Annotated in this window: 39 protein-coding genes and 15 pseudogenes (1 of these 54 running past the window's edge); 31 read left to right on the plus strand and 23 right to left on the minus strand. The window is 57.9% G+C overall.

The features are described 5' to 3' along the window. Window positions 1–2: 2 nt before the first annotated feature. From NKJ08_RS20685 to NKJ08_RS20700, 4 genes are all read right to left on the minus strand, one after another. Window positions 3–263, minus strand: a complete 261-nt coding sequence (locus NKJ08_RS20685) for a hypothetical protein (protein WP_352783048.1) — start codon at window positions 261–263, stop codon at window positions 3–5. A 34-nt stretch (window positions 264–297) separates the two neighbouring features. After that, the gene (locus NKJ08_RS20690; RefSeq protein WP_352783051.1) at window positions 298–1188 is read right to left on the minus strand and encodes a dimethylarginine dimethylaminohydrolase family protein; all 891 of its coding nucleotides are present in this window, start codon (window positions 1186–1188) and stop codon (window positions 298–300) included. 501 nt (window positions 1189–1689) lie between these two features. Then, complete coding sequence (gene blsG / locus NKJ08_RS20695; protein ID WP_352783054.1) at window positions 1690–2793, minus strand: arginine 2,3-aminomutase; 1104 nt, start codon at window positions 2791–2793, stop codon at window positions 1690–1692. 656 nt (window positions 2794–3449) lie between these two features. Then, window positions 3450–4631, minus strand: coding sequence for an ATP-grasp domain-containing protein (locus NKJ08_RS20700; RefSeq protein ID WP_502906343.1), 1182 nt, complete (start codon window positions 4629–4631; stop codon window positions 3450–3452). A gap of 878 nt (window positions 4632–5509) precedes the next feature. Between NKJ08_RS20700 and NKJ08_RS20705 the strand changes: the two are divergent. The 3 pseudogenes from NKJ08_RS20705 to NKJ08_RS20715 all read left to right on the plus strand — a co-directional run. Continuing rightward, window positions 5510–6003, plus strand: a pseudogene (locus NKJ08_RS20705) (TnsB C-terminal domain-containing protein); the annotation flags it as partial. An 84-nt stretch (window positions 6004–6087) separates the two neighbouring features. After that, window positions 6088–7542, plus strand: a pseudogene (locus NKJ08_RS20710) (ISKra4 family transposase). 45 nt (window positions 7543–7587) lie between these two features. Then, window positions 7588–8067 (plus strand): annotated as a pseudogene (locus NKJ08_RS20715) (transposase); the annotation flags it as partial. A gap of 250 nt (window positions 8068–8317) precedes the next feature. On the opposite strand, the pseudogene NKJ08_RS20720 reads toward NKJ08_RS20715, so the two are convergent. From NKJ08_RS20720 to NKJ08_RS39060, 6 genes and pseudogenes are all read right to left on the minus strand, one after another. Then, window positions 8318–9126, minus strand: a pseudogene (locus NKJ08_RS20720) (IS3 family transposase); the annotation flags it as partial. A gap of 341 nt (window positions 9127–9467) precedes the next feature. Next, window positions 9468–9986 (minus strand): acyl-CoA thioesterase, encoded by a 519-nt coding sequence (locus tag NKJ08_RS20725; RefSeq protein ID WP_352783060.1) that lies wholly within the window; start codon window positions 9984–9986, stop codon window positions 9468–9470. 408 nt (window positions 9987–10394) lie between these two features. Then, window positions 10395–11327: an isopenicillin N synthase family dioxygenase gene (locus tag NKJ08_RS20730; protein WP_352783062.1), complete on the minus strand. Its 933-nt coding sequence runs from the start codon at window positions 11325–11327 to the stop codon at window positions 10395–10397. Next, window positions 11324–12031, minus strand: coding sequence for a class I SAM-dependent DNA methyltransferase (locus NKJ08_RS20735; RefSeq protein ID WP_352783064.1), 708 nt, complete (start codon window positions 12029–12031; stop codon window positions 11324–11326). The genes NKJ08_RS20730 and NKJ08_RS20735 overlap by 4 nt, the downstream gene beginning before the upstream one ends. Beyond that, the gene (locus NKJ08_RS20740; protein ID WP_352783066.1) at window positions 12028–13464 is read right to left on the minus strand and encodes an NAD(P)-dependent oxidoreductase; all 1437 of its coding nucleotides are present in this window, start codon (window positions 13462–13464) and stop codon (window positions 12028–12030) included. The genes NKJ08_RS20735 and NKJ08_RS20740 overlap by 4 nt, the downstream gene beginning before the upstream one ends. 173 nt (window positions 13465–13637) lie before the next feature. Continuing rightward, a pseudogene (locus tag NKJ08_RS39060) lies at window positions 13638–13721 on the minus strand (IS5/IS1182 family transposase); the annotation flags it as partial. Between the two features lie 2018 nt (window positions 13722–15739). On the opposite strand from NKJ08_RS39060, the gene NKJ08_RS20745 reads away from it, so the two are divergent. The 4 genes from NKJ08_RS20745 (at window position 15740) to NKJ08_RS20760 (ending at window position 18586) form a co-directional block, all read left to right on the plus strand. Next, a complete protein-coding gene (locus NKJ08_RS20745; RefSeq protein WP_502906345.1) occupies window positions 15740–16060 on the plus strand; it encodes a methionine adenosyltransferase domain-containing protein in 321 nt (106 codons plus the stop codon). A gap of 486 nt (window positions 16061–16546) precedes the next feature. Further along, a complete protein-coding gene (locus tag NKJ08_RS20750) occupies window positions 16547–17674 on the plus strand; it encodes a mandelate racemase/muconate lactonizing enzyme family protein (protein WP_352783067.1) in 1128 nt (375 codons plus the stop codon). Beyond that, window positions 17671–17820, plus strand: coding sequence for a hypothetical protein (locus NKJ08_RS20755; RefSeq protein ID WP_352783069.1), 150 nt, complete (start codon window positions 17671–17673; stop codon window positions 17818–17820). The genes NKJ08_RS20750 and NKJ08_RS20755 overlap by 4 nt, the downstream gene beginning before the upstream one ends. A 385-nt stretch (window positions 17821–18205) precedes the next feature. Next, window positions 18206–18586 carry a hypothetical protein gene (locus NKJ08_RS20760; RefSeq protein ID WP_352783071.1) on the plus strand — a complete coding sequence of 127 codons (381 nt, stop codon included), beginning with the start codon at window positions 18206–18208 and terminating at the stop codon, window positions 18584–18586. A gap of 14 nt (window positions 18587–18600) precedes the next feature. Here the strand turns inward: NKJ08_RS20760 and NKJ08_RS20765 are convergent. Continuing rightward, window positions 18601–18738: pseudogene (locus NKJ08_RS20765) on the minus strand (IS5/IS1182 family transposase); the annotation flags it as partial. 315 nt (window positions 18739–19053) lie between these two features. Here NKJ08_RS20765 and NKJ08_RS20770 point away from each other — a divergent pair. Next, window positions 19054–19237, plus strand: a pseudogene (locus NKJ08_RS20770) (IS6 family transposase); the annotation flags it as partial. Between the two features lie 113 nt (window positions 19238–19350). Here NKJ08_RS20770 and NKJ08_RS20775 read toward each other — a convergent pair. The 3 genes and pseudogenes from NKJ08_RS20775 to istA form a co-directional block, all read right to left on the minus strand. Continuing rightward, window positions 19351–20190, minus strand: a complete 840-nt coding sequence (locus NKJ08_RS20775) for an enoyl-CoA hydratase/isomerase family protein (protein ID WP_352783074.1) — start codon at window positions 20188–20190, stop codon at window positions 19351–19353. Between the two features lie 683 nt (window positions 20191–20873). Continuing rightward, window positions 20874–21647: an IS21-like element helper ATPase IstB gene (istB, locus tag NKJ08_RS20780; protein WP_352783076.1), complete on the minus strand. Its 774-nt coding sequence runs from the start codon at window positions 21645–21647 to the stop codon at window positions 20874–20876. Continuing rightward, a pseudogene (gene istA / locus NKJ08_RS20785) lies at window positions 21644–23137 on the minus strand (IS21 family transposase). The gene istB and the pseudogene istA overlap by 4 nt, the downstream one beginning before the upstream one ends. Window positions 23138–23390: 253 nt before the next feature. On the opposite strand from istA, the pseudogene NKJ08_RS20790 reads away from it, so the two are divergent. Beyond that, window positions 23391–24091, plus strand: a pseudogene (locus tag NKJ08_RS20790) (IS6 family transposase); the annotation flags it as partial. A gap of 59 nt (window positions 24092–24150) precedes the next feature. Continuing rightward, window positions 24151–24502 (plus strand): annotated as a pseudogene (locus tag NKJ08_RS20795) (thiolase family protein); the annotation flags it as partial. 328 nt (window positions 24503–24830) lie between these two features. Here NKJ08_RS20795 and NKJ08_RS20800 read toward each other — a convergent pair. Next, window positions 24831–26411 carry a carbamoyltransferase C-terminal domain-containing protein gene (locus NKJ08_RS20800; RefSeq protein WP_352783079.1) on the minus strand — a complete coding sequence of 527 codons (1581 nt, stop codon included), beginning with the start codon at window positions 26409–26411 and terminating at the stop codon, window positions 24831–24833. A gap of 698 nt (window positions 26412–27109) precedes the next feature. Between NKJ08_RS20800 and NKJ08_RS20805 the strand changes: the two genes are divergently transcribed. Beyond that, a complete protein-coding gene (locus NKJ08_RS20805; RefSeq protein ID WP_352783140.1) occupies window positions 27110–27361 on the plus strand; it encodes an AAA domain-containing protein in 252 nt (83 codons plus the stop codon). On the opposite strand, the pseudogene NKJ08_RS20810 reads toward NKJ08_RS20805, so the two are convergent. Continuing rightward, window positions 27352–27594, minus strand: a pseudogene (locus NKJ08_RS20810) (phage integrase N-terminal SAM-like domain-containing protein); the annotation flags it as partial. The gene NKJ08_RS20805 and the pseudogene NKJ08_RS20810 sit on opposite strands and share 10 nt — an antisense overlap. Before the next feature lie 518 nt (window positions 27595–28112). After that, a pseudogene (locus tag NKJ08_RS20820) lies at window positions 28113–28632 on the minus strand (IS701 family transposase); the annotation flags it as partial. Between the two features lie 191 nt (window positions 28633–28823). On the opposite strand from NKJ08_RS20820, the gene NKJ08_RS20825 reads away from it, so the two are divergent. From NKJ08_RS20825 to NKJ08_RS20900, 16 genes and pseudogenes are all read left to right on the plus strand, one after another. Then, window positions 28824–29963 carry an aromatic ring-hydroxylating oxygenase subunit alpha gene (locus tag NKJ08_RS20825; protein WP_352783082.1) on the plus strand — a complete coding sequence of 380 codons (1140 nt, stop codon included), beginning with the start codon at window positions 28824–28826 and terminating at the stop codon, window positions 29961–29963. Window positions 29964–30156: 193 nt separating this feature from the next. Further along, window positions 30157–31086 (plus strand): 3,5-dioxohexanoate:acetyl-CoA acetone transferase, encoded by a 930-nt coding sequence (kce, locus tag NKJ08_RS20830; protein ID WP_352783142.1) that lies wholly within the window; start codon window positions 30157–30159, stop codon window positions 31084–31086. A gap of 1 nt (window position 31087) precedes the next feature. Further along, a complete protein-coding gene (locus tag NKJ08_RS20835; protein WP_352783085.1) occupies window positions 31088–32509 on the plus strand; it encodes an aminobutyraldehyde dehydrogenase in 1422 nt (473 codons plus the stop codon). Between the two features lie 21 nt (window positions 32510–32530). Further along, window positions 32531–33298, plus strand: coding sequence for an SDR family NAD(P)-dependent oxidoreductase (locus tag NKJ08_RS20840; protein ID WP_352783087.1), 768 nt, complete (start codon window positions 32531–32533; stop codon window positions 33296–33298). Next, complete coding sequence (locus NKJ08_RS20845) at window positions 33299–34234, plus strand: 3-hydroxyacyl-CoA dehydrogenase NAD-binding domain-containing protein (protein ID WP_352783089.1); 936 nt, start codon at window positions 33299–33301, stop codon at window positions 34232–34234. It abuts the gene before it with no gap. A gap of 12 nt (window positions 34235–34246) precedes the next feature. After that, window positions 34247–35485: an NAD(P)/FAD-dependent oxidoreductase gene (locus NKJ08_RS20850; protein ID WP_352783092.1), complete on the plus strand. Its 1239-nt coding sequence runs from the start codon at window positions 34247–34249 to the stop codon at window positions 35483–35485. A gap of 43 nt (window positions 35486–35528) precedes the next feature. Further along, window positions 35529–36566, plus strand: a complete 1038-nt coding sequence (locus NKJ08_RS20855) for a GlxA family transcriptional regulator (protein ID WP_352783094.1) — start codon at window positions 35529–35531, stop codon at window positions 36564–36566. A gap of 72 nt (window positions 36567–36638) precedes the next feature. Then, a complete protein-coding gene (locus NKJ08_RS20860) occupies window positions 36639–37481 on the plus strand; it encodes an enoyl-CoA hydratase/isomerase family protein (protein WP_352783097.1) in 843 nt (280 codons plus the stop codon). A gap of 314 nt (window positions 37482–37795) precedes the next feature. Next, a complete protein-coding gene (locus tag NKJ08_RS20865) occupies window positions 37796–39835 on the plus strand; it encodes an acetate--CoA ligase family protein (RefSeq protein WP_352783099.1) in 2040 nt (679 codons plus the stop codon). Between the two features lie 334 nt (window positions 39836–40169). After that, window positions 40170–40643 carry a thioesterase family protein gene (locus NKJ08_RS20870; RefSeq protein WP_352783145.1) on the plus strand — a complete coding sequence of 158 codons (474 nt, stop codon included), beginning with the start codon at window positions 40170–40172 and terminating at the stop codon, window positions 40641–40643. Between the two features lie 361 nt (window positions 40644–41004). Next, window positions 41005–41703, plus strand: a complete 699-nt coding sequence (locus NKJ08_RS20875) for a CoA transferase subunit A (protein WP_352783102.1) — start codon at window positions 41005–41007, stop codon at window positions 41701–41703. 16 nt (window positions 41704–41719) lie between these two features. Next, window positions 41720–42349 (plus strand): 3-oxoacid CoA-transferase subunit B, encoded by a 630-nt coding sequence (locus NKJ08_RS20880; protein ID WP_352783104.1) that lies wholly within the window; start codon window positions 41720–41722, stop codon window positions 42347–42349. 70 nt (window positions 42350–42419) lie between these two features. After that, window positions 42420–42636, plus strand: a pseudogene (locus tag NKJ08_RS20885) (ATP-binding protein); the annotation flags it as partial. 114 nt (window positions 42637–42750) lie between these two features. After that, window positions 42751–42864 (plus strand): annotated as a pseudogene (locus NKJ08_RS20890) (hypothetical protein); the annotation flags it as partial. A 56-nt stretch (window positions 42865–42920) separates the two neighbouring features. Beyond that, the gene (locus NKJ08_RS20895; protein WP_352783107.1) at window positions 42921–43577 is read left to right on the plus strand and encodes an IS5 family transposase; all 657 of its coding nucleotides are present in this window, start codon (window positions 42921–42923) and stop codon (window positions 43575–43577) included. Window positions 43578–43616: 39 nt separating this feature from the next. Continuing rightward, window positions 43617–44970: pseudogene (locus tag NKJ08_RS20900) on the plus strand (IS701 family transposase). Window positions 44971–45063: 93 nt separating this feature from the next. On the opposite strand, the gene NKJ08_RS20905 reads toward NKJ08_RS20900, so the two are convergent. The 4 genes from NKJ08_RS20905 to NKJ08_RS20920 all read right to left on the minus strand — a co-directional run bounded on the left by NKJ08_RS20905 (window position 45064) and on the right by NKJ08_RS20920 (window position 50476). Next, window positions 45064–46938, minus strand: coding sequence for an MBL fold metallo-hydrolase (locus NKJ08_RS20905; protein ID WP_352783110.1), 1875 nt, complete (start codon window positions 46936–46938; stop codon window positions 45064–45066). 90 nt (window positions 46939–47028) lie between these two features. Further along, entirely contained in the window at window positions 47029–47802 is a 774-nt protein-coding gene (locus NKJ08_RS20910; protein ID WP_352783112.1) for an ABC transporter permease, read from the minus strand. A gap of 115 nt (window positions 47803–47917) precedes the next feature. Beyond that, on the minus strand, window positions 47918–48874 hold the full coding sequence (locus NKJ08_RS20915; protein ID WP_352783115.1) for an ABC transporter permease: 957 nt from the start codon (window positions 48872–48874) through the stop codon (window positions 47918–47920). Window positions 48875–48892: 18 nt separating this feature from the next. Beyond that, window positions 48893–50476 (minus strand): ABC transporter substrate-binding protein, encoded by a 1584-nt coding sequence (locus tag NKJ08_RS20920; protein ID WP_352783118.1) that lies wholly within the window; start codon window positions 50474–50476, stop codon window positions 48893–48895. A 219-nt stretch (window positions 50477–50695) separates the two neighbouring features. Here NKJ08_RS20920 and NKJ08_RS20925 point away from each other — a divergent pair, with 219 nt between their 5' ends. Beyond that, entirely contained in the window at window positions 50696–51706 is a 1011-nt protein-coding gene (locus NKJ08_RS20925) for a GlxA family transcriptional regulator (RefSeq protein ID WP_352783121.1), read from the plus strand. A gap of 87 nt (window positions 51707–51793) precedes the next feature. Here the strand turns inward: NKJ08_RS20925 and NKJ08_RS20930 are convergent, their stop codons facing one another. Together NKJ08_RS20930 and NKJ08_RS20935 are read right to left on the minus strand one after the other, a co-directional pair. Continuing rightward, window positions 51794–53491: an ABC transporter ATP-binding protein gene (locus NKJ08_RS20930; RefSeq protein ID WP_502906346.1), complete on the minus strand. Its 1698-nt coding sequence runs from the start codon at window positions 53489–53491 to the stop codon at window positions 51794–51796. A 345-nt stretch (window positions 53492–53836) separates the two neighbouring features. Then, window positions 53837–55249, minus strand: coding sequence for a helix-turn-helix domain-containing protein (locus tag NKJ08_RS20935; RefSeq protein ID WP_352783126.1), 1413 nt, complete (start codon window positions 55247–55249; stop codon window positions 53837–53839). Between the two features lie 12 nt (window positions 55250–55261). Between NKJ08_RS20935 and NKJ08_RS20940 the strand changes: the two genes are divergently transcribed. The 3 genes in view from NKJ08_RS20940 to NKJ08_RS20950 are tightly spaced (at most 11 nt apart) and all read left to right on the plus strand, a layout consistent with a single transcriptional unit that may run on beyond the window. Continuing rightward, complete coding sequence (locus NKJ08_RS20940; protein ID WP_352783129.1) at window positions 55262–55468, plus strand: hypothetical protein; 207 nt, start codon at window positions 55262–55264, stop codon at window positions 55466–55468. Then, window positions 55468–57000: an acyl-CoA carboxylase subunit beta gene (locus NKJ08_RS20945; protein ID WP_352783131.1), complete on the plus strand. Its 1533-nt coding sequence runs from the start codon at window positions 55468–55470 to the stop codon at window positions 56998–57000. The genes NKJ08_RS20940 and NKJ08_RS20945 overlap by 1 nt, the downstream gene beginning before the upstream one ends. Before the next feature lie 11 nt (window positions 57001–57011). Continuing rightward, window positions 57012–57671, plus strand: partial view of an acetyl-CoA carboxylase biotin carboxylase subunit gene (locus NKJ08_RS20950; protein ID WP_352783134.1) — the beginning only. Its footprint extends 1344 nt past the window's final position; the window shows 660 of its 2004 coding nt (coding positions 1–660); its start codon is at window positions 57012–57014; its stop codon lies beyond the right edge, outside the window.

Raw genomic sequence — 57671 nt, forward strand, 5'->3', positions numbered from 1 at the left:
GGCTAAATCTCGGGAACAACCAGTGAGGCAATCGAGAACATCCGAGTGAGGCAACGGCATTGTTCTTTGGGAACACTCGTGGGCGAGGCAATACGCGCTCTCACGTTGATTGTCGCGCCGCAGATGAGGCTCGGCAAAACGAAAACGGTGCCGACTCTGCCGTAGCCGATGCCTGTAAACGGCAGGCCCCCCGAGCCATCGAGGTATTGCTGGCCGTCGGAATCGAAGACATAGCCGACCTCACCATGGGATACCTTGGGCAATGCGCCTGCGGCAACCGAAGTTTTTACAGTCTCTTCACAAACCTCTTCTCAGCGGCATTGTTAGACAGTGTGTCGAGCCGCCTTCGAGTACGAACTGTTGCAGATTCGGCTCCAGCACCTTAAGTCCGTTGGCCCGAATCCGTGCGTTGATTTGGGGTTGCTGTTCGGCAGACAGAACAACGTCGTTACCGAGCGCGGTAACGTTGCAGCCCATCCGCATCACATCGCTGTAGCCCACATGGATAAGTTCGTACCTGCGTGAGAGCCAGTCGACATCGGCAGCATCCAGAATTTCGGTAGCGCATAGCGCAAGCCGCTCGTTCAGCACGCTGAAAAGCACATCGAGATGGAGGAAATGGGCTGGAACGCGGATCTTGCGCACGCTCCAGCCCTCGCCCCCCACCCAGCGCGCGACCTGGTCCGCGCCTTTTGAGAAGGTCCGGACCTCATTCACACCAATGATAATCTCCCCCTCTCTGAGGATCTGGACATCGCCACCCTCGACCGGAGCCGCCGTAACGCGTTTCCAGATGGGCAGCTCAAGATAGGAGGCGAGGTCTTCGATCGCGCCCCATTCGCCGCGGCGTTCCGGGCGGGCCATCTGGGCGATGAGCATGCCCCATGGAGTCATGATCCCGCTATCGCGGGCGAACGTCTGCATCGGCAGATGTTCATCGGGCTCGAGGAAGTGGCATGTCACCCCCTCCCCCTCGAGCGCCGCGACCAATTCCTGGTGTTGGGAAATGGCGACCTCCACGTCGACTGACGCGCCTGAAGACTTTGACTGCTCAACAATCGCATTCTCGGCGGCCCAGTCGTAGTAGGTGGGGCGACAGAGCGCGACCTCCTGAAGAACAGTATGTTCGCTACGCACGAACTCTCGGCCGTCTGTCTGGCGTAGCGGGCGCGGGCTGGTCTCCAGCATGTTTCCTCCTGATCGATTGCTTAAAGCCGGTCTATGTGAAGGCGGTCGCGGTCTGTCGGCGATGCCGATGTGGAACCAACCGATCGGGTAGCTCTTGAACGTCTTCTCTTGTTTCTTCGACTATTCATGAGGCTCAGTTCGCGAGTGATTGAGTTGGTCGAGAATCTAAGCCATCTGGAATGCGTGGTCCTCAGCTCTGGCGACCCCATGCGAGGCGCCGGAGTGGCCGCCGATTTTCATGGCGCGAAATACCAGCTTGAGACCGTGATCGGCGGAGCAGGAGCGACGTTGCACATAGCGGCAGGCTGGAAGAAGAGCACTTGGCCGTCGTCCAGCGCAGGTCGCTATCCACTCCTCATAGGATCTCGCGAGATCTCGTGGAAGGGTTGGCATAGGCAACCTAATCCACACCAAATACACGCTTAAGCTACGTCCGCCAGCCTCTCCAACCCGCTGTTATGCATAAGACGGGATAGACAAGTCATCGGCAAAGAGGCCTATTCAGAGGAGGTAGCCGGTAATATCGTCCTCTTCCATATTATAATTCCTCACATAAATTCGATTGCCGCGCCGAAATAGATAGGGCCGTTGAGCGGGGATCTTTCCAAGTTTTGTAGTAACCACATAGTTCGGAACGGAAAAACCCGTTTCGAACCCGACAAGCCCATCGACAATCTCTTGGCCTTGCTCGAGACCAGTCACGAAATGGGAAACGCCAGTGACACGATCGCAATGGTAGAGATAGTACGGCCTCACCCGTATTTCGATCAGCCTGCGAAAGAGCGCCTTCAGTGTCTCAAGATTGTCATTAATACCCTTCAATAGAACCGTCTGATTTTGCACAGGAATACCGTGCCGAAGGAGGCGGTCGCAGGCTTCAGCGGCCTCTGCAGACACTTCGATCGGGTGATTGAAGTGCGTGCTAAGCCATATGGGCCGATATTTATCCAGCATGCTGCATAGCTCATAGGTAATTCTCTGAGGCAAAAAGACAGGATAACGGGATCCGATTCTTATTATCTTCACGTGCGGTATAGATCGTAATCTTCTTATTATCTCCTCCAGCTTTCCATCACTCAGTACAAGCGGGTCTCCACCTGTTAGTAGAACGTCGGATATTTCCTGGTTCCGGATTATATACTCGAAATCGGGTTCGTAGCTGGCGTCAAAATCCGTGTTATAGTATGTGCCTTTCTCGTTAGACGTATGGTATTTTCTGGTGCAAAAACGGCAATAAACGGGACACGTATCTGAAACCAAAAAAACGACTCTATTCGGGTATTTGTGTATAACACGTCGCGTCTTAATGAATATCGCGTCCCCGACGGGATCGATATCCGAGCCCACATCAGTAATCATTTCATCCGTATGAGGTATGGATTGCAGGCGAATCGGACATTTGTCATCCGTCTTCGACATCAATGATGCATAGTAGGGAGTGACCATCCACCGGTAGGTACCTTTGACGGCATCAATCGCTGTGACATCCTGGTCGCTTAGTGCGATCCATTGAGCGAGCTCGTCCTTCGTCCTGATCAAATTGCGCATATGGAATTTCCAGTCGTTCCAGACGGCTTCGGTGAAGTTATCTTGCGTCAACAACATTGTAGGAACTCCACAATTTCATAGGTTCGACGTGTCAATGGCGTACTTGTTTCCAAGCGGCTATAATTGAACAAAAAAGCAGATACATTACGTTTGTCGGCACCGCGCGCGACACCAATGCCAAAAGAAAAGAGATGACCCTTACTCAGTTCGTTCTTTTGCGAGCCTCGATCACGGCCCAGTCGCAGAAATAACAAGTCACCCGCTGTCCATACAATATCTGTAATTGCACCATGACTAAATTCGGAATCAAATTAAACGCGGAATCGTAATTTAGTCAATCTAAAGGTGAAATATATCGTGCTTTTTATTGTTGTGTTTCCTCATGTTTTTGTTTCGGGAGTTACATGAACGAATTGGAAGTTTAATATAATTTTTTCACTACATTGTAGCGCGTCGCCTTTAAAGGTTCCGGATTCGGTCCGGCCTTCAGAAGGCCGGACCGGCGTTCGGAACCAACGAAACTGCAAACCAACCAGGGGCCAGTTCCTAATGCCGCCAAGGGATCAATTCCTCCGGTCGCTTGACACGGTCATTCCGATTGATCCCGGCCACAATTCCGATTTGGCCATCTTCGGTCTGAACCGAGTCCACCTGGCCAAGGTCCGGATTGGCGTCCGTCGCCTTGATCTTGACGATAGGGATACTCCCATGTGCTAGGTCGGAAATGGTGTGATCGACCAACCGATCAAGTCGACGGCACGCTGAAGTATCGCCTCGGTGCGAGGAAGACTGGATGAAGCCGCGACGACATGTCCCAAGCAGTCTCGATAATCGCCTTTTCTGACGATCGGGGTCTGGGGTCTAGCGTAAAATTTCACCTCGGCGACACCTGGTACAGCAGCGGCCTCACTGTCCCCGCCAATCCAATCGAGTGTCCCATCGCGATCAGCAACCAGGAATCGCGCGGCCGCAGAGTCGGAATGCCTTTTGCGCAGGTCGCATTCATCGCCGACTACAAGCTTGATGTGCTCGGTGACGAGATCGACGCCATAGGCGAGCTGGACCAGTTGAGGATCCGGTGCACCACTAAGGCGCGGATTGACTTCAATGACGACTGGACCACGCTTGGTCCATCGCAACTCGATGTTCGATGGCCCCCAGCCTAAGCCGAGAGCGTGCAAAGAGCTCAGCGAAATCTCGGTGATCTCCCGACATTGGGCATCGGTCAGTAAGGCCGGAAAGGCCCATTCCCGGTAAACAAAGTTGGGTGGGGGGCCATATTCACCGATGCCAATCGCAACGACCTCTGTTCCCATCATGTCGGCGCTATACAACGGGCCTTGTGCAAATTCTTCAACCAGTATCCTCGGCGCAGACCGCCACATGTACTGCCCGCCCAACAGATAGTCCGTATGTTCGGCTAGCTCGTTGGCAGTGCGGCACAATCGGACACCGACGCTGTTGCTGCCCACCGCAGGCTTAACTATCACCGGCAGTCCGATTTCCGCGGCAGAATCCTTTACCTCCGCTGCATTGGCCGCCAAGCGATAAGCAGGTATCGGAACGCCTGAGGCCGCGAGAAGTTGACGCTGAGTGTACTTATCGCAGCATTGTTCAATAGCCTCCGGGTTCGGTCCCGGTAGATCGAAATGACGGCAGAGCTTGCCAACTGTCGCATACACTGGGTCCAACGCGCCCGTAATGCCAGCGATTTCATAAGTGTCTTGGAGCCGGGAACATTCGCGGATCAGGGCATCCAGATCGTCTGTATCAACGCGGATTGCCTCAGCCCCTTTCGCTCCAAAATGGTCATACCGCGTTGGATCGTCCGAAAGGGTAAATGGCTGGAGGCCAAGACGCTGAGCGGCCTGGATGTAGAGCAGACCCGAGCCCATTCTCGTGCCTCCAACTAAGATCAACGCTCTTGCCATTGCTGTGGACCCCTTTTGTGCGAGCCGTGCGACGGTCTGAAGGATTGGCGGCATCTTTTGCAGTCGCGCTTGACCTCGGACCTGGCCCCAAGGCTACCATCGTCAACAATTTTGCGACGTTAAGAGTCTGCGAATTTTTTGTTGCTACGGTTGCCGTTCCAACTCTTACACCGTCTTTACAAGACGGGCCCGCGACGGAGCACACTAGGTTTGCGAAGCAGTTGGATCGGCTGAAGCTGCACAGGGCTGGGGGTGGAGCTCAGAGACGACGGTTGATCGCACTCTCGTCCTCAAACGTCCGCAAATTAGGTACCGCCTTTCGTGTTTTCGTCTGGGGGCTGTCCTCGGTCTAGAAGGTGGGCATAGGGCGCATCGGCTCGGCCACATAACTTAGGGACGGAAGCTCCCCACCGTGGCCCGACCCCCGGCCCTGTGCCGCGGGTTGGCTCAAGACCGGCGACGACGGCGACCTCCCTGCCGATGGCCCCAGGAAGGCGGCCATCTCGCGTGCGATCGTAGCCACGATCACCGGCGGCTTCTTGCCGGCGACGCTGGGGCGATGATAAGCGGGCGCAGAGCCGGACCTGCCCCCTTGTCGCTTTTACTTCCCGATTTCAAACAGGAAAAAGTCAGGTGTTGTTGAGGTTTAGGCGTTACGACAGGCCCGATTTTTCGCTAATGATTTCACTGACAGCTCGATTTGCCGAACGGATTGCACAACCGAAAAGCCGCACCCAGCACGTCGCATTCCGACGAAGCCTGGTCGACGGCACGTCGTCTCGCTCGCGAGCTCGACAGGGTTCTCGACGGTTCGGGGCCACGACGCGCCGCAATCAACCGGGCCGCGGCCGCTCGTCACCGACTCCGCAAAGGAGTTCAAAGGGCATGCCTTCCAGCGCGGGTGCGAAGACTACGGCATTCGGATCCGCTATCGGGATCGTGGCCGCGTCCACCAGGGCGGAGTGGTCGAAAGGCTGCTCGGAAAGCTCAACACCGTTCTTGCGACGCAGCCCGGCTCGACGGGCCGATCCGTCGCGGATCACGACGAATATCCCGCGCAACGGCGAGCTTGTCTCAGCTTCGCCGATCTTGAGCGATGCGTCGCGCTCGCGGTGATCGACCATAACCTCCAGGAGAACGCGAAAACCTTGAAGGTGCCGGCGACGGAATGGGAGCGGCACAGCCGAGAACTCCCTCGCCTCGACGACGATCCGGTGCGTGTCCTGCTGGCCTTCCTGCCCGGCGCAGAGAGACGCCTCTCGCCGCAGGGATCAGCATGTTGGCGCAGGACTACTACTCGCCGTGGCTGGGCGGCTTGGTTCCACAGCGAGACCGGGGAGACCGGTAATTTCTCTGGGGTCGAATACTGGTTTTTAGGCCCGCGTAGTTCATGAGCGTCGCTTAGTTCGGAGGGAAAGCGATGGCAGTGGAATGGACGATCACGGTCGAGGGCCGGAACGAGTTTGGTGACGTTTGCCGGAAGGCGGTTCGTATCAACAAGAGCTGGGAACGACTGTTTGACGGCGACCTCGGCCTGTCGATCGAGGACGGCAAGACCATCATGACGGCGCTGCAGAGCGCGGTCGTGAACCACGAGGCGGAGACGTATTCCCTCTTTCGCCGGGTCTGCCCGGATTGCGAAAGGCTTCGGCCGGTCAAGGACTACACGACGCGACGGATCCGGACTGTCTTTGGCATCGTGGAGGTGCGCAATCCTCGCTGGATGCTGTGTCGGGATTGTTACCCAGGCATGGTCGTTGCCTTTGCGCCGCTGAAGGAGATCTGCCCGGATCGAGCGACATCCGAGCTGATGGAACTGACGGCGCGGCTGGGGAGCATGATGCCGTACCGGCAGGTGGCGAGAGTGCTTGCCGAATTCCTGCCCGTTGAGCCGACCGACGCATGCCACCGTGCGCAAGAGAACCATCAGGATTGGCGAACGGCTCGACGATCAGGTTGCTGAGGAAGTGTTGCACGCAAGGGCGCAAACGGACGAACGACGCCAGCTTGAGATGCAGCTTCCCGGCGATCGCCGCAAAGAGTTCGTCATCAGCATCGACACGGCGCATGTCCGCAGCGCCGATTCCAATTTGGCGCGAAACTTCGAGCTCGTTGTGGCCCGATGCGGCCGCGGCGGGCGGGGGGAAGGTGGCGGCCGCTATTTCGCGACCAGCAGCACCGACCAACGGGCAATGCGGGATCGTGCCCTTCATGCCCTTCGGGAAGTAGGTTACCGCGGCTTTGGCGATGTGACAGTGATTTCGGACGGCGCCGAAATCCTGAAGCGGCTGCCCCGCGCCATGCCGAAGCCGACGGCCCATATCATCGACTGTTCCACATCGCCATGAAGGTGCAACCGATGCAGCATATCGCCGATCATATGGCTCGATCCCGATCAGGTCTCTCTGAAGCGCTTCCCGGAATCGACCGTGACATCAGTGCGGTGAAGTGGCGCCTGTGGCATGGGCGGGTCGATCGCGCGATCCGCGACCTGAGGCAATTCCTGGCGAGACTGAAGGCTTCGCAAGGAGACGGCGAGTTCTCGATCGCCCGTCTTCACAGCCTCGGCTCGCAGCTCCTGACCTATGTCAGATCGAACCGCGGCGCGATCGTCGACTATGGCAAACGCTACCGTGCCGGGCTCCGCGTCGCAACGACCCTGGCTGAGTCAGCGGTGAATTCACTCGTCGGCAAGCGGATGGTCAAGAAACAGCAGATGCGCTGGTCGCTCCACGGCGCTCATATGCTCATGCAGGTCCGGACGGCAGATCTGAACGGCGAGCTTCGCGATCGATTGCGGGCACCGTTCCGACTGCCAGAGCCGAACGTGCCACCACTATTCAAGCCCAAACCGCCTCTCCTGCGCGCCGCCTGACCCCAGAGAAGTTACCGGTCTCGAAGCACGCAGCCTGATCCGTCACGCAACGAGATCGAGACACAGGCCGACGAACTGCTGCGGCACAGCCAGGATTATCAGCTCCTGCGACAAATCCCAGGCATCGGACCGATCAATGCACTGACGATCATCGCTGAAGCCGGAGATCTTCGCCGCTTCCACCATCATCGCCAGTTTCTCAAGTTCTGCGGACTGGATCTCTCGACACAGCAGTCCGGTCAATATCGCGGCCAGACCCACCTTTCCAAGTTCGGCAATGCTCGTTTGCGCCGCACTCTGTGGATCGCCGGGCAAGTCGCCATCCGTCAGCGTGAGAACGGCTTCCGGCACAAGTTCGAACGCTACATCGCAAGAGATCGCGACAATCCAGATCTGCGCCGCAAGGCGATGACCGCTATTACCGCCAAGATGGCGCGCGTCGTACACGCCGTCGTCAAAGGCGGTTCCAATTACCGGCCCTTCGTTGAGGGGCGGGTGCCAGGAGGAAGAACCTCTGTCAGCTAGGGCCGTGACGGCATCGCTTCGATGACCCTGTAGATAATGTTTGGGTCTTCCACCTGGATCAGAAGCTCGTGTTGAGGACGGTGAGGGCCGCTATCCGCGTACCCTGTGTTTGCTATGGACGAGACCTTTTCCCTTGCCGGTGGAGGTCGCCTGGTTCGACCACCCAACTTGACGAGCGTCATGCGGCGAGAGCATGCTGACGAACAGAGAGACTTTGACTGTCTCCTCCATTTCCTTACGCTCTTAGGACGTTGTCGCTGACGATCATCCTCGGCCGGCCGCGCCCGGTAACGAGCCTGTCCAGCTCGCGTGCAACCCGCATGCCTGACAGCGAAGTGTCGACCACCAGCGCCAGGCACTCCCGCGTGCAGTCGTCGACGACAGCAAGGATGCGAAAGCGACGGCCGTCGGTGAGCTGGTCCGACACGAAGTCGAGCGACCAGCGCTCGTCAGGGCGCAGCGGCACCAGCATCGGCGCCCTGGTCCCGATCGCCCGCTTGCGCCCGCCACGGCGACGAACGGCAAGCTTCTCCTCCCGATAGAGCCGGAACAGCTTCTTGTGGTTCACGACGAGGTCCTCGCGTCTCAGCATCACGAGGAGACGCCGGTAGCCGAACCGGCGACGATCATGCGCGATTGCCCTCATCCGCTCGCAGACCTCGCCGTCGTCTGGACGGCTGGTCTCGTAGCGAACCGTCATGCGGCAGCAGCCGATGGCTTTACACGCCCGCCGTTCGCTCATCCCGAAGGCATCCTTCAAGCGAGCGACAGCTTTCCGCTTTGCCGCGGGCGTCACCACCTCTTTCCCACGAGATCCTTCAGCGCCGCGTTGTCGAGCATGGCGTCGGCCAGCAGACGCTTCAGCCGGGTGTTCTCGTCCTCCAGCGCCTTCAGGCGGCGCGCCTCCGAGACGTCCATCCCGCCGAAGCGGGCCTTCCAATTGTAGATCGAGGCGTCGCTGACCCCCTGCTTGCGGCACAGGTCGGCGACCGAAACCCCGGCCTCGTGTTCCTTTAGAATTCCGATGATCTGCTCTTCAGAGAAGCGGCTGCGCTTCATGTCCTGGTCCTCTCAATGGGCCAGAACGAACTTCAATCCGGATTAAATCGCGGGGCAACGTCAGCCAAATGGCCGAGTCTCCATCGCATTCCTGTGGCCCGCTGCCACTGAATGCGGGTGGCGGAGTGCAGTCCCTTACCTTCGTCCGACTCCGAGGCAAGATGCTTGGTTAGTTGTTCGCATCCAGTCCTGGATACCGAGCGTTCCGCTCATGGTCTTCTGAGAATAGATCGAATCCGAGTTCGCGTGATGGGGCGCATGTTTCTGACGTCTCTTGATGGTCGTGGCGCCACTCTCGTCGGTGCGAGCCGGTCGCGTGGGGGGTATGAGCAAAGAATGCCTTATCTCTCCTTGAGTGCGACCCGGCCAAGGGTAGCAGGTGCGCCGACTGCAGCTTGAAAGTTGCGGATCAACTCAAGTCGATCGACAACAATCCGACGCCATTTCTCGGCCCGCCGGTTGTTCAAGTTAAAGGCAAGGCATTTCATCTCGTTCGTCGCGGCGAGGACACCATCGTCCGACCTCCGGATCTGGTGCAACAATACAAAGCGCTTGTTGTCGAAATCACTTAGTTGCGTCGTGACGTTTATCTCAGTGCCGAGCGTCAATTCGTTGAGATACCGCACGTGGTTCTCAATGACCACATTCTCATGGCCGCCGCGTGCCTCCATGGTGCCCTCAGGAGAGTTGATCCAATTCCAGAAGGCCCAGCCAGTGTGATTGGAGATAGATAGGTAGTGGGCGGAATTAACGTGCTCGAACTCGTCGATCCACTCTGAACGAACCCTTGTCCGAAACAGTACAAGGGGGACCTCTAGAACCCCAGTCCAGGGGATCGGCGGATCATAGATTTCGGCCATGTTTTTTGCATCTCACACTAACGAACCTGGGTAACGCTTCCCTGAGTCGCCAACAACATTCCCGGCGAATGCCGCGAGCGAACCTAGGCTGAAGAATCTGAGCTTCCAACCTAGCTGCGCAGAAAATGGCCGACAAAGGCGTCAATGCATTGCTAAGCGATCCGAGGACCATTCACGAAATGTCCGCGTCTAACTCTGCATGCCCGTCCCAGAGCGACAGAGCTGCCGGCTAGTTCCCGGCGCTCTCCATCCGCCTTGACCTTATAGCCTTGTCCACTCAGCCGACCTCCATCTCAGGAACGGAAGACAGGACTTTGAGGGACAGTCACCTTCCTGGCTATGGGAGGAGCGCCGGCTACTACGGCGTCTAGCATGTCCTAAGCTCCCTCTTCGAGAAAACCGAACGGCTTACTGCAACTCTCGCGCCCGTCCGGCGCCATTGCCGGTTTCCCAGATCGAGTCGAAGTTGCGCAACATCACTTCGGCGACGCTGAAGGTTTGCTTTCTCTGTCGGGAAGTCAGGCGAGCGTCGATGTCGGGATAGATAAAGAAGGGAAGCGAAATTCGTTCGGCCGGACCAGTGTGCACGACCTGATGGGGCGTACTCTTGAATCGGTCATCGCTCAAAGCCTGAAGCATGTCGCCCAGATTGACAACGAGACTGTCGGGCAAGCTCGGCGCCGGCACCCAGCGCCCCCCGAACCACACCTGCAAGGAGCGCGTGGGAAGTTCCTCCTGCAGCAGCAGCGTGAAGAACCCATTGTCGGTATGCTTTCCGGCCGTGCCGCCAGTGGACGGATACCGGATCACGCGTTGCAGGACTGTCGGGGGGGTGAAATGGCGTCGGAACCAGCCCTCTTCCATTTCGAGCAGGTCGGCCAGCGCCATCCCGAGCTGCGGCACAACCTCGTTGACCACGGTAGCCTGCAAAGCAAGCAGGCTTCGAGCGAAACCAGGAGCCACCGCGTCATCCGGAAGGCGTGTGCAACCAGCAAACGGGCGCCGGTCGCCTTCGTTCTCGATTCCGAGGTCGAACATTTCCTTTGGATCGGGGCCAGCCTCAGGATGTAGCACCTCGCCGTGCAACGGACTGTATCCACGGGCGGTAGCGGGGTACACGTTTTGGACGGCGTGGCCGTAACGTTCCTTTGTCGACTGTGGCAACGCGAAGAACCGCCGGGAAGCCTGGATCGCTTCTGCGATCTGTTCTTTTGGGATTCCGTGCTCGACAAGGTAAAAGAACCCGTATTCCTCGCAGGCCAGGCGTAGGCGCTCGCGCTCTTCGTGTCGCGTTGCATCGGCTGCCAGTTTTGCTAGTGAGATTTGCGGTAGTGTGGTCATAGCTGCGGCTCCGTTTCTGCGCAGGCCCTATCCGGCACTTTGAAAACCCAGTAGTGCGCGCCCTCCTCCGCAATGTATCTGCCGTCGTTTAGACATTGTGCCGTCGCAAGCACGCCCGCATCCTGCAGATGCCGCACCTCATCTTCAAAGGATGTGGCCTCCGCATAGCTCTTTCGGGTGCTTGCGATGATGAATCCGTTGGCGCGCGTGACGCGAGCCAGTTCGCGCAGTGCATTCGGTCGGACATGCCCGAGCGTGAAGACGCCGCAGCAGACCGTGATGTCATAGCTCGCGTTGAGGTGGTCGGAGAGCGGCCCGTTAAGGTCGACATCGCCTTGGACATCCCGGTAGACACCAGTTTTCCGCGCTTTTTCGGCCATCTCTTCGGAAAGGTCGAACCCGTCGAGCAACTGGAAGCCGAGGCGTTTCAACTGCGCGCCAACGAGGCCTGTTCCGCACCCGGCGTCCAGGATTGCGATGGCTGCTCGCTCATTGGCAAAATACGCTGTCTGCACGGCGCTCGCGAGTTCCGCAACCACCGTCGGCCCGCAGTACCCGTCGCGGCCGACATCCAGTTCATAGGAACTAGCCCATCCGCGATAAAAGTGGGCCAAGCGACTGACGTCGCCGTCGAGGGCATGGGAATCCTTGATGCGCTTTCGCGCGGCTTGCTCCAGTGTCGTCTGCTGATCGAGGGCGGTCATGACAGTTCCTCCGTATATGGGCAGATGAGATGCGGTACAGTCGTCAGCGGCGGCGCAATGGCACCGGCTGAATCTATAAGCTGTTCGTTGCTGTATTGCTGAGCATGGCTGTCCGACCATGCGGAGGCTCCTACGCTCCAGGTGATCACGTCGTAGATCAGGGTATTGCTCAGGCCCATGCCGCGTCCGAGATCAAACGCTTCGTCAAGGATCAGGCGATTGACGTGGGTGAGCTCGCCGGCCAGACACTCGAGCAAGCGTATCTGGATGTCGCTGAGCGGGACGTCGTCGAGCGGAAACACATGTTCACGCTTCGGTTTGATCCGTCCGATGGGATCGGTGAGGAATTCTTCGTCTGGCGGATGCGCGGGGTCAGCACCGTACTTCGATGGCGCACGATAGCCCGGCACTTGCAGCCGAACGCCGAAGACCACCTCCGCCAACTCGACGACTCGCAAATGGCTGTCGTATCGGTCGAACTTCCGTCCCGCCTCGCTATAGCGCTTTTCGACCGCGCGCCCGACCGGCAGCCCCACGCCGAGGTCGTCGGCCAGCTGGACAGTCAGGCCCATATCTTTCACCGGAATTTCCAGCGTGCAAGAGCGATCATAGCTGCCATCCAGCAGAAACGGGGCGTATTGCTCGATTGCAACCGAGTTCGCCGAAGAACCGGCAAACCTGCGCCACGCCTGCTGCGCAGGAACGCCCCCGCGCACGCTTCGGCAGAGCGCGTTGCCGCTCGCGACGGCTGCGGCGTAAAAGAGCAAGTTCGTCAGTAGTTTGACTGACTGGCCCTGACCGATATCACCGACATGGAAGGAGACGGCCCCCATGGCCTGCAACACCGCCTGGCTACGCACATAGGCCTCCGATGGCCCACCGACAAAGAAGCTGACATTGGCAAACTCGACCCCCATGTGGGACAAGTTGCTCACCGGCGCCTCTAGCGAATGCACGCCAATTGCCGCGGCCCGGCGGGCGATCTCGACGGCATTTTTATAGTCGGTGGTGGACGTGTCGATCCACACGCTGCCCGGTGGCATTCCGGCTAAGGCGCCTTGCTCGCCCGTCATGGCGTCAAAGACGTGGCGTGGCAGCGGCAAGCAGGTGATGACAATCTCACAACCCCGGGCCGCATCGCGCGGAGCGTCATGCCACCGGGCTCCCTTTTCGACGACGTCTTTCGCGGCTGCGGGCTTGATGTCGTAGACGTCCACCGGATAGCCGGCTTCCAGGAGCTTGGCGATCATGGGGCGCCCCATCTTGCCGGTACCAATGAATCCGATCCGTTCGACGTTGCGGAAACGGGTGGCACGCACGGTGCTTCCTCCAGCCTCTACAGCAGGCATAGGGCTTCCTTTCACAAGTAACGTCACGATTTGCCTTGGGTAAGTCTGACCGATCGATAGGAAGTGAATATCTGCCGGATTCATGGCATGTTCAAGTAGTTATCAATTAATAATTTATTGAATTATCGTTATATCTATTGACTATTCGTTTAATATACACTAGTTAAAACATCACAATACATTAATCTTGGAGGGTAAAAGCCCGACCCGAACCTCGGGATTGGGCGTGGAAACGGTTGAGTGGCCGTCCTTTGATCGTCCGTGGCCTTTGCCGATTGGCTGTCGATGATGCCGGCGCTCGGGCTCGCCTCGCGACCGAGGGCGAGGCGCACCACGGGTAAAGCTGTCGAATGGAGGCGATGACACCGACTGCCCCATTCCTGTCCTGGATGCCGTGGTCGTCCTGTCGCCTTCGCTCCAGGCCATGACGGAGGAGTGATCTGTGGACATGGATCACCAGATCGACGAGGCGTGGGTACTCGGCGTTCAGCGCAAAACTCTATCAGTGGAGTAAGGCAAATCCGAAGACGCGTGTTAGACATGTGGGGTTGGGTCACTTACCTCCGCGTGCTGCGTCACGTTTGGCAGCGCGTAGCCTCCAATCGAGGCCGACGCACGGCTGGGATCGACGGGGTGACCGTGGACCGCATCCGGAATGGGATCGGTGAGCAACGCTTCGTCGAAGGGCTCAGGCCGAATTGCGCTCCGGCGCATATCGACCCAGCCCTGCGCGGCGCAAGCTTATCCCCAAGGCCGATAAATCGGGGCAATTCCGCCCTTGGGCATTCCGACACCTTGTTCAAGCGGTTTTAGTGATGCCGGAAATGCGGTGGGATTTTGAGACCTACGCGCAAAGCCGTTGATCGACCGTCTCGGTTATGGTGATAGCGTAGGACTTACCAGCCTTTCTATCGGCGGGAACCACCCTGCGGTCGATCCAATAATAGACTGCCCCGCAACTGACGCCATAGCGTTGGGCGAGTTGATGACGGTCAGCGTCCCCGCCGGTGCCGACGGGCCGGGAATGCGATGTTTGTGGCGGATCCAGCTGATCATGCTGGCGGTGAACGGCCTGCCGGTCGCGCTGGTCTTGTGGTCGCGGGCAAGAAACGCCGCGATCTCGCGGTCGTCAAGGGATCCGCGTGAGCGCGCGAATTTCGTCGACGAAGGGCGGGCAACATGTCGATGTCAACCTTCGCGTAATGGGGGGTCGTGTCGATCGACCGATGGCGCAGGACGGTTGATGTCGCTGCCGAATGGCGGAGAAGATTGGCGCTTCGGGACGGTGCATGATAGATGCCGGCCAAGGTAAGCGCAAGGCGACGATGCGCACTCGCGCCCGCCAATAGCCGAAACGGTGCAACGGTCCGCAGGAAAATCTGGTCACAGGCGGCAGGCGGACTGGCGGCTTGAAGATAGTCGATGATCGCGTCACCAGCGTCCTGGGGTAGTGGAAGCCGGAGCTCGCGGCGTCCCTTGCCGCGGAGACGCAAGGTTCCTCACGCCAGTTAATGTCATCGAGGCGCAGTCCGAAATGTTGCCGGCGCAGCCCGAAGCGGGAAAGCAGCAGAAGCACCGCGCGATCGCGGATGCGCATTGGCGTCGTGACATCGCACGACGCGATGACCCGATCGACTTCCGCCGCGGAGATGTAGCGCGGCATCGTACTGCCTTGGATCAGGGCCCAAAGCGGGAAGCAGGCGCATGACCATCCGGCCATGGCGACGGACTATGCGCTCAGAAATACCTCGACGCCGTCTCAGCCATATCTGGAAGGCCAGGACTTGGTCGGCGTGCGCCACCTCCTGCTTTAGCGGCGTCACGAGTCCGCGTTCCGCGAGGAAATCGACACTCATTTCGCTTCCGAAAATTCGGAAGTCCGCGATGTTCAAAGGCCGTCATTTTGACCAGTCTGTGATCCTGCTGTGCGTCCGGCGTGCGTTCAACCTTCTCATATGTTCAAGGCGGCGGAGGTATCGGAGATATCATCGTCGAGCCTGAGAGTTTGGCACGGGAGGCGACCATCGTCATTCGACGGTCCGAATTCTCGCGTCCGGCCGTGTCCAATTGAAGACGTCTATGTTCGAAACCCGACACACTAAGGCGGACGTACTCCGCCGAGGCGGCGCGAAATACGTGGTTTTCTTCTTTTGTTCGCAGATCCTCTTTGGTGGCATGCCGATTGCATGGGACACGGTTAGGGCTAGCTGGAATGTGACAGCGGGCAGCAATCCAGGGAGAAGCTGATGCGGGTACGCATGCAACGAAACCGATGCACTGATGCCTTTGCCGATCCAACTCGCCCCACAGTCTGACCAAAAAGCAGGCGGAGGTCCGGAAGGCGGGACAGCTTGGCTGGCTGCGCCCGGACGTAAAATCTCAAGGGTCCATACGTTATGAAGGTTTCCGCCCGGTGGCGCTGGATACGGTAGTCCTCTCGACGCAACATGCGGAGGAAGCCTCACAAGAAACAATCCGGGAAGGCGTCATCGAGGAGATCATCAAGCCGGTCTTGCCTCCCAACTTGGACGCGACCGGGACCAGGTTCCTGGTCAATCCAACGGGGCGGTTCGTCGTCGGTGGGCCGCGCGGCGACTGCGGTCTCACTGGCCGCAAGATCATCGTGGATTCCTACGGGGGGATGGGGCGGGCTGAAAACACAAATTTACTCCCTGGATAAGAGAGCTCGTTGGGTCTTGTTCAATGCATCGTGGCTTGCGACAAGAATCGAAAACGAATGTAACAGAACACGTCCACACGAATGTCTCGCCTCCAGTTGCGACAATTCTAAGGTTTCTGTTGCGCCGGACCAGTTGCACGGTTTGGCGCCATCGGCGGGCTCGAGGATCCAGTGGTGAGAGCTTGGCATGAGCGGTCGCATCGTTGATAGAGGTGCACTCCGTCAAACCAGGCACGGTCCTTTTCCAATAATTTGAGGTTCGGTTGGGGTGACGAGGCAATTGATCCGAGAAAACGGTCGATCTCTTATGATCAGCGCGCTTGGCAAGATGCAAGACTGGGGAAACGCTTTGCCGCAGCACCTTTAACAATGATGTCACAAAGGAGGAAATCCGAGCGGCAATACACATGGTGGATAATAGCGGCGGTGTAAAGTTTGGGAGTGTTTTCGGTCTACCAGGAAATTTCTAGAGGAGCGCAGTATTCTATGAGGATCATTGGCATTACGATGTGGCAACTCGACCTGCCACTTATAAAGCCCTATTGGCTGCCCGGTGGCCGCCTGAAGTTAGAGAAACTCGACAGCACCTTTGTTCGAGTTGATACCGATGCGGATGTGTCTGGTTGGGGAGAAAGTTGCCCTTGGGGCAACATCTATCTACCCGCCCATGGTCCAGGGGTAAGGGCGGGCATAGCAACACTAGCGCCCTCATTGCTGGGGCAGGACCCGAGGTCGCTTGAAGCGATCAACCGGACAATGGATACGGCGCTTCCCGGTCATCTATATGTGAAGTCGGCCATCGATATGGCCTGCTGGGACATCTTGGGAAAAGTCACCGGGATGCCGCTATGGCGATTGTTCGGTGGAACTGAGGCAAATCCGGTCGCAGTTAACTCTTCGATTTCCACCGGCACTAGCGACGAGATGATCGCACTCATAAGAGATGCCTATTCAGAGGGCTATCGTACACACTCTGCTAAGGTGGGAGGCAGCGATCCTGTCGCGGATATTGCGCGTATTCAGTCGATTGAAGCGGCGCTGAAACCGGACGAGAAGGTTACCTACGACGTGAACCGAGCCTGGTTGCCGGCGGTCGCGATCCAGGTACTGAACAACGTGTCCGTACGTGGCTGGATCGAACAGCCTTGCGAGACGCTGCAGCAATGCGCTCAGGTTGCTCAACGAATAATACAGCCGATCATGCTCGACGACTGCCTTCATACTTTTGACGACCATCTGCTAGCTTGGCGCTTGGGTGCCTGCGAGGGGGTCAAGGTGAAGCCCAACCGAATGGGCGGTCTGACCAAGGCCCGGCAGATTCGCGATTTCGGTGTCTCGGTGGGATGGCAGATGCACTTTGCGGACTTAGGTGGTTCGGCATTGGCAGATACTGCGGCAATTCATCTCGCATCATCGACCCCTGCCGCAAACAGGTTGGCCAGCTGGCTCTGCCATCATCACCTTGCGGTCGACCCCGTCCCCGGCCAAGGAGCCAGGAACATCGATGGTTTTGCTGCGCCGCCGACTGCGCCGGGACTTGGGGTGGAGCCTGACGTCGCCGCACTTGGAATCCCTGCATCAGTCTTCCACAAAGGAAGGCGCTATGACTCATGACCCTCGCCGCGCGGTATCGGCTTGTTGATGACGCGGCGATCTTCGAGATGAATGTCGAAAGCGCTGGCGTTTGGCTTCCATGGCGAATCTGCTCCGGCAGCCTGCCGCGCAGGTCGAGCATCGATCGCGCGGCATCAACATTCTGATGCTGGGCCATCGTCACAAGGCGCTTCCGGGTGCCGTTGCTGTTTACCCTGCAGCCGCATCAGGGCAACTCCGAACAGGTCACCGCATAGCGCTGATGCGCCGCTATCTCAGCCTGTTTCCCGCCGCCTCTATCCGCTGTCTGCTCGTCGACGGCGAGTTCATCGGCGCCGAATGGATGGATTTCCTAAACGAAAACAATATCCCCTTCGCCATCCGCGTGAGGGTCGACATGACCGTCACTCTCGGGGATGGTCGCGCATGGTCGCTCGCCCTTTTGCGGCGCAGGCGAGCCCGATGCGCAACCCTTGTCGGGCACATCAACGGCACGGCACGCGCCACGCGCGAGCCTCTTCGTCTTGCCGCCAAACGCCTTGGCAACGGCGAATGGCTGATCGTGGCCACCAATCGCCCCGATCCGAAGCAGGCCTCAACGACTACCGAAAGCGGTGGGGTATCGCATGCCTGTTCGGGGACACCAAGACACGAGGCCTCAATCTCGAGGGCACCCACATCACCAATCTCGAGAAGCTCGAAAGCCTCATGCTCGTCGTCGTGCTCGCCATCACATGGGCCTATCGATGCGCCACCCAGACCATGGGGATGAAGGCAATACCGCGCAAAAGCCATGGCCGCCGCGAGAAATCCTGGTTCCGTATCGGTCTCGACGCGCTCAGGGACTGGATCCTCAACTGCCCCAAAGCAGCAACCCATGCATGGCTCGAAAAAGCACCCCGAAGATCGATGGCGATCTCAAAATACGCCTGAGTCGTCTACCGTGCGTATCGGGTGGCTATGCCTCTGAACTGCTTGAGCTTGTTGAAGTATCGCTCGACGAGATTTCGCTGCCTGTAGGCCCATGTGCTGAACGGGAAGCTGCCGGTTCTGTTCTTCTTGGGCAGGATATCGGCCCAAGCGCCTTGCCGCATGACGGCAAGCCTGCCGCTGCCATGCTGGAAACGCTCGAGCCCAATGCGATCCTGCTTGCTGACCGTGCCTACAACAGCGACGCGATCCGAAACCTTGCCGCAGAGGCTAATTGAAGCTGCCCATCTCGGCGCAAAAGCGCAAGGGTTCGACATCAATCCGTTTGCTGTATTTCTCGCCCCGGCTTTGCGCCACAGGATGCCGTTGAGAACCCGACGGTCATCGACACGCGCTACGCCGCGAACCTTGGAAGGCAAGTTTGGCTGGATCACGCTCCATTCAAAATCGCTCAGTTCGTAACGACGTAAGGACTGAACAATCGAGCTGAAAACTCGCATCTACCCTTGCGAAAACGGGAGCGAATGATGCAGGGCTTCCGATCACCTGGTTTATCTTTTCTGCGCTGCGCAATCTCTTCGTCCCACCAAGCTCCAAACACTCAGCGCTCGTCATCCATATCCACCGCCCCAAGCCATGGCAGAGTGGAAGGCCGGGCCCGAGATGCGTCCTAAATCAGGGCCCAGATACTCAATCCCGTTCTTTTTCGGACGACGTGACAGCACCCTCGCACCTCATTGAAAAGCAGTATGCAATTCGGCCAAGTGTCATCCAAGTCCTTCGTAACGCGCTTGAAAGTTATTCAACGCCACTTTCAGACTTTTCTCAACTGTCATTTTGGTAAACTCTGCATACTCAGGAAGGACCCCTGCGATTGCAACCAGCTCGAGGTAGTAGTCCGTCGCGCTCTTGAGCCCTCGCATTTCGTAAACGCGATTGAGATACATCTTGTGCATCCGTTGCATATCGCGCGGCATTCGCGCCATGAGCGTTGCCTTCCGGCGGGTGACCTCGTGAAGTTCCTCAGGGGCCACAACCTCGGTTGCCAGACCCAGTTCCTTGGCTTCCTTGCCGGAAACTTCCCGGCCAGTCAGCAGAAGATCCTTCGCTGCCTTCATGTTCACGAGCCAGGGCATAAACATGCAATGGCCGGTGATGCCGTAGCGAACCATGCCGTAGCCCATCCGAATGTCCGAAGTGACGATGGAGACATCGCAAAACAGTGAAAGTTCGAACCCCTTGCCGATGGCATACTTATGAACGGACGCTATAACCGGCTTACTAACAAGCCAGGGCGTTGTGAATTGCTCGAACTGGCGAATATATTTAAGGCGATATTCGTACATCGACAAGTGATCGTCCGACGGGGGACCTTCTTCCAGATCATGACCGGCGCAGAATCCGCGGCCAGCACCGCGGATAACAATTACATTCACATTGTCATCATCATCAGCGCGAAGTAGTCCTGCCCTAAGTTCAGCGAGCAGGCGCTCGTTCATAGCGTTGATTTTTTCAGGCCGGTTCAGCGTTAGCCAACAGACCTGTTCGGTGTCCACTTCATAGATGAGATGCTCGTATTTCGTAGTCTCAGGTGGAACATGGTACATCATTTTCTCCCGTGGAATCGGATTGGTATTTGAGCCCGCGATCCGAGACTGGCTGGCGAATTCTCTAAGGAGGGTGATTTCAAGCCGGTCCAGGGCTGTGGTCGAGTTTCCATGCCAGTAATAGCAGGATGAGTTCTCCTCAGTCTGTGCCGATGCGCGTTTGCAGGTAGCCTTGCATGTGTCATGCCAACTGAGAAATTGATTTCAGAACAATGCGATCGCCCTGATCGCGCCCTGTCTCATGTCTGACATCGTCGAAGATCCGACAACGAGTGCAACCGTGAGCCTGATCGATCTCCTGTGGCGAGTTCGCAGGACGGTGCTGTCACGTTGTTCGAAAAAGAACGGGATTGGGTATCTGGGGCCTGGTTTCGGACAGCATTTCGTTCACGGCTTTCCACTTCACCGTAGGCTTGAAGCGCCGATTTGTTGCAACGTTTTGATTACGGGCTGCCACGCGACAATTACGGTGTCCGTCTGGCGACAATTAAACTGGCAGAATTGGACAGTTACCGAGTAACGATAAGAGGTATATCCTTCCAATTGTCGTTTGGCAAGAGAGAGCCTTAGCGACAATCACTTTAATTGTCGCTGGATGCTTATGATAGCGGCGTGCGTAATTGTCGTTAGCTATTGTCCCAGCGACAATTACAGCCCATGCGATGATGTGTTGCTGTTAAAGCCTAAGCTAAGATGGGAGTTTCCTCGTTGGCGGCTCTGCGGGCGGCGGAGCGCTCTCGATAGCTTTCGCCATTCATTTCTATGATCGTGGCGTGATGGACCAATCTGTCCACCGCCGCCGCTGTCATGGCGGCGTCCGGGAAAACGGTGCTCCATGCTGAAAATGCATGATTGGCGGTGATGGCGATGCTGTGCCGTTCGTATCGATGCGCGATGAGTTCGAACAGGACGCTGGTCTCGGCTTGATCCTTCCTGACATATGAAAGGTCGTCGAGTACGATGAGGTCGAACTTATCGAGCTTCTCAAGGGCGCCGATCAGGGAAAGGTCGCGACGCGCAGTCTGCAGCCTTTGAACGATGTCGATGGTACGCGTGAACAAGACCCGCTTTCCAGCATCGATAAGAGCATGGCAGATGGCCGCGATAGCGTGACTTTTGCCTGTGCCGCTTTTGCCGAACAGCAAGAGGTCGTCGCCGTTCTTGATCCAGTCTCCGCCGGCGCCGAGGGACAGAAGTTGCTGTTTGCGCACGCCTGGTGCAGCGTCGAAATCGAAGCTGGCGAAGGATTTGCCAGCCGGCGCTTCGGATTGATCGCGATGACGCTGGATGCGGCGGGAGGTGCGCTGGGCGACCTCGATCTCCATCAGCGTAGCGATGGTTTTTTGGGCTGGCCAGCCGTCGCGGTCGGCGGTGTCGGCGATGCGCCGCCAATTGCGCGCGATGCTGGGCAGGCGCAGTTCGGTCAGCAAGGAGGCGAGGATGGCTGCGTCGGTCATGGCCGTACCTCGCAAGCCGAGGGCAGAAGCCGATTGTAGGCTTCGAGATTTGGCTCTGGGATGGCGACCTCGCTCGACGAGCTCGGTTTGCTCGCGAACTCGATCTCAAGTTTGGCGAGGTCAGGCAGCCGGCCGGCTTCCAGGATTGCGTCGAGACGATCGGCCAAGGTGATCTCAATGGCTTCGCAGGTCGAGGCCAGAGCCAGCAAAGCGACCATTGACCGGCAGGCGTCTCTGGGCGGCAGGGCTTCGTCCAGAGCGGTCCAGGCGCGAGCGTAGGCTGCGCGCCGGAAGAGTGCTTCGCGGTAGACGAGGTATCGGAGGGCTTGCGGCTTGCGCCGCAGTGTACCGATCAGATGATGATAATCGATCGAGTGACCGCGTGCTCGGTCGGTCCGTACGCGAGTTATGCGCATGACTGGGTCGGGGCCGAGGAAGCATTCCAGCCGGTCATCTAAGAGACGCACTGCGATCTTGTTGCCGATGAGCCGGGACGGAACGGAATAGAGGATCCGATCGACATTAATGGTGCTGTTGCGTGTCACCTTCGCCGTCACCATCGCGATGTCGGTGGTTCGGCGCTTGGGCAGAGTTTTGAGCGTCTCGCGCTCGGCCGCGACGGCCTTGGCGCGGCGGGCGCTGTGACGATCGCAGACGCCACCGACGAAGGCTCGATAGGCTTCAAGGCTGTCGAATCTCGGCTTCCCCGGCGCCGGAGCCTCTGGTCGAGGCGGATCTTGATGTGGCCGTTGGCGGCTTCGATGCTACCGTTCTCATTGGCGACGCCGGGATTGTTGCGGGTGGGCTCCATGCCGTAGTGCCGGCACAGGTCGCCGTAACGCTTGGTAAAATCGCGTTCGGCGTCGCGGTCGAGGTTTTTGAAGGCAGCCGACAGCGAGTCCGTCCGGTGTTCGCGCGGCACGCCGCCCAGCTTCCAAAGCGCATCCTGCAGGCCTTCGGCGACAGCTAAAAAGCTTTCGCCGCCGAGAATGACTCGCGCATGTTCCCAGCCGCTACAGGCCAGCCGGAAATGATAGAGGCGGTGCGGGAAAGGCTCGCCGGCAATGGTGACGCCGAGGCCGTCCGTGACAGTGAAATCGGACAGGGCCTGGCGGCCGGGATCATGGCGCTGAGGGAAGAAGACCTCCGTGAAGGGCGCGCCATTTGGCGATGCGACGCTCCAGCGTGCGGCGGACGCTGTCGGGAAGAGCGTCAAGGCCGAGTTCATCCTGGAGGTCCTCGAAGATCGTCACGGCCATGACTCCTGGTATCCCCAGCATCTCCAATACCCGCGGCCAGACGTCCGTCAGTGGGTCGGTGCGAGTTCGCCAGGTTCGCGGCTGCTTCTTTTGAGATGGCAAACGCGGGTCTTTGTCGATGCGGCGTGCAGTGCGCGCGGCGCCGGCTGCGGCGGCATCCTTGCTTTGGTGTCGGGAACGGGAGGTCATGTAGAGCATCACCTGGCAGTCGGTCACATGAAGGTTTGGCATCGAGCTCAAATCGTTGGTTGATTGAGCTGCGATACCACCCTCGACGCAGAAGGGCTGACCCACCCTGAAGGGGGCTTGAAATCGCCGCCGTCCCCCCCCGCCGCCCTGTCGGGGGGGGCGCGGCCTCCCCCATCAACGGGCGGGGGCGGACGCCTTAACCAGCCAAGATAATTGTCGTCGAACTGGCCAACTTAATTGTTGCCGCGCAACGGGCACTGTGGCAAGCCTCCTTCGACATTTTTCGAAGGATTAGGTGTTTAAGGGTCGTCAGTTCGACCAGTCAGTGATCCTCCTTTGCGTGCGCTGGTACCTGGCCTACAATCTCAGCCTGCGTGATCTTGAGGAGATGATAGCCGAGCGGGGATCGCCGTCGACCACACGACCATCCACCGCCGGACCGTTGTTTTGTACCGCTACTTCTGGAACATTTAAATCGGCACAAGCGTAGCGTGACCGGGAAGTGGCATGTCGACGAGACGCATATCAAGGTCCGCGGCCAGTGGATGTACTTTTACCGCCATCGACAGTGTCGGCGACACGGTCGAATTCCGGTTCGGAGAGCAGCGTGACCTGTCTTCAGTCAACCGGTTCTTCTGAAAAGCGCTAGCACGTCATGGCCGGCCCGACCGCGTCGTCATGATGGTAGCCAGACCAACCAGGAGGCTATCGTTTTCTATAACATCACAAATCGCGTTTTCTGTCACATCACAAATAGCTTGCAGGATCGTTCCCGAAGCCGATCCGAATCCGCAAGAGTAAATACCTGATTAACAGGATCGAATAGGACCATCGTGCATCAAGCGCCGCATCCGGTCAATGCTCGGCTTCAAATCACCAGCATCAGCCGCGATCATCCTAAACGGCATCGAAATGCATCACATGATGCGTAAGCCACAGGCGAGGTTCCCCTTCAATCCGAATCCAATCCTGGCCGAGCAGTTCCAAATCCTTGCCGTGATTGGCCTCGCGTCACACCACTCTGCGCTCCCATTCAGCAGTTGCAACAAAACCATGCCTTCTACGGCTATCACATGGGGCGTCACCGGAGAGAACGTCGCGCGCAAGTGGCAGCTGACCCGTCAGGAGTGGGACGAATTCGCATTCCGCTCCCAGTACAAGGCGGAACCTGCGCAGAAGGCCTGCAAGTTCGCCGATGGGATCATCCCTTTCATCGTCAAGACCCGCAAGGGCGAGGTCACCGTCGACCAGGATGAATGTATCTGCCACGGCGCCACGCTCGAGTCCATGACGAAGCTCCGGCCCGCTTTCGACAAGGACGGCACGGTAACCGCCCGTAACGCATCCGGCATCAATGATGGTGCTGCCGCAAGGCTCCGGTCTACGGACCGCGCAAGCCGCGTCGGGCGGTGAGCGATCCCTTCACCCTGTCTTCGCGAACGCGTCACGCGATATTCCGGACTCATCGGCACCCGGCTTTCGGGGGACTGAAGGATCTCGGCAAGAAAGGCTTCGGCTTCCATCTCGATCACCTGCGCAAGCGATTGCGCGCGCCTGTGCGAAGCACATCCGGTCATCGATTTCGTCGGGCTGACGAAGGCGAACAATGTTGATAGTCTCATCCCTGACGTATCGCTCTCCTTGGGGAGGTCCTGGCAAGCTTCAACCACCCGCCTTGATGCGCTGCTCTTGTCAAACCGTTTCCGCGATTGCTCGGAGGGATGCGCCTCCTACCTTATGGGGTCTCTTTCTGTCCACTCGCCGGCGTGAGGGGCCCCTCCTTGAGGAGATAAAAGGCGTCGTTAATCACGAATCCGTCAAGACCCGCAGCCCGGGCATAGGTCAGCAAGTCGCTTGCACGATTGATGAAGCCGGTACCGTTGAAGTTCAGCGATGTGTTGCAAAGAACGCCGACGCCGCTTTTCGCCTTGAACGAGGTAAGCAGTTGAAAGAGGTGCGGGTTCTGCTCCTGCGAAACGGTCTGGGCCCGCGCTGTGCCGTCAACATGCGTGACGGCCTCTAACCGGCTATCGAGAACCTTCTGGAAAAGAAGCATGTAGGGAGACGGACGTGCCAAGTCGAAGTGGAGTGCGACGTCCTCCTCCAGGCAAACCGGCGCGATCGGGCGGAAACCCTCCCGGTTCTTGATGCGGTTTAACCGCTCATGGGTTGCTTTTGAGAAAGGCGCCGCGAGAATCGACCGGTTGCCGAGCGCCCGTGGCCCGATTTCGCAATTCCCCTGTACCCAGCCGATCACCTTGTCGTCGAGCAACGCCGAGGCTACCTGGCCGTAGTCGAGTGGATGGATCTCGAGGCCGGTGCGGTCAATTTCGTCAAGTGTGAAAGGCTGGCCTGAATAGACATTCCATTTGATCTTCGCATTGCCGGTGAAATGCCGCATCGCGTCGACTGCGGTCCCGATCGCCGAGCCTGTATCGTTTGAGCATGGAGGAATGAAAACATCGGAAAAAAGGTTTGTTTCGAGCCATCTGCGGTTCCACTCACAATTTAACCCGCACCCACCGGAAATCAGCAGCGGGTAGCCCTTTGTCAGGTTCTTCTTCGCGAAAGTGTGGAACGAATCGAAGATGGCGTCTGAAACGCGCCTGGCGAGGTTGGTGAACTTTTGATGGGTTACGCCAATGTTGTAGTAGGGCGAATTCCGCAGGTCCTCCTTGGACAAGGGATACACATCGCTTTGGAGCAGGAAATCAATTAGCGCCTGCTCGTCCCGGTCCGGCGATCCGGTCTGCCCATAGGCGCAAAGCGCCATTACCTTGCCTGCGTGTTCGATACGCGTTGGACCTTTGGGCAAGGTATATTTCGGATCGGCGAGCGCATAAAGGAAAGCATATTTGTGGCCCGGATTCGCCGTCACTTTTCCCCGATGCACGAACTGCAGGTGCTCATTGATTTCATAGAAATCGCCGCACCATCCTTCCCAGATCAGCGCGTAACAAGGCATGCCGGCGGGGAAAGGCGACATGCCGTAGGAGCCCCAGAGATGGGAGCGCTCGTGCGTCGAGGAATAGAAATGCACCTTTCGGCCGAAAATGGTCCTCTCGCCGACAATTTCCGATCCCTGAGCTATGCCGTAGTAGCCTACCGCGTCGTGGCCGAATCCCGTGCACCACCCACCGACGGCAATGACATCTGGAATGGCGTCTAGGCGCCCAGCGGCTTCGAGGATAGTCGTCGGGTTAATGGGCGTATATCTGGGAAAGCTATCCTTCTCAGCCTCGTATGAATAAATCAGCTCGGCTGCTGATACATCCAACGCTGCAATTGTGCCATCATGGTCCGGTTTGAACGACATTATCCTCATGCTATTACTCCCTGGCGCAACGCCACTTATCCTCTAGGTGTTCTTTAATCAGCTCTACGCTATCTGGTATTTCTGATTATTACTATATGATTATTCGTGCAACTAAACTTAGAACGTCCTTTCTATCACACCTATCTATAATAAATCAACGCCCATGTAGATAAGTTTATTATAAGTATTTGTGAAGAATTATTGTGAATTATCAAGGCTGTGTTTCTATCTGGTTACAGTCCTGCTTACAATCGAGGCGTCGCTGAAGCCGGGAGGCGAAGGTGTCGGCCGCCCCGCGCTGCATGGTACAAACTTAGAGGGCAAGCGCCCTCGCGGCTTCGCTCCGCATGGCCATTGGTGCACCCGTGCAATGGCCTTGGAAAATACCGACAGGTGGACCGCAATAATCGGCTTTAGGCTGAAGACTTTTCAGCGAGCCCCAAAAAAGGAACGGCAGTTCTTTCAGCCTTGCAATGGTTCTGAGCCGTTGGCGCCTTTTGGACGGGGGAAGAAGTTCAGATACTACTTCCGGCGTGGCTATACCCTGCCTTTGGCAGCAATCGCGACTAGATTGCAGACCGGATCGATGCGGCGGAATAGCGTCCTCGTCTCCGAGACATCCGACTTCTTACCAAGGGTCTTCCCTGCTGCCTCTCGTTCGCAACAATCCGCGGTCGGGTGGCTAGGCAATCGGCTTTCTGCGCGACCGCCGTCGAATGAACGTGGCGCTGAGCCGGGCAAAATCCAAGCTGGTCATTGTGGGAAGCCTCCAGTTCTTGAGTGAGGCAGTTCGGGGTGTCAATCCTGACGAAGAAACCCACGACCTAACATTCCTGTCCGATATGATAGTGACGATCAACTCGCTGTCCGAACAGAGGCGAGCCAATGGACTCGCTCTTGCTGAGTTTGTCCGGCCAGGCAGATCAGATCGACCCAGCGTCACGCCGTAGAAGAACGCAAGGCGCAAACGGTCCGGTTGAACGCGCCCCCACGAGACCCTTCGGCCGACCAAGTGGGCCTGATAGGCGCGCACCTCTTCGTATCCCAATTGGTCGGGTGATCGTCCAAAAAATCGACTGAACTTCGCCACGTGATGCACGTACGATCGCTGGGTCTCCGGTGACAAATTGCGGATCGTCAGATCTTCAATCATCCGCTGACCCAGAGGGCTTATCTGGGCCATCTGGGTCCTCCTGTCCGGAGGGTTGGCTCGACACCAAATCTTCTCAGACAGGGGCCTCCTCAGCCCAGACCCGCGCCCCAGCTACCACGGCAGCGGTTTAGTTCAGTCTGATTTGCAACGCATGGCATTATCCGGCGGCCACTGCCGTCACGCATACGGCATCCGGTTCCGCCGCGTGTCCTTGTCGCGTTTATGCGGCAAGGCAGCTCGTCGGATATGCTCCAACGCGATCCGCGGCCGCATGGCAGAATTCGGCCTTATAGTGGCGAAGGGCGCGCAGAACCTCGATCGACTGAGGGAGCAACTGGATCGACTGCCCAAAGCGGCCCTAACGCCCCTCGAAGGTCGTACCGTCCCTACAGCGGCGACAAGAGCGGTGGCATTGAGAACACCGATACCGGGGATCGACGTTTCAGGCGCCGCGCGGCGGCATCGTTGCGGGTCAGTTCCGTGCCTCTGCAGCACACTCTCATCGATGAACACGCGCTTCGCCGGATCGAGATCCTGGCTCGGAGGGTAGCCTTCCGACGCGTCAGATCGTGGGCCCAAGCCTTCGGCAGATATAGCGCCCGATCCATAAAGGCATGGCCGTGGCGCGATACGTACGCTGCGAACACGCCGATCTGGCAGTTGATTATCTTTCCTGCTGATCCCGTGTACTGCCGCGCCACCCCGCACGATGCTTTGCCCTGCTTGAGGAAACCCGTTTCGCCAATCACCAGAACCGCGGCGTCGTCCGCCATATGCTCGACGACGTACCCACGCACCAGGTCACGCATCGCATCGGCGTTCCCACCGATCCCGACCCAGAAGAGCCTGCTGCCGCCAAGGGGCAGAATCGCCGGCAGCCTCCGCGCGCATCTACCTAGCTAGTCTTGCGCCCGCTCCCCGCTCAGCACACCGTCCAGGAACAATCCCGCGTTCACCCGCCGAGCGCTCCTGCGCAAACAGCGGACGCATCCGTCCTTTCACATCCCGCAGCGACACAACTCAAGCGTCGTTTCGATCGATGCCACCATCCCACGACTTCCGAATCATGGTCACTCATTGGTTCAGACACCTCGCCGTTCAGCAACATAAAAATGACAACCGTAATTGCTAGCATAACGCTTGTCGGCCGTGCAGCGCGCCAAGGTCGGAAAATGCTAAACCAAAGGCGAACTGCGCACAGTTTGTTTCAGCCTGCGGTATCAAACTCCGGCAATGCAGCACGAAAGAAAGGCACTCAGATGACTCCGCTCCCTTCCCATGAAGATTTCACCTCAATCAAGGAAGGATATTCACCAAATCCATCTGCATCGCTTTCTCTCAAAAGTGATGCCTACACAGATCCGCGTTGGCATGAAGTGGATGTGAGCGCGATTCTTGCCAAGACCTGGCAGTGGGTTTGCCATGTCGAAAAGGTCAGGAATCCGGGCGACTACGTTGCCGTGGAGATTGCCGGGCAGCCGGTCGCTGTCGTCAGAGACCGAGAAGGCGTCCTGCGAGCATTCTACAACGTTTGCAAACACCGTGCCCACGCCCTCCTGTCCGGCGAAGGCAACTCAAACAAGATCATGTGCCCCTATCATGCTTGGACCTACCGCCTTGACGGCCAATTGGTCCGCGCTCCGCACACCGAAACGCTCGAGAACTTCTCGACCAAGGAAATCTGCCTGGACCAAGTCCAAGTTGAGGAATTCTGCGGCTTCATCTACGTCAATCTCGATCCGTCGGCTCCCTCTCTCAAATCGCAAACCGGGGATTTGGAAACGGAGATTCGCCACTGGGCGCCAGACATCGACAAGCTCATCTTCGCCCATCGGCTGACTTACGACATCAAGTCAAACTGGAAGAACATCGTCGACAATTTCCTTGAATGCTACCACTGCCCCACAGCACATAAGGACTTCTGTTCGCTGGTCGACATGGAGACCTACAAGGTGACGAGCCACGGCATCTACTCAAGCCATATGGCCGATGCCGGCAAGTCGGCCAATACAGCCTATGACGTTTCGAACGCCACGGTGCGGACTCATGCGGTCTGGTGGCTGTGGCCCAACACCTGCCTGATGCGTTATCCGGGCCGGTCGTCGATGATCGTGCTGAGCATCATACCAGCAGGCCCAGACCGCACGTTGGAGACCTATGACTTTTTCCTTGAAAGCAAGGAACCGGATGCGACCGAACTGCAGACGATCAGGTACCTCGACGAGGTGCTTCAGGCTGAGGACATTGGTCTCGTCGAAAGCGTGCAAAAGGGCATGAACACACCGGCCTTCAAGCAAGGCCGCATCGTGAACGATCCCGCTGGGTCAGGACAGTCTGAGCACGCCCTGCATCATTTCCACGGACTGGTCCTCGACGCGTACGCGCGAGTAGCGCCCTAGCGGTGGCGATAGGGTCGAAGCCCTCCGCGATGCCGTGCGAAACGTATAGCCGATCCGAAATTACGGAACTCCTGACGATGTCACCAACCTCGTCAATCGGCTCCCAAGAGACAGTAGCACGCTACGCAAGTGGACAATTTTGGATCCTTGACGGTGGGCTGTCAGCCCAAGTCCAGCAGATGAGACTTTGAAAATGGCTAAACCAGTAATCATTACCTGCGCTCCGACCGGTGGAATCCATACGCCGACAATGTCGGAGTACCTGCCGATAACCCCCGCCGAGATCGCGCAAGCCAGCATTGAAGCTGCCGAAGCAGGTGCTGCCATCATCCATCTGCATGCCCGTAATCCCGAAACGGGCAAGCCCGACGCCAGGCCGGAACTGTTTCAAGAGTTTTTGCCACGCATCAAGCAATCCTGTGACGCAGTCCTCAACATCACGACGGGCGGCGGGCTCGGCATGACCCGCGAGGAGCGCCTCCAGGCAGCTTTGAGAACCAGCCCCGAGATGGCCTCCATGAACATGGGCTCCATGAATTTCGGCATCTTTCCTATGCTCGATAAATACAAGGACTGGAAGCACGCTTGGGAGCCTGAATTCCTGGCCATGACCAAGGACTTCATCTTTCGCAACACGTTCGGCGACATCGAATATTCGCTGCGTGAGCTCGTGGAGGGGCATGGTACCCGCTTCGAATTCGAGTGCTATGATCTGGGCCACCTCTACAACCTCGCTTGGGTCGTGGACCAGGGTTGGGTCAAGCCGCCCTTCTTCGTCCAGATGGTATTCGGGATCCTGGGAGGCGTGGGAGCCGATCTCGACAATCTGGTCCACATGCACACAATCGCCGAAAGGCTGTTTGGGGACGACTACGAGTGGTCTGTGCTGGCGGCCGGCCGACACCAGATCCCGTTCACGACCCAAGCCGCCCTGCTGGGCGGCAATTTGCGCGTCGGAATGGAGGACAGTCTCTACATTGGACCCGGCGAGAAAGCCAAATCAAGTGCGGAACAGGTCCGGAAAATCCGCTCGATCGTTGAAAATCTGGGGCGCACCATCGCCACCCCGGAAGAGGTCCGCAAGCGGTTGCACCTTAAGGGTGCCGACCAGGTTGCGTTCTAGCATGTCGACCAAGCTTCTTATCAATGGCGAACTGGTTGAGGGCGATGGCGAGCGCCATGCGATCGTAAATCCAGCAACGGCCATGGAAATCTCTCAGGTCCGGGAGTCGAGTTTTGAACAGGTTGATGCAGCCGTGCGAGCGGCTGCCGAGGCCTTCGAGCATTTTTCCCTGACTTCACCGGCGCATCGATCAAGCCTTCTCCTGAGCATTGCCGATCTCATGGAGGCAAACGGCCAGCAGTTGGCCGAACTGGAAAGCCTGGACGTCGGGAAGCCTTGGCCGTCGGCATACAATGACGAGCTGCCCCTCATCGTTGACACCTTTCGCTTTTTTGCAGGTGCCATTCGCACGATGACGGGATCGGCGGCGGGGGAATATGTTGCGGGCCACACGAGCATGATCCGGCGGGACCCTTTGGGGCCGGTGGCGGCGATTACTCCCTGGAACTACCCACTGATGATGGCGGCCTGGAAGATTGCCGCAGCGTTGGCGGCCGGTTGCACCGTCGTCCTCAAACCTTCGGAAACCACCCCGCTGTCCACCCTGTATCTTGCCGAACTCTTGGCGTCGGTCCTGCCCAAAGGCGTTCTCAACGTAATCCACGGTCGAGGCGCCACGGTTGGAGATCGGCTGATCCAAGCCGCCGAGATCGAGGTGATCGCTATTACCGGATCGCCGGCGACCGGCATGGCCGCCATGCGTGCCGCAGCGCAGACGCTCAAGCATGTTCACCTCGAACTGGGTGGGAAAGCCCCGGTCATCGTGTTTGGCGACGCTGACATTCCAAGCGTTGCGAAGACTCTCCGAGGGGCCAGCTTTTTCAACGCGGGACAGGATTGCGCCCAACCCTGCCGGGTTCTGGCCCACGACAGTGTCTATGACGCCCTCGTTGCCGCTATCGCCTCGGAGGTCGCGGAGATCAAGGTCGGAGCACAGAGGGTCCCAGGGACGGAAATGGGGCCGCTTGTATCGGCCGCACACCGGGATCGGGTCGCCGGGTTCGTGGAACGAGCCCGGGGAACAGCCGAGATCGTGCTTGGCGGCGCCGTGGGCGATGGACCCGGCTATTTTTACAAGCCTACGGTGATCGCCAACGTCGACAACGATGCTGAGATTGCCGAGAGCGAGGTCTTTGGACCAGTCGTCACAATATCCAGATTTTCAGACGTCGCGGATGCCATACGGATAGCAAATTCGGGCCGCTACGGACTGGCATCTTCCGTTTGGACGCGTGACGTCGGAACGGCCATGTCGGTAACAAAACGCCTCCGCTACGGCTTCACTTGGGTCAACGCGCACGGTGTCGCGACGCCCGAGATGCCATGGGCGGCCATGAGGGGGTCCGGCACCGGCAGCGACATGTCTATCTACGCCCTTAATGCGTATACAGCCGTTCGCCATGTCATGATCTCACATAAATGAGCCAACCGAGGGCAACGTAAGGTGGCAAACAAAACCGGATTGGACGGCAAGGTGGCCATCGTGACAGGAGGCGGACGGGGAATTGGCCGCGCCATCGTCGACCGCCTGCTTGCGGATGGCGCAAGCGTCGTGACCTGCGGTCGGGGTAGCCGACCTCAAGACCTGTCAAACTCCGTAGTCTGGGTTCAGGCTGACATTGCCAACAGCAACGGCGCAGCGGCGATGGTTAGAGCGGCAAGCGAGAACTTCGGCAGCGCGGCGATTCTGGTCAACAATGCCGGGGTTCAGCTTGAAAAAACCGTCATTGAGACCAGCGATGACGACTGGAATCTGGTGGTCGGCACCAACTGCAAGGGTACCTTCAATATGTGCCGCGAAGTATTGCCGCAAATGTCAGAACACGGCGGCAGCATCGTCAATATAGGATCTATTTCCGGCAACGTTTCGGATCCCCGGATGGCCGTCTACAACGCCTCAAAGGCGTTCGTTCACGGCTTGACCCGTTCCATCGCAGTCGATCACGGGCCCAGGGTACGCTGCAACGCCGTAAGCCCCGGGTGGATCAGGACCGCTATGGCGTCAGAAGGTTTTGCTTTAGCCCGCGATCCCGAGCGAGCCGAGGCAGATGCGGTCGCCAGGCATGCAGTCGGCAGGCTCGGCGAGCCAGAAGATATTGCCAATGCGGTGGCCTGGTTGGTTTCCGACCAGGCTTCGTTTGTGACCGGCCAATGTTTCATCATCGACGGCGGGCTCACCGCAGCATCTCCCTTGCAACCTGGATTTTTTTGAATGTCTGATCTCAAGCACACGGCAGTACTTGGTGCGGGCGTCATTGGCGCGAGCTGGACGGCGTTGTTCCTGGCTTCGGGCTACAGCGTCTCCGTTTTTGACGTTTCAGACTCCGCTGAAACCCAGGTGAGGAAGTACGTGGAGAATGCCTGGCCAGTGCTGAAAGACCTCGGCCTAGCCAAGAACGGCAACCCGGACCGGGCCAGTTTTCATAAGTCGGCGACCAAGGCCGTTGATGGCGCCCAGTTCATCCAGGAAAGCGTTCCCGAGAGGCTTCCTATCAAGCATGAGCTCTACGCTACTATTGAGCCTGCGATAGCGCCCGAAGCCGTCGTGGCGACGTCCGCTTCGGGGCTGACTCTCAGCGAAATGCAAGCCGGGTGGAAGGATCCGTCCCGCTTTGTCCTTGGGCATCCCTTCAATCCTCCGCACCTCATTCCTTTGGTTGAGGTAATGGGCAATGAGCGGACGGGTCACGGCGTCATTGAAACAGTCGAGCGCTTCTATGCCAGCGCCGGCAAGGTCACTATCCGCGTCAACCGCGAAGTGCCAGGCCACGTGGCTAATCGCCTGCAAGCCGCCGTGTGGCGCGAGGCAATTCATCTCGTAAAGACAGGCGTGGCAAGCGTCGAAGACGTAGACAAGGCGATGTGGGCCGGACCGGGCCTCCGTTGGGCTGCCATGGGTCCAACAATGTTGTTCCACCTCGGCGCGGGAGAAGGTGGCTTAGCCGCCTTTTGCGAGCGCTATACGGACAGCTTCAATCGCTGGTGGGACGATCTTGGGGTCCTTCATCTGGAACCCGAGCTTGCGAAACAACTGGTTTCTGGAATCGCAAAAGCAGCTGACGGCCAGACCCCTGCGGATTTGTCAGCGCATCGCGACGACCTCATCACCGCAATGCTGAAGGCGATAGCGCCCCTGCGCGCGAACTGAGGGGAGTTTGGCATGACCAACGAGACGAACGATAAGAACGACCCAGTCGTCGTCGTTGGAGCCGGACAGGCAGGTTTTTCCGTCTGTGCGAAGTTGCGGGACCTTGGGCATATCGGGTCGATCACATTGGTCGGCAACGAGGCACAGCCACCGTATCAGCGTCCGCCGCTCTCCAAAGGGTATCTGCTGGGCGATATCACTGAAGAACGGTTGTTCTTGAGGCCGCTCGCTTTTTATGAGCAGAAAGCGATTCGGCTTCGTCTCGGAGCCCAGGTTGAAGAAATCGACAGACGGCGCCAGAACGTATTGCTGAGCGACCGGTCCGTTCTCCCTTACAGCCATCTGGTCCTTGCGACCGGGTCTCGGCCTCGGCTCTTGAACCAGGAACAAGGCGGAGACCTTGAAGGTGTCTACTATGTCAGGTCCATCGCGGACACCAAGAAAATGGCGCCGGAGTTCAAGGTGGGGCGCCATGTACTTGTTGTCGGTGGCGGATATATCGGCCTCGAAGCCGCTGCCGTCTCGTCAAAGCTTGGACTAAGGGTCACCCTGATCGAAAGCGCGCCGCGGATATTGCAGCGCGTGGCGTCGGTTCAAACGGCAACATTTTTTCAGCAGCTCCACCGAAGCCACGATGTGGAGATTTGCGAGGGCGTCGAGTTGGCGATGCTGACCGGCCGCGATGGCCGGGTGACGCGGGCTCACATGAAAGACGGGCGCGCGTTCGATGTGGATTTCGTAATCGTCGGCATCGGGATTCACCCGAATGTCGAATTGGCCCAGGCGGCCGGATTGGAAATCGACAACGGTATCAAGGTTGACGCCCAATGCCGGACTTCTGATCCGGCCATTCTGGCCGCCGGCGATTGTGCGTCATTCCCTTGGAAGGGGCAGCGTATACGGCTCGAAAGCGTTGGAAACGGTATCGACCAGGGAGAGGCCGTCGCAAAGACGATCATGCTGGCTTCTGAATGCTATGCAGCAAAGCCTTGGTTTTGGTCGGATCAGTTCGACATCAAGTTACAGATCGTTGGACTGGCCGCAGGGCATGATTCAGCAGTCCTGAGAAAGATCTCCGAAAGCGCCCTCTCCATTTGGCACTACCGGGGCGACGAACTCCTGGCGGTCGATGCCATCAACCAGCCTGCCGCATTCATGGTGTCCAAGCGTCTGATCGAAGCCGGGAAATCGCCCGACCCCAAGGTCGTCACCGATTTGGATATCGATCTCAAATCGCTTCTGCATTGCTGATCACTCGGGCGCTCGGCACTTAGCCCATCACGTAGGTTGCAACATGACCGCCTTACCCCAGAAGCTCACAATCGGATTTATCCTCGCCCGCTCATTCACGCTTTCAGCCTTCTCGCTGTTTGTCGACACAATCCGACTCGCAAGCGATGAGTTGGACCATTCAGGGCGTGTAAACGCAGACTGGCAAGTCATGAGCAGCAACCGCAACCTCATTACCTCGAGTTGCGGTATTAGCGTCGCTCCCACGTCAGCGTTTGTCGACCCAAGCCGATTTCAGTACATCGTCGTGGTCGGAGGTCTTCTCAATGATGAAAATCCGGTCGATCGCGAGACCATCGATTTTCTCAAACGAGCAGCAGCCGCCAAGGTGCCGCTCATCGGCGTCTGTACGGGATCGTTCATCTTGGCCGAAGCAGGATTGATGCGGTATCATCAGACTTGCGTAAGCTGGTTGCATATAAAGGAGTTCCGCGAACGCTTTCCGGACAATCCCGTCCGCGCGGACTGTATTTTCAATCTCGATCGGAGGCGCGGTTCTTGCGTCGGCGGAACCAGTGCTGCGGATATGGCAGCCACACTGGTGCGACGCCACATCAGCGGCCGGGCCGAACGGAACGCGCTCGAGGTTCTTCAGATCGACCAGGCCAGACCTGCTGTGCACATCCAGCCTCGACGGCCTCTGTTTAAGGATTTCAGCAACATCCACGTCAAGGTTGCGCTCATGACCATGGAGCAAAACCTCGACGGGATGACGATTGCAGATCTGGCAGCAAGGATCGGTGTCTCGCGGCGGCAGCTCGAGCGGGTCTTCACCGAAACAACAGGGCTCTCCCCGGCACGAGCCTTCAGACAGATTCGCATGGATTACGCCAAACGAATGATCTCAAAGACGAGGGCTTCGAACATTGAGGTCGCGCTGGAGGTTGGCCTGAAGAACGCTTCCCATTTTACGAGAAGCTTCAAAAGAGTCCACGGCCAAACACCATCACAGGTAAGGGGCAGTTTTGGAGCTTCCGACATTGCCGATGCCGAAATTCGTGCTCACGCTGCCCGTGAACCTAAGCAACTGCGCTTTGGATAGGCTCGCCGGTCGGGCTCGGCGCAATCCCGAGATAGACCGCTTTTCAAGAGTTAACAACACAAGGAGAGAGTGATGGAAATAATTTCCCATGAAACTACAGAGTACGAGCACCTCCTTTATGAAGTCGATGAGGAACACGTTTGCTGGCTGACGCTGAATCGGCCAGACAGCATGAACTCCATGAATGAGCGCCTGCTCGCTGAGCTCCGGGCCGCTCTTCTCCGTGCCGACTTTGATGACAATATAAATGTGGTGGTTATTCGCGGCGCCGGCCGCGGGTTCTGCGCCGGTCACGATCTGTATGAGGACGCGCACGACGATCGTTCGTCCATCTATGGATATCGCATGAAGTATTTTCGTCAGTTTGATCAATTCACAACCCCGTGGACCATCAGCAAACCGGTTATAGCTTCCGTTCATAAGTTTGCGATCGGTAAGGGATTTGAGCTTGCCCTCTTTTGCGACATAACAATCGCTTCTTCAGATACGAAGATTGGCTATAACGAAGTTCGCTACGGCATTTCCGGTCATTGCATGTTCATGCCCTGGTTGGTGAACATGAAGACCGCAAAGGACCTTCTGCTCACAGCGCGCGACGTGTCAGCAAATGAAGCCAAGGATATGGGACTGATCACCGAAGTGGTTCCTCCTGACGAACTTCATGAGGCCACGCGTCGGAAAGCTACGCTCATGGCACGAATGCCGCCCGACATGCAACGAATGCACAAGATGTATCTGAATCGCGTTTACGAAATGCAGGGGCTCAAGGGCGCGACCGACTACTATCTTGAGCTGATGTCAATGCTGGGTGTGCAGCCGGTTCCCGAATATGCCGAGTTCACCCAGATGACAGCTGAAAAGGGTTTGAGAGCGGCGCTGGACCACGCTCAAGCACGATATGAAGGACTCGACTGAGGGTTGCGCGTTCTCAGGCCCTTCGCCACCCGGCATCGCTAGCACGACGTTGATCCTCCGCGACGTGGTTCGCAGGGGATAAACTAAAACTGAGTGTGTCAGCGATACGCTCCAAGACTTCGCCCCCTCAACATCAAATCGGTGTGTCGAGGAAGTACAAGAGGACTTTAATGCCCAACAAAGCACGTCGTGCGCAGACCGCGCCAACTCTCGCAGAAACCGACGTTAGAGACCATACCGTCGCCGCGAGCAAACTTGGGCGTCTGAAGCGCATGCTGACCCCGCAAAGTGCAGTATTCATTGGCGGACCTTTCATGGTCACTGCCATAGAGTACTGCCGTTCGCGAGGGTTCCAAGGTCGCATCCACGTTGTCAACCCGCGTCGTACCGAGATCGCCAACATCCGCTGTGTGCCCAACGTCGCAAGCCTACCTGAAATACCGGACGTGGCTTATGTAGCTGTTCCAAATACCAGCGTCGTTGAACTCGTCCGGGAGCTTTCGCAGTTCGGCGTCGCGGGAACCATCTGCAACAGCTCAGGCTTCTCGGAAATGCAAGGGGGAGAACAAACCCAGCTGGCACTTGTGGAAGCGGCAGGAGATATGCCGGTCATAGGACCCAATTGCCCGGGAGTGGGCAACTTCGTTGACCGATCCGTCTTCATGATGGACCATTTTGGAGATCATGAAGGGAATGGTGGCGTTGCACTGATAAGCAATGGCGGCGCGTATCTTTCCGATCTCGGAGGTGCTGACCGATCGATGCCAGTAGCCTATGCCGTGGGGCTCGGCAACCAGGCGATGGTCTCAGTCGCTGATATTATGAATGTCATCCTTGACGATGACCGCGTTCGGGCGGTGAATCTCTACATCGAGGGGATCGCAGATGCTCAAGGCCTATCGGCTGCAGGCCTTAAGGCGGCGCGCAAGGACATACCGGTCGTTGTCCTAAAAGGCGGTCGCTCGAGCGCTGGCCGTCGCGCGGCCCAATCACACACGGCTTCTTTGGCTGGCGACGATATGGTGACGTCGGCCCTGTTCCGCCGTTTAGGCTTTATCGAGGTTCGCACAGCCACAGAGGCGCTGGAAACGCTTAAGATGCTGACGTTGGCGCCTCGGGTGAAAGGGCGACGAACGGCATTTGCAACCAGCTCTGGCTCGTATGCGGTGCATGGCAGCGACGTTGCAGAGGCACATGGACTTGACTTGCAGCCACCGACAGCGGCGGCATCGGCTGAAATGGAAAAGTACCTGCCGGCTTTTGTCCATCCTGCCAATCCGCTTGACATATCATCTGCGCACAGCAACACCCCGGATTGGGATCAAAATTTAAACATCTATAAGTCGTTCTTATCGGACGATTACGACTTGGCTCTGCAGGTAATGTGCTATCCGCCAGAAGGCGGCTGGGACCCGGCGGGTTGGGATGTTACGTCGAAGGCTTTCGCACAAGCGGCACGGGAACGCGGCGTTCCTGCTGCATTCATCAACACTCTGCCCGAAGACTTGCCGAGGAGTGTTCGCGAGCGAATGATCGGCGAAAGCTTGGTCCCGTTGATGGGCATGGAAGATGGTATGCGCGCCGTGGCAAATGCCATTCGCTTTTCCGAGCTGAGCGGCGAGCTTGCTCTGCGTGCCGATGAGGAAATTCTCCTCCCGGAATACAAAAGCAATTTAGGCGAAGGGGCACCTATCGACGAGGCAGCCGCCAAAGCCAAACTGGAACGTGCCGGCATTTCCGTCCCGCGTAGCGTCATCGTTAAACATGATCAAACGGAAGGGTTGGACACGCTTGCATTTCCGGTGGTCGTGAAAGCGCTTAGTGCGGAGCTAGCACACAAAAGCGAGCTGGGAGCCGTCGCACTTCGCCTGAGTACACCAGACGCGGCGTGGCAGACAGTCCGCACAATGGCCGAAAAGTTGGAACAAAGCGTCCCTCAGCTTTCCATTCGTCACTTCTTAGTCGAAGAAATGGTGAAGGACGGTGTCGCCGAGCTACTCGTGGGAATACGCCGAGTGGATCCTATGGGCCTCGCTCTTACAATCGGGATGGGAGGTACAGAAGCCGAGCTCCTGCGTGATACCGCAACACTCCTTTTACCGGTGTCGCCTGCGACCATAGCCGCGGCCCTGCGCAGCCTCAAGCTGTTCCCGCTGCTCGACGGTTGGCGCGGCCGACCTAAGGCCGATGTGGATGCGGCTGTTGATGCCATACAAAAGCTCGCCGAGTTCGCTTGCGCCAACGAGGACCGCTTAATCGAAGCCGAAATCAACCCGCTAATCGTATGCTCAGAGGGCCGAGGCGCAGTTGCTGTGGACGCTGTAATGCGACTTGCCGAGATCGGAAGCCATTGAGCCTAGCCGCTGCTGGAAGGCACGGATCCCTGCTTGGAACCGGTCCTTACGCCGGAAGAGGCGGCAGCACATCCCCGCAACATTGCACGCGACAACTACAAGACCCATCGACGGTGGTATGCGGACAGGTCCGTCACCACGTTCGTACTCCGTGGGACTAACTGGTGTCTGTGCCATGGCGCGCATACCAAAGGCGTGCCAAGCGGCCGGCAGATGGTGGACAAGTGCCTGCGTATGGATCGCCTGGCTGACATATAGGGGGGCACATGAATTCCCAAGCAGACCAGCTATCGACGCCACAGTCGCCGCAGCCAGAGGTGGAGCGTATTTGACCATGTTTATTTCGCCTGCCATGCAAATCGAGAAGGGCTGGATAGACTACAACGGCCATCTCAACATGGCCTATTACAACGTGCTCTTCGACCGTGCCGGAGAAGACGCGTTCGAGAAGATAGGGCTTGGGGCCGAGTACGCCCGGACGCGCGCCTTAACGAGCTATTCAGCCGAAGTGCACGTCTGTTATGTCCGGGAACTCCACTTCGGACACAGCGTCACCGCAACATTCCAGCTGCTAGACCACGACGAGAAGCGCATGCGCTTCTACCAAGAGCTTCGCCACGTCGACGGATGGCTGGCGGCTACCTGCGAACAACTGTCCCTCCATGTCGACATGTCAGGTCCAAGGGTGGTGCCATTTCCTCCCGACATCCTGGCGAACCTGGAACGGGTGCAAGCCAACCACGCGTCGCTGCGCCCGCCTGTCCGCGCTGGCAGAGCAATCGCGATCAAGAGGAAGGCGCCCGAGTGACGCTCGTTGGTCCGGCGCGAGAGTCGCTGTATTCCGCCAATGCCCGAGGATTATGACGATACTCAGAGCTCTCATCGAGGCCCATCCGGAACTCCAGTACACGTTGAGCAGAGGAATTAGTCAAAATCCGCGAAACGGCGCCGCAATTGCTTTGTCTTTCCCGGCCCGCATTTCGGCCCACGACAAGATCCTTTCAACCGCGGTCGAGAACATAGCGAAGCCCGACAACGAGTGACACGATCTCGCCCATAGGCAACTTCAACGCGGTCAACGGGCAATGCCGCTCGACAGCACCTAGCCAGTAAGTTCACGAGTTGGATCAGCGAAGCGTCCAGATATCAAGATAACAAGGAGGAGTGAGTTGAATAAAGTCTATAATGACGCCGGTTCCGCACTGAATGGCTTGCTGTTTGAGGGCATGTCCATTGCGGCTGGGGGCTTTGGCCTTTGCGGCATTCCGGAGCTGTTGATCGGCGCGATCCGGGACGCCGGCACGACCGGGCTGACGATTGCATCGAACAATTGCGGCGTCGACGATTTCGGACTCGGTGTGCTGCTAAAGACGAAGCAGATCAAGAAGATGATCTCGTCCTATGTTGGCGAGAACGCCGAGTTCATGCGCCAGTACCTGAGCGGTGAACTGGACCTCGAATTCAATCCGCAAGGGACCCTCGCCGAGCGCATGCGCGCTGGCGGGGCCGGCATCGCCGGCTTCTATACCAAGACCGGTGTAGGCACCCTGGTCGCTGAGGGCAAGGAGCACAAGTCCTTCAATGGCGAGGATTATGTGCTTGAAACCGGCATCGTTGCCGACCTGTCAATTGTGAAGGCGTGGAAGGCTGATACCTCCGGCAATCTCGTTTTCCGCAAGACGGCGCGCAACTTCAACCCGCCGGCCGCCGCCTGCGGAAGGATTTGCGTGGCGGAGGTCGAGGAGATTGTACCTGCCGGAAGCCTAGATCCTGATCAGATCCATCTGCCGGGGATCTATGTGCATCGCCTGGTCCAGGGCGAGCACGAGAAACGCATTGAACAGCGCACAACGCGCGCGGCAGCTTGAGGGCAGGGAGAGACGAATGGCTTGGGACAGGAACCAGATGGCGGCACGGGCCGCGCGCGAACTTGAAGACGGCACCTACGTCAATCTCGGCATCGGCATTCCGACGCTGGTCGCCAACCATATTCCCGAGGGTGTACACGTGACGCTGCAGTCAGAGAACGGCCTGCTCGGCATAGGTCCCTTCCCGACCGAAGACGCGGTCGACGCCGACCTCATCAATGCCGGCAAACAGACGGTGACGGCACTGCCGCATTCGGCCTTCTTCGACTCTGCGCAAAGCTTCGCAATGATCCGCGGCGGCAAGATCGCCATGGCTATCCTCGGCGCGATGGAAGTTTCGGAGAGCGGTGACCTTGCCAACTGGATGATCCCCGGCAAGCTGGTCAAGGGCATGGGTGGCGCAATGGATCTGGTTGCCGGCGTAAAGCGGGTGGTCGTCGTCATGGACCATACCAACAAGGCCGGGGAGTCGAAGGTCCTAAAGGCGTGCACACTGCCGCTGACGGGCCAAGGCGTTGTCGATCGGATTGTTACCAATCTTGGCGTCCTTGATGTCGTCGACGGTGGGTTGAAGCTGGTGGAACTCGCCGACGGCGTGACCGATGACGAACTACGCAGCGCAACCGAAGCAACGATCGTCATTTGAGGCTGGCTGTCGATTTCCGCCGGGAACTGACCACTGACCAGGGCCATGCTGGGCTGATTAGAGGGGACTTCTCGGCAACGCGCTCGAGCAGGAGAAGGGCCAGGGCAAGGCAGGCCAGATCGCCAATCGGCTCGCCCACTTCGATCTCGTCATCCTCGACGAGCTCGGATACCTGCCCTTCAGCGCATCAGGCGGGCGCTGTTAGATTGTTGAGCACGCTCAACGAGCGTACCGGCGTCGTCATCACCACGAACCTCAGCGTCAGCGATTGGGCTACCGTCTTCGGCGTTTCTTTTGGAATGCCAGTGCCGGACTCTGCCATGAAGGCTAGGCTAGGCTTCGTGGACAAAGCTTGACGCTAGACTCGGTCGCTGATTCAAGGCTGTCTTTTGGAGGCAGCGTTGGGCGACCGGATTGGGGTATCGGACGAGGAATGGGCACTGATCGGGCCGCTGCTGCCAGCACAGCGGGGTCGAGGGTGCCGTCCGGCGCAGGAAAATCGGCGCTATTTCGAAGGCATGATATGTATGGCCCGAACCGAGGCGCAATGGCCTCATCTGCCTGATGCCTGGTGCCTGATGAATATGGCAAGTGGAACAGCGTCTTCCGCCGATACCGGCGATGGGTCGCGACGGGGGTGTTCGATGCGCTGCTCGAAACGCTCGCCGAGATGGTGGAACGCGATGCCACCGCCAACATGATCGATAGCACCGTTGTCCGGGCACATCATTGTGCAGTCGGCATAAAAAGGGGACTCAGGAAACTGAGGCGCTTGGCCGATCGCGCGGCGGCTTCACCACCAAACTCCATGCGCGGTGCGACGGAAAAGGCGAAAAGGCCGACCTCTCGGCTTTTCCTGACACCTGGCCAGGCGCATGATATTCAAGGCTTCGGCCCGCTGTTTCGAATGATCGCCGACCGTATCGAGGCGCTCCTGGCGGACAAGGGTTATGACTCCGACGCTATCCGCGAAGAGATCGCCAAAGCCGGCGTCCAAGCGGTCATCCCCGCCAAAAGCAACCGCCGCGCCCTCATCCCGCATGATCGCGAGAAATACCGTTGGCGCAACCTCGTCGAACGCCTGTTTAACAAGCTGAAGAACTGGCGCCATATTGCCACACGCTACGACAAGACCAAGGAATCCTATCTTGGCTTCGTGGCGCTCGCCTCAATCAAACTGGCTGCCCTTTGTCCACGAAGCCTAGCACTACTTTGGCAGATATTTTAGCTCCGCGAGCGTTTCGAGGATTCCCAAGAGCCGTTTTGCGTGATTCATGAGAGGTCGGCTTTTGGAGGGGCCGGCCATGAACAGGGATTGGCAACTCGATCTGGAGCGGTGGCTTGAGCCGTTCGTCTCGGCGTTGAGGCACAAGACGCGTGCGCGGATGTGTCCGGCCTATATTGCTGGGCTGATTGGCCTTGGGGATCGCAAGAGCGTCCAACCGATGGCGGCGCGCGACGCAGGCGTCAACTATGACTAGCTGCACCACTTCATCGCGAGCGGCGTGTGGGATGCTGCGCCGCTGGAGAAGGTGCTGCTCGCGGAGGCCGACAAACAAGTTGGCGGGAACGATGCGTGGCTGATCGTGGACGACACCGCGCTCCCCAAGAAGGGGCGCCACTCGGTCGACGTCGCGCCGCAATATGCCTCGGCGCTTGGCAAGAACGCCAACTGCCAGACGCTGGTGTCGCTGACGCTGGCCTCTGGCGAAGTGCCGGTCATGGTGGGGCTGCGATTGTTTCTGCCCGAGAGCTGGACTTCCGATCCCGCCCGGCTCGACCGTGCCGGTGTGCCCGAGGACCATCGTGCCTACAGGACCAAGCCCGAAATCGCGCTGGCCGAGATCGACCGGGCTCGCGCAGCCGGCTTACGCTTTGGCTGCGTGCTCGCCGATGCCGGATATGGCTTGAGCGCCCCCTTCCGGCAGGCGCTCACCGAGCGCGGCCTTACCTGGGCCGTCGGTATCCCGTTCAAGCAGAAGGTCTATGCCGCCGACGTGGCGATGATCTTCCCCGTTGCCGGACACGGCCGCCCGCGCCGCCGGCATATCCCCGATGTGAAGTCGATGACCGCGCAGGCGATGCTGGAAAAAGCCCAATGGCGGACGGTCAGTTGGCGGCGTGGCACCAAAGGCCGCCTCTCGGCCCGCTTCGCCGCTGTCCGTGTCCGGGTTGCAGATGGCCCACCCCAGCGCATCCGCGACATGGGCGCTCAGCATCTGCCTGGCGAGGAGGTCTGGGTGATCGGCGAGCACCGCTCGACCGGCGAGCGCAAATACTACCTCTCCAACTTGCCCGCCGACGCCTCGCTCAAGCAGATCGCAGGCGCCATGAAGGCGCGCTGGGTCTGCGAACAGGCGCATCAGCAGCTCAAGGAGGAACTTGGCCTCGACCACTTCGAGGGGCGCTCATGGACGGGCCTGCACCGGCACGCGCTGATGACGATGATCGCCTACGCCTTCCTGCAATCTCGCCGCCTCAAACAAGCGGGAGGGGGAAAAAAGAATCCTCGGCCCGCCGCCCCAACCGAGCCTACCCGCCGTCAGGCAAGCCATCCTCACCGCGCTCGCGCAGCCGCCCCCAATCCGTTGTCCCCACTGCTGCAGAACCCTCTCCGCTAAAAATCTGCCAAAGTAGTGCTAGATGTCGCTGTCAAAACAATCCCCGCCATTTGCGAGAGCCCACACGCCAGCCCCCGTGAGATCTTGAGATTTTCACGTCAGCACCGTTGACACGAGGGCTTCGCAGACAGGACCCTGTGATACACCGTCGATCAGGATTTCGGCAGTAATAAGCCTCCGCCGTAGATCCACCTGAGAAGGGGCTGTTGCCAGGAGCAGCAGCTCGCCTCGCTGCCCAGGTTCAAGCGTAATGCTTTTGGTCTCTCCATCCGCGCCCCAACCAAATGCCGGTAGAAGACATGCGCTGTAGAGGGCAGTGCGTTCCAAGTTGTTGCGGATTTTGAGCGTGTAGGTCACCATGCTATTTGGGCGCGCGGCCGAAAGATATGGCAGCATCCGTACCCAAAATAAATCTATAAAATGATTTGCCGGTGCATCTACGACGCCGAGAAAGGCTGCCTCCGCACCTTTGAGGTAATCTGTGTACTCGGTTATTCTCGACTGGTCCAAGACAATAAGCTCTCCGTGCCCGGGGCAGAGGAGATCGGCCCCCGCTGACCGTAGTATACTCTTACAGCGACGTAACATGTCCAACTGAAAGCTGTTGCGCAAAACTGTACTCTGGGAAGCAATCTCGCGAGCAATCCTTCCGTTCTGAGGGTTGAAAAGCAACAAGTTGTCTCCGCCAAAAGCAACCCGCTTGCCATCAATAGTTCCCACAATGAGGGCGTGATATTCGGTATGGCCTGGGGCGTAGTAAACCTCGAAATCAAACCCTCTCCATTGGAAGATCTCACCATCACGAAGGATCCGTTCAACGTCGATCGGTTTGTGGTAGCAACAAGGCGTACTTGCCCACGCTGCGGGATCGGCAATTACGTCCGCTACACAATCGAGAGCCCAACATTTGGTGCCGAAATGTCGTTGGAGGTATGGTATTCCGGAGATATGGTCGTCGTGGATGTGAGTCGGAACAACGAGCTCAATATGCCGCACTCCATAATCGTCGCGCAGCTGATCGAGATGGTGCTCGACGAAACGCAGGGCTTGCAGGCTATCGTGTTCGGGGCCCCAATGGACATGCCCCAGCGAAACAAACCCATAGTCAATCATCATCGCGTGTCCGCTTCCGCTTAGTACGATGTAGAAATTAGAACTGGTATACGGCCCGGCCCACAGCAGATGATCACTGATAGGCCGCAGCTTGCTCTCACGAATAGTCTGCATATCAGCAAAGGGATTATTTCGGCCTGCCGTATGCAGTTTCCCTACGTTTGCGAGTATTTCGAGCCTGTTTTCAAGACTTTCAATATCCGTCTTTACCTCGGTGATTGGTTCCCCATGGGACGGATAGGCTGTCCTAACGGTCTCCTTTTTCAAAGCAAGGATGGATTGCATTGTAAATTCGACGCCAAGGAGGTCACCATAGCTATATTCCATAGCGTGAAGCTGGTAGATTTTTCCACCTCGCGACATTAAGTCGCCTGTGAAGGCAACCTTCTCACCGTCCACATCTGTAATTAGGCTGATCATTCCGTATGTGTGGCCCTTGGCCGGCAAAACGCGGAATTTGTATCCCTTCCAAGCGAAGGTCTCATAGTCTTCGAGAACATCATCCACCGGGAGGTTTTCTCCTAGCGAAAAAAACGTATTGCTGTTGTTGTAGTTATCGAAGATGCGGCGAGACTGCCATTGAGCCTCGACGTTGTCGAACAAATGACGTTCAAATTCTGGCACGGCAACTTTTGCCCCTGCCTTCTGAATAACATGCGTCCCCCAACACTGGTCTCTGTGATGATGGGTATGCAGAACCCAGTCGACTCGTTCGAGTCCGATGGCGTGAAGGTGCTTTAAGACAGCACCTGATCCGGTATCGATCAGCAGGCACTCACTGCCACTTTTCAGGACGTAAACGTTACAAGTATCTCGAAAACGCCAGAGATTTTCGGAGAGCTGGACAAGAGACATTTTACCCTCCTTGTCTGGAAGCGGGGACCAACGCGGCGCCTCGCTTGCCCAGGTTCATTGCACCGAATTTAAGATGGAAGGGCCAGCGGCTCATGCTTCCAGTCCGCTGGCGGAGTGAAGGAACCAGTCCACGACCAGGTTGACCCCCACCGCGAGTAGTGCGATGGCACCAGCCGGCAAAAGAGGCGTGATGTCGCCGTATACGATAAGGGTTGAGCTGTCGCGAACCATCGTTCCCCAGTCCGAGGTAGGCGGCTGAATACCCAGGCCCAGGAAGGATAGCGCGCTGATTAGCAGGAAGACAAAACAAAAGCGCAGACCGAACTCAGCTATCAATGTCGGCAGGATGTTGGGTAGGATTTCGCGGCTCATGATCCATATGGGCCCTTCACCTCGTAGCCTGGCGGCCTCTACGTAGTCCGAAACCACGGCATTCATGGCCACCGCTCGGGTAAGCCGGAAAACGCGTGTGGAGTCGAGCACGGCGATGATGGCGATGAGAGAGGGAATCGACGTCCCAAATATGGATAACAGCAGAAGCGCAAAGATCAGCTGCGGTATCGACATCAATATATCCACGAAACGGGAAAGCAGCTGATCAGTCCAACCGCCAAAGGTTGCAGCTATAAGCCCGGCTGTCGATCCGATCGAGAATGCCAGCACTGAAGTCATCAGCGCAATGCCAATCGTGTTGCGCGCTCCGTACAAGAGGCGGGTGAACATATCCCGGCCCAAATTATCCGTGCCGAGCAAGAAGGTCGAGCTCCAAGGCTCAAATTGAGCGCCGACGATGTCGGCCTCGCCGTACGGGGCGATCTGCGGTGCAAAGAATGCTGCCAGAAAATAGAGAGCAATGATCGCCATTCCGAATTTCGCGCTGAATGGCGCCGATGCAAATTTCCTGGCACCTTTCCGCACGATACTGGGTTGGATAGACGTCATCTCACATTACTCGCTCTGTCGGTCGATCTGCCAACGTTCATTTTGGGTGCATGAGCCGAGGGTTCATGACTATCGACAGGATATCCGCAGTCAGATTCAGCAGAACGTATGTTGCGGCAAACAGCAGGCTGCATGCCTGGACCACCGGGATGTCGCGCTTTTGGACAGAATCAACAATCAGTTGGCCGAGACCGGGGTATACAAAGACGACTTCAACTACGACCACGCCCGTAATGAGATAAGCTAAATTCAAGACGATAACGGTGGCGATTGGAGCGAGAGCGTTAGGAAACGCGTGCCGGACCATGACACGCCATTCGGACATGCCTTTCAGTCGGGCGGTCTCGATATACTGGTTACCCAGAAGGTTTACGATTGAAGTCCGGGTCATGCGCATCATGTGAGCCAGCACGACGACTGCCAGGGTCAGCGCGGGTAGAGCGATTGCATTCAGTCGCATCAGGAAGGGTGTACTCGCGTCGACGTCGGAGAGGCTGGGCAGGACGCCAGCGTGCACCGCCAGAAACAATATAAGCATATACGCAACGAAGAATTCCGGGAATGAGATGGAGGCGAGTGTGAGAACATTGATCGCGCGATCGATAAAAGTGTTTCGGTAAAGTGCCGCCACAATTCCTCCCAGCAATGCTATAGGGACGGAAATCAGCGCAGCGCTGAGCGCGAGGAAAAGTGTATTAAACAGCCTTGGGGCGATAAGCTCCCCAATGTCACGGCCACTGGACAAGGCCGTTCCGAAGTGCCCGTGAAATATACCCCAAAGCCAGCCAACATACCTGAGATATAAGGGGGTATCCAGGCCGAGGCTCTTGCGGAAAGCGGCCACGGTTTCAGGAGTAGCGGATTGTCCCAGCATTTCGGTCGCAATGTCCCCAGGAAGGAACTGGATGCCAATAAAAATGATGAGGGACACAATCCAAAGGGTCAGCGCGCCCAGTGCGACGCGCTGACCAATAATTTTAATAATAGGTGTCATAGCAATCTTTCGACAGGCTCAGGCTTCTGCGAACCACCAGCGCTCCGTACACCGGAAGCCATCCAGATCCCAGTTGGAAGCTATCTTACTGTGACCGACCTTCTTGGACAGGGCACTGACGTAGTTGGCGAACACCGGTATGATCACGCCGCCGTCATCGCTGCAGATTGTCTGCATTTCAGTATACATCTGCAGACGCTTGGCATCGTCAACTTCCGAACGGGCAGCGATCAGTAATTCATTGAAACGAGCGTTCTTCCAATGGCCCTCATTCCAAATGGCATCAGCGGCGAAGGCCTGTGAGAACATCCAGTCCGCCGTTGGTCGGCCTGCCCAATAACTCTGACAGAAGGGTTTCTTAAGCCAGACATTGTCCCAATAGCCATCGTTCGGCTCGCGGACAACATTAATGGTGATGCCGGCTTTGGCGGCATTCTGCTGAAAAATCACCGCCGCATCGACCCCGCCTGGGAAGGCGGCGTCTGAAGCCGAGAGGTTCACCTTAAGATCAGACAGCCCCGCCTTCTTAAGGTGGAACTTTGCCTTTTCGGGATCGTACTGGCGTTGCGGTAGGTCCTTTGCGAAGAAGCGATTTGACGCTGAAATCGGCTGATCGTTACCGAGCTGGCCGTATCCACGGAGCAAGGTGTCCAGAAGCTGCTGGCGATCAATGGCATATTTCAGGGCGAGCCGTACATCCTTGTTGTCGAACGGCGAGACATCGCAGAGCATCGGCATCGTGTAGTGCTGTGTACCGCCGATCGACACAATTTCCAGACCTTGATTCCTCTCCAGCAGGTGTACCGTTTTGAGGTCGCACCTTTCAATCGCGTGGATCTGGCCTGTCGTCAGCGCGTTTGTGCGTGCCGCGGCATCCTGGATCGCAAGAAGCTCGACGGAGTCAAACCAAGCCGCGTTCGTCTTCCAATAATTGGCGAAACGTTTGGCCGTACCTTTGATGCCCGGGTCAAAGTTCTCCAGCACATAACCCCCGGCTCCAACACCCGAAAGATCCACTTGGCCATCCTTCGATGGGAGAATGGCCAAGTGGAACTCCTCGACAAGGAAGGGGAAGTCAACACTACCTTGTTTTAGAGCAACAACAACGGTCCCCGAACCATCCGCACGGATATCGTCAATTGCGTCAACGATGCTCTTGGCTGCTGATTTTGAGTCCTTCCCGCGATGGTGATTGATGGATGCGACGACATCGTCGGCATTCATACTTTTGCCATTGTGGAACTCGACCCCTTGCCGCAACTTGAAAGTCCAGGTCTTGGCGTCTTTTGATCCTTCCCAGGACTCGGCCAGTTCACCGACTAGTTTGCCCTCCGCGTTTACCTCCGTAAGACAGCCATGAAGGGTTTTCCCGAACACGTTGGTAAAGGAGCCCGCGTAGGTTGCAGGGTCAAGAGTATCGGATGTGGCGCCAGCGGCGACTCCCAGTTTGAAATGCCCCCCCTTCTTCGGAGTTGCCTGCTGGGCGATGGCAGGCAGAATCCCGCTTGACGAAGCGACCGCCAGCGCACCTACCGCAGCTGCGGATTTGAGGATACTCCTTCGGTTCATATCCATGTTTGAACGTTCACCCCATTTGACCATTGCTATGCTCCCTTTTTGAGTTTTTATGCCGGCAGTTGCTCAGATCCGAGATCTGGCGCGAGGTCAGCAAGGCTGCGCGGATCTGGTAGCCAAATTTCGTGTCGCGACTTTCTTACTGAACCCGATCTCCTCGAAGTGTTGCACAATCCCGACAGTCAATTTAACATTGCCAGACATCAATTTGCGTATTTTGGACAAACATCGATAAGCGGACGGTCAATGAAAATTCTCATCCTTGTGATGCCGAACTTCAACCTGGCGGCGACGATGGCGTTCGTCGACCCATTCCGGGCGGCGAATTACCTCGAAGGCTTGACGCGTTTTCGATGGGTCGTAGCGTCTCTAGTTGGAGGGTCGTGTCTCGCAAGCAATGGGATTGCCGTTCAGACCGAAAAGCTGACTGAGGTCCAGGAGGATGTGTTCGAAATCGTCGTGGTTTCAGCGAGTTGGACACCAGAGACGGCAAGTACGCCTCACCTCCTCGCTTTGCTCCGGAAATGGGCGCGTACCGGTTGCATTATCGGAGCGCTCGACACAGGTGCTTTTATCCTTGCGGAAGCCGGGTTGCTGAGCGGGAGACGTGCCACCGTGCATTACGAGCACATCGATTCCTTCAAGGAACTTTACCCACATGTCGAAGTCTCGGAAGACCTATTCATTCATGACGGAAAGCGTTTCACCTGCAGCGGCGGGATCGCTTCGGCCGACATTGCCCTGCATCTCATTCGGGCAAGCGCAGGGGACGCTTTGGCGAATGCTGCAGCAAGGTACATCTTCCACCCCATGCTGAGGCCTGCCGGTACGTCGCAAAATCCGGTTGGTGCAGAGCCCTTGGGTAGAACGACACCTAAGGTTGTTCGGCACGTCATTTCGATCATGGAGCTGCATCTCGAGCAGACGCTCTCAATCCCGGAGCTTTGCGACAAGGCGGATGTTTCACAAAGGCAGCTCGACCGGCTCTTCAAACAATACGTTGGTAAGTCTCCCGCACTTTACTATCGCGATATCCGGTTAGATCGAGCGCGCGGCCTCGTCACTCAGACCGATATGCTCATGTCAGAGATTGCCATTGCATCAGGATTTTCGAGCCAAGTGCATTTCAGCCGGGCCTATCGTGAGCGGTTCGGACTGTCCCCGCGATCGGACCGAGTCGAAGGGCGTATTCCGTTCGAGTTCAGGGCCTGGCCCATGCATCGCAAAGCTCAGGACAAGGGGGCTCGACACACCTAAGGTTGGGCCCGAAGACAATTCGGTTTCCTAAAGGTGCAAGCAATAGGCGATGACAGGCGCGGACGTTGACGAGGCGCCGGAGCCCCGTTACTTCCCGGCGCTTTCCATGCGCCTTGATATGATAGCCTTGTCCAACCAGCCTACCTCCATCTCTGGAACGGAAGAGAGGAGAAGGTCGGTATAGGGATCGAACGGTGGGGCGAGAACCTGGCCTTTTGGCCCGTATCGGACCACCTGCCCGCGATACATCACCGAGATGGTGTCGGCGATTGATTTCACCGTTGCGAGATCGTGGGTAATGAAGAGATAGGCTACCCCCTCGTCCTTTTGCAACTGCAGCAAGAGCTTCAAGATGCCGTTGGCGACCAAGGGGTCGAGGGCAGAAGTCACCTCGTCGCAGATCATCAGCTTGGGCTTTGCCGCAAGCGCTCGCGCGATGCAAACGCGCTGCTTTTGTCCGCCCGACAGTTCTGCCGGATACCGGTCCGCGAGGCTCTTTCCCATTTCGATCTTGTCCAGCAGTTCGGCCACGCGTTGGTCGCGCTCGACACCGCGCATTCCAAAATAGAACTCGAGCGGCCGGCCAATGATCGTAGCCACGGTCTGGCGGGGGTTCATCGCAACATCCGCCATCTGATAGATCATCTGAAGCTGCCGCAAGTTATCCTTCGAGCGCTCGGCCAGCCGACGGGGAAGGTCGCGCCCGTCGAACTGGATGCTGCCTGCCGAAGGCGGCAGTAACCCAGTGATCACCCGCGCCAGCGTCGATTTACCCGAGCCGGATTCACCGACCACAGCGAGCGTCTGTCCAGTATGAAGTTCCAGGGAAACATCGCGTAAGACCTTGATCGCTCCGTCGCCGTAACCTGCTGTCAGGCCTTTGACTGATAGAATAGGCGCAGTGCCGCCGTCCTTCTGCTCGTGATCGATGTGATGCACTGAAACGAGGGCTCGCGTGTATTGCTCGTGCGGCTGGTTGATGATCTGCTGCGTCATTCCCCGCTCTACGAGCTTGCCGTGGCGCAGCACCATGATCTCGTCCGCGACCTGCGCCACCACCGCCAAGTCGTGGGTGATGTAGAGTGCTGCGACGCCGGTGTCACGGATGGCGTCACGGATCGCGGCCAGCACGTCGATTTGCGTGGTGACGTCGAGCGCCGTAGTCGGCTCGTCGAAGACAATGAGATCAGGCTCCGAGCAGAGTGCCATGGCCGTCATGACACGCTGCAACTGACCGCCCGAAACCTGATGGGGGAAACGTTTGCCGATGTTCTCGGGGTCAGGAAGGCCAAGCTTGTTGAACAGAGCAATCGCACGCTTTTCGGCTTCGGTCCGAGTTGCCATGCCATGTAGAAGTGCCGCCTCCACCACCTGGTCCATCAGCCGGTGGGCGGGGTTGAATGCGGCGGCAGCCGACTGCGCAACATAGCAGACCTCGCGGCCCCGGAGTTTGCGCATGTCACTTGCTCCGACCTTCAGTATGTCACGGTCGTTAAGGATGACCTCGCCGCCAGTTATTTTGACGCCACCGCGACGATAACCCATGCTGGCCAGACCTATGGTGGACTTGCCGGCGCCCGATTCGCCGATCAGACCCAAAACCCTGCCCCGTTTCAGCGTCAGGGAAACGTCGTCGACGAGAATTACGTTCTTTGAGCTCTCGCCCGGTGGGTAGACTGTCGCCTCAATCCGGAGATTGCGTATGTTGAGCAACGTGTCGGGCTTCCCCGGTCGACTGGCTGGCGCGACCGTAGAAAGCGTCACGTCACCCGGCTTGTCAGACATTGAGAGTTCGATTGACATTTGCAGGGTCCACTCTGTTGATTGTCCATCGCCGGCTTTTTTGATTATTGGGTGGTACGAAGAGCCCACCACTCTGGATGCGACATTCCATTGCACAATCGCCTCAAACGTCTCTGCCGCCCCTTGAACAACAGCCCGACCGTCCCGTGCCATCGAGCGCCCGTCAGCCGACATTCTTGGCGCGTGTACGGTACACCTTTGCGACAGCACACTGAAAGAGCGTGTCCGCCTCACGGCGCGCCCAGGTAATCACCCACCCGCAAGATGCATGCCGAAGGAACTTGGCTTGCGATTAGTGTGGCGCCTTCCGGGCGGTCACACTCGAAATCAGCTAATAGTGTACGGCAGTTCGTTGCGTCGGTCGTGGTCGATCGTAATCGTGCTCTTGAGCGGCGGAATGGCGCGTTGAATGCAGTTTATCCGCTCACAAATGCGGCATGAAACGCCGATGGGTTCGAACGCTGAGCTGTTGGCAAAGTCCAGTCGGTCAGCATAGATGAAATCGCCCGCATCAGAAATCTCGCATCCGAGCGCGATCGCATAGCGTCGATGAGGGGTTCCAAATCCACCGTCCGCCTTGGTGATTTCTGTGGCGATACTTAGATAACGCACGCCGTCTGGTGTCTCCGCCAATTGGCAAATCATGCGGCCTGGGGTTTCGAACGCCTGATGAACGTTCCACAACGGGCAAGCTGCCCCGTAGCGAGCGAACTGCAACTTCGCGGCGCTGTGGCGTTTGGTGATGTTGCCGGCTCGGTCGATGCGCGCGAAGAAGACCGGAACGCCCTTCATCCGAAGCCTTTGCAATGTTGAAAGGCGATGCGCCACCTGCTCAAGGCTGGCGCCGAAGCGCATCGCGAGAAGGTGCAGGTCGTGCCGAAGTTCTTTTGCCGCGGTCAGGAAGGGGCGGTATGGCAACGCAAGCGCGCCGGCAAAATAATTCTGGAGGCCGATCCTGCAAATCTCCGCCGCTTCGGAGGTACGGAAGCGTGCTCGCTCGATGATGGCGTCGATCTCCGCCCGGTGCTCCAAGGCCCCGATCTGGAATGCCATCTGGAAACTGCGCGTAGGCGCAGGTGAGTACGAGTTCAGGTAGAGCACGCGCGCGGAAGCGTCGAAGCGCCTGATCACCCGTTCGCCATTGCCAGCACGCGCAAGGCGAACGTGATGATGCTGTTCCAGGTGATCTGCGAAGGCCGTCCCGACGTCTCGATCCGGTAGGCCCAACGCTTTAGCCAGATGCTCGGCCGCTCGGTCGAGCTCATCGATGTAGTTATCAACAAAATGAAAGAAGTCTCGCACTTCCTCGTAGGGTGTCGGCTCGGCAAAGGCATTGGTTCGGATCAGCTGGTCGTCGAAGCTGGCAAGCTGCTCGCTATTTCTGCGATATGCCTGATGACAGGTGATCAGCGCATGAGCGAAAGACGGTGCGTTTTGGGCAACGAGCTTGAGTTCCTGAAATCCGACTGAAACACCGCTGAATACGGGGTCAGCAAGTGCCTCGCTCAGTGCCGAGAGCAGCCGGTCGGCCTCACTGCCACCGATCGAAGCGATATCCACATGGAATTTCTCGGCGAGCGCAAGAAGCACCGCGGCTGAGACCGGTCGTTGGTTGTTTTCTATCTGGTTCAGATAGCTTGTCGAGATCCCCAGCCGCTCGCCAAATACCGCCTGGGTGGCCTTGCTGGCCTCCCGCAGTTCGCGCACGCGCCGACCAATGAAAAGCTTACCATTTGCCATTTGCAATTTCGCATGTTGCTGTTTGCAATTTCATACATTTTGCAATCGCACCCGGTCAATCCTTTTCCATTCATCGCCGACGAACTAATGCCGAGCGTAATTCCAGTGGAGGCGCTCATGCGATTGTCCAGCAAAGCAAACCCGAGTTCGAGGCAAAGCCGGCTCGCCGCGACGCAGTTGCCGACGGCTTTGAACTTTGAAGCAAAGGCTGGCCGCTGATGCGAGCTGTTCTTGAACAACTCGAAATCCGTCGCGCGCAGGCTCGCATGGGCGGAGGGCAGAAGCGTATCAATGCCCAACACGCGAAAGGCAAGCTGACCGCCCGCGAGCGCATCGTGGTGCTTCTCGATGAAGGCTCCTTCGAAGAATACGACATGTATGTCACGCATCGTGCGACAGACTTCGGCATGGATGCCCAGAAGGTTGCCGGGGATGGAGTGGTCACAGGCTGGGGTACGATCAACCGCAGGCTCGTTTATGTCTTCTCCCAGGACTTCACGGTGCTTGGCGGATCGCTGTCCGAGACACACGCTCAGAAGATCTGCAAGATCATGGACATGGCGGTGCGCAATGGGGCGCCGGTGATCGGCCTCAACGATTCTGGGGGCGCGCGCATCCAAGAGGGTGTCGCCTCACTTGCTGGCTATGCCGACGTCTTCAAGCGCAATGTTGATGCCTCTGGCGTCATTCCGCAGATTTCGGTGATCATGGGTCCGTGCGCCGGCGGTGCGGTCTATTCCCCGGCCATGACCGACTTCATCTTCATGGTTCGAGATTCCTCCTACATGTTCGTGACCGGCCCCGATGTGGTCAAGACGGTCACAAACGAGATCGTGACCGCGGAGGAACTGGGCGGCGCGGCAACACACACGCAAAAGTCCTCTGTTGCGGACGGGGCTTTCGAAAACGACATCGAGGCTTTGGAGGAGGTTCGGCGCCTCTTTGATTTCCTGCCATTGAACAATCGCGAAAAGCCGCCGGTGCGGCCGTTTTATGACGATCCTGAGCGGATCGAATTGCGTCTGGACACGCTGGCGCCGGAGAGCGCCAACAAGCCCTACGACATGAAGGAACTAATCCTGGCCATCGCCGATGAAGGTGACTTCTTCGAGCTGCAGGCCGCCTTCGCCCGCAACATCATCACCGGATTTGTTCGCATCGAGGGCAGGACGGTAGGGGTGGTGGCCAACCAGCCGATGGTGCTAGCCGGATGCCTCGACATTGATTCCTCCCGCAAGGCGGCGCGTTTCGTTCGCTTCTGCAACGCCTTCGACATCCCGATTCTGACCCTCGTCGACGTGCCAGGTTTCCTGCCGGGCACCGCCCAGGAATATGGCGGCGTCATAAAGCATGGCGCCAAGCTGCTTTTTGCCTATTCCCAGGCGACCGTTCCGATGGTCACGTTGATCACGCGCAAGGCTTATGGCGGCGCCTACGATGTGATGGCTTCGAAACATATTGGCGCGGACATCAACTACGCCTGGCCGACCGCCGAAATCGCGGTGATGGGCGCAAAGGGCGCTGCCGAGATCCTCTATCGGTCCGAACTCGGCGATCCCGAGAGGCTGGCAGCTCGTACCAAGGAATACGAGCAGCGCTTCGCCAACCCCTTCATTGCCGCCGAGCGCGGCTTCATCGACGAGGTGATCATGCCACATTCCTCACGCAAGCGGATCGCGCGTGCCTTTGCCGCGCTGCGCGGCAAGAGCGTCGAGACGCGCTGGAAGAAGCACGACACCATCCCGCTTTGAGTGCGCAGAAAATGTTCAAGAAGATCCTGATTGCCAATCGTGGCGAGATCGCGTGCCGGGTGATCGAAACTGCGCACAGGCTTGGCATAGCCACCGTCGCCGTCTATTCCGACGCGGACCGTGATGCCTTGCACGTCCGCCAAGCGGATGAAGCGGTTCATATCGGCCCCGCTGCCTCAGCCCAGTCGTATCTTCGCATTGCGAACATCCTCGAAGCAGTCACCGCCACTGGCGCCGACGCGGTTCACCCGGGCTACGGTTTCCTGTCTGAGAATTCGAATTTCGCCGATGCGCTCAAAGCCAAGGGCGTCGCCTTCATCGGGCCCTCGCCGGTCGCCATCGAGGCGATGGGCGACAAGATCACCTCGAAAAAGATCGCGTCATCCGCCGGTGTCTCCACTGTCCCAGGCCACATGGGCCTGATCGAGGATGCAGAGGAGGCGGTGCGCATCGCCGGAGAGATCGGCTTCCCTGTCATGATCAAGGCATCCGCCGGCGGTGGCGGCAAGGGCATGCGCATTGCCTGGAACGAGGTCGAGGCGCGCGAAGGATTTCACTCCTCACGAAACGAGGCCAAGAATGCCTTTGGCGACGACCGTATCTTCATCGAGAAATTCATTACTGAGCCACGTCACATCGAAATCCAGGTGCTCGGCGATCAGTACGGTAAT

Origin of the sequence: Mesorhizobium sp. M0244 (assembly GCF_040321795.1) — a bacterium.
Classification (GTDB): Bacteria; Pseudomonadota; Alphaproteobacteria; order Rhizobiales; family Rhizobiaceae; genus Mesorhizobium.

Bases quoted from the DNA above. Each gene is read 5' to 3' on its own strand.
- NKJ08_RS20750 (WP_352783067.1), top strand. From the start codon at position 16,547: ATGAGGATCATTGGCATTACGATGTGGCAACTCGACCTGCCACTTATA.
- NKJ08_RS20905 (WP_352783110.1), bottom strand. From the start codon at position 46,938: ATGTCTCTTGTCCAGCTCTCCGAAAATCTCTGGCGTTTTCGAGATACT.
- NKJ08_RS20920 (WP_352783118.1), bottom strand. From the start codon at position 50,476: ATGGTCAAATGGGGTGAACGTTCAAACATGGATATGAACCGAAGGAGT.
- NKJ08_RS20850 (WP_352783092.1), top strand. From the start codon at position 34,247: ATGACCAACGAGACGAACGATAAGAACGACCCAGTCGTCGTCGTTGGA.
- istB (WP_352783076.1), bottom strand. From the start codon at position 21,647: ATGACCGACGCAGCCATCCTCGCCTCCTTGCTGACCGAACTGCGCCTG.
- NKJ08_RS20860 (WP_352783097.1), top strand. From the start codon at position 36,639: ATGGAAATAATTTCCCATGAAACTACAGAGTACGAGCACCTCCTTTAT.
- kce (WP_352783142.1), top strand. From the start codon at position 30,157: ATGGCTAAACCAGTAATCATTACCTGCGCTCCGACCGGTGGAATCCAT.
- NKJ08_RS20835 (WP_352783085.1), top strand. From the start codon at position 31,088: ATGTCGACCAAGCTTCTTATCAATGGCGAACTGGTTGAGGGCGATGGC.
- NKJ08_RS20825 (WP_352783082.1), top strand. From the start codon at position 28,824: ATGACTCCGCTCCCTTCCCATGAAGATTTCACCTCAATCAAGGAAGGA.
- NKJ08_RS20865 (WP_352783099.1), top strand. From the start codon at position 37,796: ATGGTCACTGCCATAGAGTACTGCCGTTCGCGAGGGTTCCAAGGTCGC.
- NKJ08_RS20915 (WP_352783115.1), bottom strand. From the start codon at position 48,874: ATGACACCTATTATTAAAATTATTGGTCAGCGCGTCGCACTGGGCGCG.
- NKJ08_RS20945 (WP_352783131.1), top strand. From the start codon at position 55,468: ATGCGAGCTGTTCTTGAACAACTCGAAATCCGTCGCGCGCAGGCTCGC.
- NKJ08_RS20925 (WP_352783121.1), top strand. From the start codon at position 50,696: ATGAAAATTCTCATCCTTGTGATGCCGAACTTCAACCTGGCGGCGACG.
- NKJ08_RS20730 (WP_352783062.1), bottom strand. From the start codon at position 11,327: ATGACCACACTACCGCAAATCTCACTAGCAAAACTGGCAGCCGATGCA.
- NKJ08_RS20800 (WP_352783079.1), bottom strand. From the start codon at position 26,411: ATGTCGTTCAAACCGGACCATGATGGCACAATTGCAGCGTTGGATGTA.
- NKJ08_RS20855 (WP_352783094.1), top strand. From the start codon at position 35,529: ATGACCGCCTTACCCCAGAAGCTCACAATCGGATTTATCCTCGCCCGC.
- NKJ08_RS20700 (WP_502906343.1), bottom strand. From the start codon at position 4,631: ATGGGCTCGGGTCTGCTCTACATCCAGGCCGCTCAGCGTCTTGGCCTC.
- NKJ08_RS20880 (WP_352783104.1), top strand. From the start codon at position 41,720: ATGGCTTGGGACAGGAACCAGATGGCGGCACGGGCCGCGCGCGAACTT.
- NKJ08_RS20690 (WP_352783051.1), bottom strand. From the start codon at position 1,188: ATGCTGGAGACCAGCCCGCGCCCGCTACGCCAGACAGACGGCCGAGAG.
- NKJ08_RS20760 (WP_352783071.1), top strand. From the start codon at position 18,206: ATGGCTGATCGTGGCCACCAATCGCCCCGATCCGAAGCAGGCCTCAAC.
- blsG (WP_352783054.1), bottom strand. From the start codon at position 2,793: ATGTTGTTGACGCAAGATAACTTCACCGAAGCCGTCTGGAACGACTGG.
- NKJ08_RS20740 (WP_352783066.1), bottom strand. From the start codon at position 13,464: ATGAATCCGGCAGATATTCACTTCCTATCGATCGGTCAGACTTACCCA.
- NKJ08_RS20845 (WP_352783089.1), top strand. From the start codon at position 33,299: ATGTCTGATCTCAAGCACACGGCAGTACTTGGTGCGGGCGTCATTGGC.
- NKJ08_RS20930 (WP_502906346.1), bottom strand. From the start codon at position 53,491: ATGTCTGACAAGCCGGGTGACGTGACGCTTTCTACGGTCGCGCCAGCC.
- NKJ08_RS20940 (WP_352783129.1), top strand. From the start codon at position 55,262: ATGTTGCTGTTTGCAATTTCATACATTTTGCAATCGCACCCGGTCAAT.
- NKJ08_RS20910 (WP_352783112.1), bottom strand. From the start codon at position 47,802: ATGGCGATCATTGCTCTCTATTTTCTGGCAGCATTCTTTGCACCGCAG.
- NKJ08_RS20775 (WP_352783074.1), bottom strand. From the start codon at position 20,190: ATGTACCATGTTCCACCTGAGACTACGAAATACGAGCATCTCATCTAT.
- NKJ08_RS20935 (WP_352783126.1), bottom strand. From the start codon at position 55,249: ATGGCAAATGGTAAGCTTTTCATTGGTCGGCGCGTGCGCGAACTGCGG.
- NKJ08_RS20735 (WP_352783064.1), bottom strand. From the start codon at position 12,031: ATGACCGCCCTCGATCAGCAGACGACACTGGAGCAAGCCGCGCGAAAG.
- NKJ08_RS20870 (WP_352783145.1), top strand. From the start codon at position 40,170: ATGTTTATTTCGCCTGCCATGCAAATCGAGAAGGGCTGGATAGACTAC.
- NKJ08_RS20725 (WP_352783060.1), bottom strand. From the start codon at position 9,986: ATGGCCGAAATCTATGATCCGCCGATCCCCTGGACTGGGGTTCTAGAG.
- NKJ08_RS20755 (WP_352783069.1), top strand. From the start codon at position 17,671: ATGACCCTCGCCGCGCGGTATCGGCTTGTTGATGACGCGGCGATCTTC.